Origin of the sequence: Geodermatophilus sp. CPCC 205506, assembly GCF_051383635.1 — a bacterium.
Lineage (GTDB): Bacteria > Actinomycetota > Actinomycetes > Mycobacteriales > Geodermatophilaceae > Geodermatophilus.
In genome coordinates, this window is the sequence record NZ_JALPKP010000025.1 from 1 (window position 1) to 57,445 (window position 57,445).

Sequence of the window (57,445 nt, forward strand, 5' to 3'; positions counted from 1 at the left end):
CGCAGCACGCCCCCGACGCCGAGCGCGTGCGCGGCGTCGGCGGCCGCGCGCAGCAGCGGCACCGCCTCGGCGTCGGGCACCTCCGGTCGGCCGCCCAGGGCGCACCGGGCACGGGCCAGCTCCACCGCGGCGGACGTCGGCGCGAGGGTCTCGACCGCCGCGCGCAGCGTGGGCACCCCGTCGGGCCCCTCGAGGACGCCGAGCTGCCGGAGCGCGGCGCCGAGGTAGGTGGGCGCGCCCCAGCGGCGCAGCCGCCGCACCTCGTCCTCGACCAGGGCGACCGCCTCGTCGGTCCGGCCCAGCCCGGCCAGCGCGGAGGCGGCGATGCTGCGCCACGGGTTCCAGACCGGGTTGGGGATCGGGATGGGCGCCGGGGCGGCGTCGAGCGCGTCGAGCGCCTGGGCGTGCCGGCCCTCGGCGACCAGCAGCCGGGCGGCGGCGTGGTGCAGCAGCCGCGCACCCTCGCCGGCGACCGGCCCGGCGAACGCGGCATCGGCGGCCCGGCGGGCGGCGGCGACGTCGCCGCGGTCGAGGAGGCAGCCGATGGTGAAGGCGTGGGTGTAGAGCTCACCCACGCCCGACCCGCCCCACATGCGGTCCTGCTCGTGGGCGACGCCCAGGCAGGCCAGCGCCTCGTCCAGCTCACCGCGGCGCCAGTGCCAGAACCCCTGCCAGAGGCTGGTCGACAGCGCGGCGAACAGCGAGCCCCGGGCGTGCGCCTCGGCCCGCGCGCGGTCCCAGAAGTCGCCGAGGTCGTCGTCGGCCAGCATCCGCACCGTCGCGGCGACCACCCAGAACAGCCCGTCGTCGGCCCGCCGGAGCCGGTCGCCGTCCAGCGCCCGCCGGGCCAGGGCCACCGCCCGCTCGCGGTCGGTGCCGTCGACGGTGGTCTCGAAGGCCAGGGCGGCGGCCAGCATCCGCGCGCCGTCGCCGTCACCGGCCGGCTCCGGGGGCTCGGCGCTGCGCCAGATCGCCGGGTCCAGCCAGTGCATGAAGCCGCTGATCCGTTCCACGGCGAGCAGGGCCTGCCGCTGGTCGGCGAGCTCCGGCGGGACGACGGAGGCGGCCTCCCGGGCGAACGCCGTGGCGACGCCGGGCGGGCTGGCGAACACCTGCGTCCGGGCGACGGTGACGGCGAGGTCGGCGCGGCTGCGGGCGTCCTCGGAGGTGCCGTACGCCTGCAGCAGGTGCTCGGTGCCGGCGATGCCGTCGAGCAGGGACTCCAGCCGGCCGAGCTCGCTGAGCACCTCGCAGCGCTGCTCGGCGCCGGGCGGCTCACCCAGGGCCCGGCGCAGCAGGACCACCGCGCTGTCGGAGGCGCCCCGCTCGGCGGCGGTGCGGGCCGCCCGGCGCAGTGTGGCCACCGTCGCGTCGTCCCCGCGCAGGGGGGCGAGCAGGAGGTGGGCGGCCACCTGCTCGTCGCCGGCACCGGCCGCGCGGAGCACCCGCGCGGCGCGCTCGTGGCGCAGCGCGCGCTCGGGCGCGGGGAGGTCGCGGTACACCGCCTCGCGCACCAGCGGGTGCACGAACGCCAGCGGCTGCTCGTCCTGCACCACCTCGGCCCGGGCCAGCGCCGCCAGCGCGGCGGCGGTCTCCGGCTCGGGCAGCTCGGCGAGCGCGGCGACCAGCGGCAGCGGGGCGCCGTCGCCGAGCACGGCGGCGGCGCGGGCGACGGCCGGCACGTCGCCGCCGAGCCGCCGCAGCCGCACGAGCACCATGCTCGACACCGCCCGCGAGCCGACCGCCAGCACGGTGTCGGCGTGCGCGGCGTCGGGCCGGACACCGTCGGCCTCCAGCGCCCGCACCAGCTGCCGCAGCAGCAGCGGGTTGCCCGACGTGGTCCGGTGGCAGGCGCGCACGAACAGCGGCGAGACCGGCTCGCCCAGCCGCCGTCCGACGAAGCCGGCCGTCGCCTCCGGGGAGAGCGGGGCGGGCCGGACGACGACCGCGGCCGGCTCCAGCGCCAGCTCGGCGAGCAGCTCCTCCTCCTGCGCCGGCTCCCCGGTGCGCACGGTGCCGACCAGCAGCACCGGCACGCCCTCCATCCGCCGGGTCAGGTAGGCCAGCCAGCGCAGCGAGGCCCGGTCGGCCCACTGCAGGTCGTCCACGGCCAGCACCAGCGGCCCGGACTCGGTGAGGGTGACGGCCAGCCAGTAGAGGCCGTGCAGGACGGCGAAGGAGCCCTCCGCCGCGTCGTCGGCCGCGACGTCGAAGACGCCCCGTGCGCTGGCCGCCGCGCCGCCGAGCAGCTGCTCCCGTCGCTGCGGGTCGACCAGCTCGGGCTCGAACAGCTGGCGGACGACGCCGAACCCGAACGCCCGCTCCAGCTGGCTTCCCCGGGCGCAGAGGGCCCGCGCGCCGCGCTCGGCCGCCAGCCGCCGCACCTCGGTGAGCAGCCGCGTCTTGCCGATCCCGGGCGGTCCCTGGACCAGCAGCAGCCGCGGCTCGCCGGCGACGAGGTCGTCCAGCGCGGCCCGGACGGCGGCCAGCTCGCGGTCCCGGTCGAGCAGGTCCTCCGGTGCCGCGGCCGGCACGGGCGCCGGCGCCGGGCCGCGCCGCGGCGGGTGCAGGGAGGGGGCCTGCGCCAGCACCTGCTCCTCCAGCTCGCGCAGCGCCGGGCCGGGGTCGACGCCGAGCTCGTCGGCGAGGGTGGTCCGCGCCCGCCGCAGCGCGGCCAGCGCGTCGGCCTGCCGGTGCGCCCGGTACAGCGCGAGGACGAGCAGCCGCCAGCGCTCCTCCCGCAGCGGCTCCTCGGCGACCAGCGTCTCGAGGTCGGGGACGACGAGCGCCGCCTCGCCGCGCCGCAGCCGGGCGTCCAGCCGGCGCTCCCGGGCCACCGCGCGCAGCTCGGCGAGCCGGCCGACCTCCGCCTGCGCCCACGGCTCGTCGGCGTACTCGACCAGCGGCGGGCCGCGCCACAGCGCCAGCGCCTGGTCGAGCAGCGCGACCGTGGCCGCCGGGTCGTCCGTGGCCGCGGCCTGCTGCACCAACGCCTCGAAGCGCCAGGCGTCGACCGCGTCGGGCGGCAACCGGACGGCGTACCCCCGCCCCTCGCGGACGATGACCGCCGACCGGGTGCGCGCGGCGCTGCCGGGCTGCAGCCGCCGGCGCAGGTGGGAGACGTAGGCCTGCAGCGCACCGACGGCGTCCTCCGGCGGGTCCTCGCCCCACACCGCCTCGATCAGCCGCTCGACCGCCACGACCTCGCCGCGGGCCAGCACCAGGACGGTGAGGACGGCGCGCTGCCGGGGACCGCCGAGGTCGAGGGGTGCGCCGTCCACCGATGCCGTGGAGGCGCCCAGGAGCCCGATCCGCAGGTGCGCGCTGTCGGTCACGGGCGCCTCCCTCCGCGGGCAACGTAGACGAGATCCGCCTCCGCGTCAGTCGCCTCTGCCGCGCAGGAGGACCAGCGCCGCCAGCGCCGCGAGGCCGGCGGCCACCGCGGCGCCGGCGAAGACGGTGTGCAGCTGGGTGAGGACGGCGGCGTCGGTGGCGGCGTCGTACGCGGGGCAGTCGGCCGGCGTCCGCGGGCAGAGGTCCAGCGGCGAGCCGATCGCGGTCACCTCGGCGGTGAACCGGCGCAGCGCGATCGCGGTGAGCAGCGACAGCCCGACCAGCATGCCGACGGTGCGCGCCACCACCGACAGGGCGCCGGCGCTGCCGTGGACGTCGGCACCGGTCACCGCGAGCAGCACTGCGTTGACCGGCGCGATGGCCAGCCCGAAGCCGAGGCCCGCGGCGAGCAGCACGAGGGTCGAGGCGACGCCGTCCAGCGAGCGCTCGCCCCAGCCGGTCATCGCGACCAGGGCCAGGGCCGCGAGGGCCATGCCGCCGCCGGCGACCAGCCGCGGCGGGACCGCCCGGCACAGCCACCCCCCGGCGACCGCGCCGACCGGGACGGCGACCAGCAGCCGCAGCAGCACCAGGGCCGCGCCGAGCTGGTCCCCGGGCGTGGTGGTGGCGCGGGCGAACAGCGGGACGTCGACCAGCGCGGCCACGAGCGCGACCCCGACCAGCAGGTTGACCACGAGCGCGCCCCACGCCCCGGTCGGGCGCAGCGCCCGCAGCGGCAGCACGGGGGCGGCGGCCCGCCGCTCGTGCAGCACGAACGCGACCGCGGCGACGGCGGCCAGCGGGAGCAGGACCGGCCCGTGCGCGACGACCTGGGTGCCGGGGTCGGCGGCCGCGAAGGCCCAGACGAGGCTGCCCAGCGCCACCACCACGAGCAGCGAGCCGACGACGTCGACCTCGGCCGCGAGCCGGCCCAGGCCGCGCAGCGGCAGCACCGCGCCGCTCGGGGTGGTGAGGCTGCGGACGACGAGCGCGCCGCCGGCGACGACCGCGACCAGCACCAGCGGGGTGGCGGCACCGAGCACCGGCACCCAGAGCAGGCCGAGGGTGACGTCCTCGGCCAGCGCCCGGGGCTCGGCGAGCTGCAGCCCCGCGGCGAGCGCGGTCAGCGCGGCGAGCGTGAGGCCGACGGGGTCGGGGCGGCGGGCCGGCCCGGTGAGCAGCGCACCGCCGGCCAGGGCGAGGCCGAGCAGCAGGTTGAGCCAGAAGATGGCCCGCCAGTCGGCGACGGCCAGGACCGCCGCGCCGGCCAGCGGCCCGAGGACGGCGCCGGTCTCCTGCACCGCGCCGACGACGCCGAGCGGCACGGCCCGCCGCTCGGGCGGCCAGCGGTCGGCGACCAGCGCCAGGGTGGCCGGGACCAGCCCGCCGGCCCCGACGCCCTGCAGTCCCCGGCCGGCGACCACGGGACCCAGCTCGCCGGCGGTGGCGGTGAGCAGCGAGCCGAGGGCGAACAGCAGGAGGCAGCCGACCAGCACCGGCACCCGGCCGCGCAGGTCGGCCAGCCGGCCCAGCAGCGGCAGCGTGGCGGTGTAGCCGAGCAGGAAGCCGCCGACGATGGGCGCCGCCCGCTGCAACTCCTCCACGCCCACCCCGACGCCGGTGAGGATGTCGGGCAGCGCGAGGACGACGACGTAGGTGTCGGCGGCGGTGACCAGCACCGCGACGGCGGCCAGGACGACCAGCGGGAGGCCGGGGACCGCCGCCGGCCCCGCGCCCGGGTCAGCCGGTGGGCGGCGCGGTGATGTCGACATCGGCGCCGTGCTCGCTGAGCTCGAGGGTGTAGGTGGCGTCGTCGGCGGTGAAGAACGGGCCGGTCAGCTCGACCCGCCGCAGCTCGCCGCTGTCGGGGACCACCGACAGCCGCGCGTCCACCGGACGGCTGGGGTCCTGGCTGGTCAGCACCTCCTCGACCAGGTCGCCGGGCAGCTGCGCGGTCACCTCGCGCACCACCTCGCCGTCCACCCGGCGCTCCTCCCCCAGCTCGGCGTCCTCCGCGGCTCCGAGCAGCCGGGAGATGCCGCCGTCGGGGGCGAGCAGCGCGCCCGGGTCGCCGATGCCGAACTGCGCGGGGTCGACGACGCTGAAGCCGCCGGTGAAGGGCAGCTGGGCGTAGACCGTGCCGTCGACGGAGACCACGGCGACCTCGAGGGCCGCGCCGCCGGTCAGCACCTGCAGGGTGCCGTCGAACGAGGCGGGGCGGGCGATGTCCCCCTCGCCGCCGGCCAGGTGCGTGCCGGTGTCGGGGGCGCCCTCGCTGGTGAGGACGAAGTGCACGCTCGGCGTATCGTCGAGGGCGGTCCGCGCGCGGTCGAGCAACTCGGCGGCCGAGACCTCGGGCTCGCCGCCGCCGCAGGCGGTGAGGACGGCGAGGGTCAGGACCGCGGTGGCCGCCCGGCGCAGCAGCATGTCGCCTCCCCTGCTCAGGACCTCTCCGGCGCCCGGGACGGTATCCCGCCGCGGCGGTCAGACGGTGGCGCCGGTCCGTCCGGCGAGCGCCGCGTCGACCTTGGACCGGTTCCGCTCCGGCAACGCCGCGCGCGCCGGGGCGAGCTCGGCTAGCAGGTGCGGCTCGGTCGTGGACGCACGGAAGGTCATGCCGATGGTGATGTCGTGGTCCGGGCGCTCCACGACCTCGATGCGGTCACCGGCGCCCAGGTCGCCCGTCGCGAGGACGCGCAGGTAGGCGCCGCTGGCGCCGTGCTCGGTGAACCGCTTGATCAGCCGCGGAACGCCCCAGTGCGCCCGCAGCTTGGCGCACGGCGTGCGGGGGGCGGTGACCTCGACGAGCACGCCGCCGATGCGCCACCGCTCACCGAGCAGGGCGCCGGTGAGGTCGATGCCGCTGGTGCGCAGGTTCTCGCCGAACCGGCCGGCCGGCAGGTCGCGCTCGAGATCGGCGGCCCACCAGTCGGCGTCCTCCTGCGCGTAGGCGTAGAGCGCCTGCCCCTCGCCGCCGTGCCACCTGCGGTTGACCTGCACGTCGCCGTCCAGACCGAGCGGGTGGACGGCGACGCGGCCGGCGACCGGCCGCTTGTCGATGGCGCTCGTGGTGTCGCCGGCGCGCGGCAGGCGGATGGGCCGGGGGCCGGAGACGCAGACCGCCTCGATCCGGGCGGTCACGCGCTCTCCTCGCCGGCGCTCGTCGACCGCGTGCCGCCAGGTGCTCTGTTCACCGGTGAGCTCGCAAGCTCGCTCACTTCTTGGAGGCGGTGGACTCGTTGGTGGAGAGCGCGGCGACGAAGGCCTCCTGGGGGACCTCGACGCGGCCCACCATCTTCATCCGCTTCTTGCCCTCCTTCTGCTTCTCCAGCAGCTTCCGCTTGCGGGTGATGTCCCCGCCGTAGCACTTGGCGAGGACGTCCTTGCGGATGGCCCGGACGGTCTCCCGGGCGATGACCCGGGAGCCGACGGCGGCCTGGATGGGCACCTCGAACTGCTGGCGCGGGATGAGCTCGCGCAGCTTGCCGGCCATCATCACGCCGTAGCTGTAGGCCTTGTCCTTGTGGACGATCGCGCTGAACGCGTCGACCGCCTCGCCCTGGAGCAGGATGTCGACCTTGACCAGCTTCGACTCCTGCTCGCCGGCCTCGGAGTAGTCGAGGGAGGCATAGCCGCGGGTGCGCGACTTCAGCGCGTCGAAGAAGTCGAAGATGATCTCGCCGAGCGGCAGCGTGTAGCGCAGCTCGACGCGGGACTCGCTGAGGTAGTCCATGCCGCCGAGCTGCCCGCGCCGGCTCTGGCAGAGCTCCATGATCGTGCCGGTGTAGTCACTGGGCGCGATGATGGTGGCGCTGACGACCGGCTCGTAGACCGTGTCGATCTTGCCCTCGGGCCAGTCGCTGGGGTTGGTGACGACGAGCTCCGAGCCGTCCTCCATGACCACCCGGTAGACGACGTTGGGCGCGGTGGAGATGAGGCTGATGTTCGCCTCGCGCTCCAGCCGCTCGCGGACGATCTCCAGGTGCAGCAGGCCGAGGAAGCCAACGCGGAAGCCGAAGCCCAGCGCCGCGGAGGTCTCCGGCTCGTAGGTCAGGGCGGCGTCGTTGAGCAGCAGCTTGTCCAGGGCCTCGCGCAGCAGCGGGTACTCGCTGCCGTCGATCGGGTAGAGGCCGGAGTAGACCATCGGCTTGGGGTCGCGGTAGCCGCCGATCGACTCGGTGGCCGGCTTGTGCTGCAGGGTGACGGTGTCGCCGACGCGGGACTGGCGGACGTCCTTCACCCCGGTGATGAAGTAGCCGACCTCGCCGACGCCGAGGCTCTCGACGGGCTTGGGCTCCGGGGAGATGACCCCGATCTCCAGCAGCTCGTGCGTGGCGCCGGTGGACATCATCTTGATCTTGTCGCGGGCGGCGATCCGGCCGTCGACGACCCGGACGTAGGTGATGACCCCGCGGTAGATGTCGTAGACGCTGTCGAAGATCATCGCCCGGGCGGGGCCCTCGGCCACGCCGGTCGGGGCGGGGATCTGCTCGACGATCAGATCCAGCAGAGCCGGCACGCCCTCGCCGGTCTTGCCGCTGACCCGCAGGACGTCGTCGGCGTCGCAGCCGATGATGTGCGCGATCTCGGCGGCGTACTTCTCCGGCTGCGCGGCCGGGAGGTCGATCTTGTTGAGGACCGGGATGATCGTGAGGTCGTTCTCCATGGCCAGGTAGAGGTTGGCCAGGGTCTGGGCCTCGATGCCCTGCGCGGCGTCCACCAGGAGGACCGCGCCCTCGCAGGCGGCCAGCGACCGGGACACCTCGTAGGTGAAGTCGACGTGACCCGGGGTGTCGATCATGTCGAGCACGAACTCGCGGCCGGCCTGCTCGCCGGTCGACGGCGTCCACGGCAGTCGCACGTTCTGCGCCTTGATGGTGATGCCGCGCTCGCGCTCGATGTCCATGCGGTCGAGGTACTGCGCACGCATCTGCCGTCCCTCGACGATCCCGGTGACCTCGAGCATCCGGTCGGCCAACGTCGACTTGCCGTGGTCGATGTGGGCGATGATGCAGAAGTTCCGGATGCGGGCCGGGTCGGTGTAGGCGGGAGTCGTCACAGTGCCCCCATCGTCCCACGCCCGGCTGCGTCGGCCACCGATTGCCCGGGGATGGGCGGGTGGACCCGCGGGTTGGGGTCGTCCGACCGACGCTGGTATCTTGGCAGACCGGTCCGCTGACGCACGCCGTCCGGACGCACTGTCCAGAACTCCCTCCCGAGAGACACCCGAGGCTCACGCGTGGCGAACATCAAGTCCCAGATGAAGCGGATCAAGACCAACGAGAAGGCGCGTCAGCGCAACGTTGCCGTCAAGTCCGCCCTGAAGACCGCCGTCCGGCGTGTCCGCACCGCTGTTGCCTCCGGTGACGCGGCCGCCGCCGCGACCGCTCTGCAGACCGCCGGCAAGGCGCTGGACAAGGCCGCCAGCAAGGGCGTCATCCACAAGAACCAGGCCGCGAACCGCAAGTCGGGTCTGGCCAAGCAGGTCGCCGGCCTCTGAGCCGGCGCACCGCGCACTGACGCGGTCCGCGAGAGCCCCCTCCCCTGCCGGGACGGGGGCTCTCCGCGTTCCGGGGCGGGTTCGCGGTCGCGGGCTCGCGGTTTGCGGCTCGCCGCGGTCCGCGGGCTCGCCGACGTCCGGGCTGGCTCACATCCGGCCGCGTCCGGTCTCCCTCCGGATGTCGACGATCCGCCGCACCGCCCGCTCCAGCGCGTAGTCGGCGCTGGCCGCGGCTCCCTTGACGTCGGCGTTGAGTTCGGCGGCCACTCCCATCGCCTGCTGCAGCCCCTCGATGCTCCACCCCCGCGCCTGGGCCTGGGCCTTCTTCACCTTCCACGGTGGCATCTTCAGCGTGCGCGCCAGGTCACCGGGGTTGGCGCTGCGCACCGACGACACCCGGGCCGCGGTACGCACGCCGTCGGCGATCGCGTCGGCGATGAGGACGTGGGCCACCCCGCGCTGAAGGGCCCACCGCAGCATCTCCAGGGAGCCCGTCCGGTCACCGACGAGCACGCGTTCGGCGACGGTGAAGCCGCTGACCTCCGCCTGCCCGCGGTGGAACCGGGCGACGGCGTCGGCGTCGATGCTGCCGCCGAAGTCGGAGACGAGCTGGCCGGCCGCCGACGACAGCTGTCGCAGGTCCGCGCCGATCGCCTCGACCAGCGCCGAGGCCGCGTCCGGGGTGATGCGGCCGCCCGCGGACCGCACCTCGTTGCGCACGAAGGCGATCCGGTCGCCCACCGAGCTGACCTTGGGACAGTCGTCGACGGCCGCGCCCGCGGCCTTGAGGGCCTTGAGCAACGCCTCGTTCCGCTTGCCGCCGTTGTGCACGACGACGAGCGTCAGGTCGGGGTCCGGCTCCTTCGCGTAGCCGGTGATCGCGTCGCAGAGCGCGCCGGCGGCCTCGTGCACACCGGTGATCACCACCACACGGTGTCCACCGAACAGCGACGGCGCGAGGACGTCGGCGAGCTGGCCGACCGGCAGCCCCTGGGCGGGCAGTTCGTGCAGCTCGGCGTCGGGGTGGCGGTCGAGCACGGCGGTGCGGACGGCGGAGACGGCGCGGGCCCGCAGCAGCTCCTCCTCCCCGACCACGGCGCGCAGGCGTGAGGTCGGTGCCGGGGGTGCTGCTGCCACCCGGGCATGGTGTCACGCTCGGACGACGGTCCCGGCTACCCACGCGAACCGCGCTGATGGCCCGGGCCCGCATGGCCGAAGCGCCGGCACCCACGGCCGCGCCGCCGGCCGCTGCGGCGGCATCCCGCCCGGGGCCGGCGTCGCTGCCGCGGCCGGCGACACCCCAGGCCCCGGCCTCTCCGGCCACCGCCAGGTCGCCCTCGCGGTCGGTCCGGTGCACGCGGATGCCCTCCTCCGCCAACCACGAGAGCACCCGGCCCGTCGGGTGGCCGTAGGTGTTGTCCGCCCCCACGGTCACCAGGGCCACCCGCGCCCCGCTGGCCGTGAGGAAGCCGCGGTCGGCGTCGGCACTGCCGTGGTGCGGCACCTTGAGCACGTCGGCCCGCAGGTCCACCCCGTCGGCAACGAGCCGCGCCTCCATCTCCGCGCCGAGATCCCCGGTCAGCAGGACCCGCAGCCCCCGCTGGGTGACCCGGACGACCAGCGACAGGTCGTTGGCCTCCGCGGCGGCCGTGGCCCGCTCCGGCGACGGGGCCAGCACCTCGAGCGTCGCACTGCCCACCGTGCGCCGGTCCCCCGGGACCAGGACATGCCGCTCCGCCCCCGCCCGGCGGACCTGCGCGTCCAGCCGGGCGCCGCGGTCCTCGGCCGGCGAGAGGGTCCCGGTGGCGACGGTGCCGACCTCCCGCCCGGACAGGGCTCCGGCCAGGCCCCCGGCGTGGTCGGCGTCCAGGTGGCTGACGAGGACCAGCGGGAGCCGGTCGATGCCCAGCCGGTCCAGGCACCGGTCGACCGCACCGACATCCGGGCCGGCGTCCACCAGAACGCCCTCCCCGGGCGCGGTCGGGATCACCAGGGCGTCCCCCTGGCCGACGTCGCAGGCCACCAGGACCGTGCGCTCGGGCGGCCACCCGCGGGTGACCTGACGGAGCGGCCAGCCCAGGACCACCACCCCCACCAGGGCGGCGAGAGCCAGCGGCCGGGCCCGGGGGAACCGCCACAGGAGCCAGCCGGCGGCCAGGAGGAGCACGGTCAGCAGCACGGCGCCGCGCGTGCCGGCCGGCCACCCGGTCGCGCCGTCGGGAAGTGCCGCGGCACGCTGCGCGACGACCACCAGCCAGCGGGCGGGCCACCCGCCGAGCCACACCAGCGCGTCGCCCAGGGCCGGGACGAGCGCACCGGCGAGGGCGGCCAGCAGCCCGAGCACGGTCGCCGGCGGCACGGCCGGGGCGGCCAGCAGGTTGGCCGGCAACGACACCGGGCTGACCAAACCGGACAGGCCGGCGACGAGCGGCGCGGTGGCGACCCCGGCGGCGGCCGCGACCGCCAGCGCGTCGGCCACCGGCCGGGGCCAGCCGCGCAGTCGCAGCCGCCGGGACCACCCCGGCGCGAGCAGCACGATGGCCGCGGTGGCCGCGACCGACAGGGCGAAGCCGGCGTCCCGCGCGAGGTCCGGCTCGATCAGCAGCAGGACGACCACGGCGCCGCCCAGTGCCGGTAGGGCCGCACGCGACCGACCGCTGGCCAGCGCCAGCAGCGCCACGGCACCCATCGCCGCTGCGCGGACCACGCTGGCGCTGGGCCGGGCGAGCACGACGAAGCCTGCCAGCGCGACCACCGCCACCACTGCCTGGACCCTCCGGTCCACCGCGCGACGGCGCAGCGGCGCGAGGACCCCCGCCAGCACGATCGCCACGTTGGCGCCGGAGACCGCCGTGAGGTGGGAGAGCCCGGCCCGCCGGAAGTCCTCGACGAGGACGGGGTCCATCGCCCGGGTGTCGCCCACGACCAGCCCGGGCAGAAGTCCCCCGGCCCCCGGACCGAGCACGCGGAGCGCGGACTCGGACAACGCGTCCCGCAGTCCTCCGGCGGCCCGCTGAGCCCACGGCGGATCCCCGAGCAGGTGCGGCGGCGACCGCGCCGACAGTCGCGCCACCAGCCCGTCCCCCGCCGCGGCCGGGAAGACGGCGGCCCGGATCCGCACCGGCTGCCCCGGGAGCAGCCCCAGCCACTCCTCGGCGGGGCCGAACAGCAGCACGTCGTCATCCAGCCGCAGCCGCGTGCCGCCGTCGTCCAGCGCCGTGACCGTGGCGGCGGCGACGGCGCGCGACGGGCCGACGCCACGCACCGGCAGCGGATCCCCGTCCAGCTCCAGGTCGAGCTGAACGCTCCGGCGCTGCTCGGCCACCGCCGCGAGCGGCGAGGCCTCCCGGGCGGCCGCACGGACCGCGGCCGTGACCGAGGTGACCGTCAGCGCGGCCAGGACCCCGAGGAGGACGACCGAGCCGGTCCGGCGACGCCGCCGCCCCACAACGGCGGCGGCTCCGGTACTGAGCGCCGCAACGCCCACCAGCCCGGGCGGAGGCACGAACGGCGCCACGAGGGAGACACCCCAGACGGCCGCAGCCACCGGTGCGAGCCGCAGGTCGACCCACGCCCAGCGCCCGGGTGGGGCGCTCACACGGTCACCAGCTCGGCCAGCTCGGCGAAGATCGCCGGGCCGATGCCGGGTACGTCGTCGAGCTGCTCGACGCTGCGGAACGGGCCCTGTTGGTCGCGGTGGTCGACGATCCGCTGTGCCAGGACGGGCCCGATGCCGGGGAGCGCGTCCAGGTCCGCCGTGGTCGCCCGGTTCAGGTCGACCAGCCCGGTCCCGGCCGGCCCGGCCGCGGCGCCGGTCCCCGGTGTGGCACCCGGCACCCCCACTGCGATCTGCTGGCCGTCGGCCACCACCGCGGCCAGGTTGACCGAGGCCGCATCGGCGTCGGGGAGCAGACCGCCCGCAGCCGCCAGGGCGTCGGCCACGCGCGCTCCCTCGGGCAGCGTGACCAGACCTGGGCGGGCCACGAGCCCCACCACGGAGACGACGACGGTGGCCGACGCGTCGGCCACCTCGCCCACCGAGGGGCTCGCGGGCGTGCTCGCCGACGGGGTGGCCGCCGACGTCCCCGGCGCCGGCTCCGGCACCGCCTCGATCTGCGGGCGGCTCCACCAGGTGCCCAGCGTGACCAGCAGTGCCGCGAGCAGGCCGACCGCCCACAGCGACCAGGCGCCCCGGCGTCCGGGGTCCACCCGCACCGCGGCGCCCGGTGCACGGTGCCGCCCGATGCCGTCGGGGAGCTCCGCGCCGTCCTCCTCGTCCTCGCCCTCGACGGCGAGGCGGTCCCGGAGCGGTTGGTCGCCGGTGACCGGCTCGTCGGGCACCCAGCCCGGAGACCGGCGGCCCTCGTCGAGGAGCGCCCGCAACCGGGCGCGGATCAGATCGGCGTCGTCGCTGCGGCGGGAGGTGAGGCGCACCGTCCGGACGCTAGGCAGCTCCCGACGGCGCCGAGCCGGTCCCGGGACAGTTGTGGACAGCCGCCCCGCCTGTGGACGGAACCGGGGCGGTCAGGGGTGGGACGGTGCACGCTGCGCCGGTGCCGACCAACCGCTCAGTTCGTCTGCCGGTCCCCCGGGTCCCTCTCCTCCGGTTGCTCCGGTCCGTTCCGGAGTTGCTCCGCAGCCGACGGGAGCGCCGGAGCCGGGGCGATGACCAGCCCCACGGCACCCGGACCCACGTGCGCACCGATCGCGGCCCCGAGCTCGCTGACGTAGAGCTCCCGGAGGTCCGGGATCCGCTCACGGAGGTCACCGGCCAGCCGCTCGGCGCGCTCCGGCGCGGCCAGGTGGTGGACCGCGACGGAGGCCGGCACCCCGTCGGCGGCCTCCACCCCGCGTTGCACCAGACGGGCCAGGGCGCGGGCCGAGGTGCGCACCTTCTCCAACGGCACGACCCGGCCGTCGACGACGTGGAGGACCGGCTTGACCGCGAGCGCAGTGCCGATCATGGTGGCCGCCGACCCGATCCGCCCCCCGCGGCGCAGGTGCTCGAGGGTGTCGACGACGAAGAGGGTCTTCGTGGCGGCCGCGGTGTCGCGGGCTGCGGCGGCGACGGCTCCGGCATCCGCGCCGGCCTCGGCCGCGCGTGCGGCGGCCAGCACGGCGAAGCCGTTGCCCATCGCCGCCGACCGCGAGTCGACGACCGTCACGATGTGCTCGCCGACCTGCGCGGCGGCCAACCGGGCCGCGTCCACGGTGCCCGACAGTTCCGCGGAGAGGTGGACGGAGACGATGCGGTCGGCGCCGCCATCGAGACACCGGCGGTAGGCGGCGACGAAGTCCCCGGGCGTGGGCCGGGACGTCGACACCTTCTGCCCCCGGACTGCCAGCGCCCTCGCCACGTCGGCCGGTCCGATGTCCTGCCCCTCACGCCCGGAGTGGCCGGCCATCACCACGTACAGCGGCACGATCTCGACCGCGTACCGCTCGACCAGCGCAGGAGGCAGGTAGGCCGTGGAGTCGGTGACCACGGCGACGGACACCCGGCGAGGCTAGCCCTCGACGGAACGCCTCCGGCCGGGATCCCTCGCGGCACCGCCCGGACGGGCAGGTCAGAGAATCGCGTCGGCGTCCTGGGCCGGTGGTGGCCCCTCCTCCGGGCTGGCGCCGGCCTCGATGATGCGGGCGGCACCCCGAGCGGCAGGCGGGCGGCCGTCGAGCTGCAGCGGCGCCGCGTTGTTGTGCCGCAGCAGCCGCCACCGCTCGCTCTGCACCGCCAGTTCGCTCCACGCGCAGTTGCCGAGGGGCCCGAAGACGCGGCGGTGTTCCGGTCCGAGCCCCAACAGGGCCTCCATCAGCCGGGCAGAGGTCCCGCCGTGGGTGACCACGACCGCGACAGGCGCCTCGGGCAGGTCACGGAGGGCGGCCAGCGCGCGGGCCGGGACGTCGGCGGCGTCCTCGCCGCCACGACCGCGGATCGGGCGGCCGGCGATCCAGTCGGCGTACTGCTCCGGGTGGCGCTCGGCGACCTCCTCCCGGGTCAGCCCCTCCCACGAGCCCATGCCGACCTCACGCAGCCGCGGGTCCAGCCGCAGGGGGACGCCGAGGACGGCGGTAAGCGACTCGGCCGTCTCCACGGCCCGCACGAGGTCGCTGGACACCACGACCGTGCCCGCGGGCAACGCGCCGCCCGCGGCCAGGTGCGGCGCGGCCACCGCGGCCTGGCGGCGGCCCTCGTCGTCGAGCGGTGGGTCCAGCTGCCCCTGGAAGCGGCCGACCGCGTTCCACTCGGTCCGACCGTGCCGCCAGATGAGCAGCCGGGAAACCGGCAGGGCCGGCACCACCGTGGTCACCGGCCGGTCGTCTCCGTGCCCGCGCTGTCGGCGGCACCGTCCGCGCCGGAGACAGGGGCGCCGTCGCCGTCCGCCGCCGGGGGCAGGTCGCCGTCCGCCTCGGGAGCGAGGTCGTCCGCCGGCTCGGCGGTCAGCGGCGTCGGGTCGGCGCTCATCGGGTCGACGTCGTCGGCGGACAGCGTCCGCCGGGCATCGAGGGGACCGCCACCCGCGTCCGCGTCCGCACCCGCTGCCGGGTCGGCGGGCACGGCGCTGTCGACGAAGGGGATGGTCGGGCAGTCCTTCCACAGCCGCTCGAGGGCGTAGTAGGCGCGCTCCTCGTTGTGCTGCACGTGGACGACGACGTCGATGAAGTCGAGCAGCACCCAGCGGGCCTCGGCGACGCCCTCGCGGCGCACCGGCTTGACGCCGTGCTGGCGGAGGCGCTCCTCCACCTCGTCCACGATCGCCTGCACCTGGCGCTCGTTGGGCGCCGCGGCGAGGACGAAGGCGTCGGTGATGGCCAGCCGCTCGCTCACGTCGACGATCGAGACGTTGGTCGCCAGTTTGTCGGCGGCGGCCTGGGCGGCCAGCAGTGCGGTCTCCCGCGCCTCGGGCGAGGCGGTCATCGGGGTACCTCCTGGAGATGGGGGGACGAGGGGTCGGGAGGCTGCTCGCCCGGCTGCGCGGCGGTGGCCGGCGGCCGGTCGAAGGCGGGACGGTCGCCGGACGGCGGAGCGGAGCCGTCACCGGAGGCGCCCTCGCGCGCCGCGGTCCGGGAGGCGCTCCGGGAGCGGTACAGGCCGCGCTTCTCGATGTACTGCACGACACCGTCGGGGACCAGGTACCAGACCGGCATGCCGCGGCCCACCCGCTCGCGGCAGTCGCTGGAGCTGATCGCCAGCGCCGGCACCTCGACCAGGCTGACCGATCCCTCGGGGAGGTGTGAGGCGGCGAGGTCGAAGCCGGGGCGGGTCACCCCGATGAAGTGCGCCAGCTGGAAGCAGCGGTCGCTGTCCCGCCAGCTGAGGATCTGGGAGAGGGCGTCGGCGCCGGTGATGAAGAACAGCTCGTCGTCGGGGCGCTGCCGCTGGAGGTCGTCGAGCGTGTCGATGGTGTACGTCTGGCCGCCGCGGTCGACATCCACGCGGCTGACCGAGAAGCGGGGGTTGGAGGCGGTCGCGATGACGGTCATCAGGTAGCGGTCCTCCGCGGGGCTGACCTCGCGGTGGCTCTTCTGCCACGGCTGGCCGGTCGGAACGAAGACGACCTCGTCGAGCCCGAAGAGCACGGCGACCTCGCTGGCCGCCACCAGGTGCCCGTGGTGGATGGGATCGAACGTCCCACCCATCACCCCGATTCGCCGACCCGCCACCGATCGAGCCTATCCGGCCGCCGGGGGCCGGCCCCCCGAGGACCGGCGCCCACCGGCGGCCATTCCCCCGACCGGCTCCCCCGTGCCGTCGGTCGAGGACGGGCGCGGCGCCACCCGGGCCGGCCGGCGGGTGCGCCGGCCGGTCACCGGGAGGACCCGACACCTCGCTGTTCAACGCGCCACCCGCCGTCAGGTCACGGTGCTGTCGACACGTCAACTCGGCGACATCTCGACCGGTCACCTCCGCGACATGTCGACGGGTCGCCGAGGCGACACCTCGACCGGCCGCCGAGGTCCACGGACTGCACCGGTGAGGAACGTTCAGAGCGTGGTGACGAAGTCCGCGAGCTGGGCGGCGTTCCGGCACTCGACCATGTCGATGACCTCGCCGTACCGGTCGGCGGCCGAGTCACCGCTCCCCCACAACCGCCGCGGCTCCGGGTTCAGCCAGTGCGCCGACCGGGCCCGGCGGACCAGGTCGGCGAGCACCGGCAGGCCCGGCTGGCGGTAGTTGGTCCGCCCGTCACCGAGCACCAGCAGCGACGTCTTGGGCCCCACGGCGGCCGGCCAGCGCTCGGCGAACACCTCGAGGGCGGTGCCGTAGTCGCTGTGCCCGTCGAAGCCCACGACGTCGGCCTCCCGACCGATCCGGGACACCGCGTCGACGACGTCGGCGCCCGGCCGGAAGAAGCGGGTCACCTCGTCTGTCGAGTCGACGAACGCGAACGCCCGCACGCCGGAGAAGTGCTCGCGCAGCGCCTGCGTGAGCATGAGCGTGAAGTGACTGAAGCCGGCCACCGATCCGCTGACGTCGCAGAGGACCACCAGCTCCGGCTTGTGCACCGCGCGCGGCCGGTGGTGCGTGACCACGGGGACGCCGCCGGTCCCCAGGGACGCGCGGACGGTCCGGCGGAAGTCCAGCCGGCCCTCCCGGCCCAGCCGCCGGCGGGCCGACAGCCGCACCGCCAGCCGGCGCGCCAGGGGCGCCACGGTCCGCCGCAGCTCGGCGAGGTCCGCGGACTGGGCGCGGAGGAAGTCGATCTGGTCGGCCAGTGGGCGCACCGCGCTCGTGGCGACCTTGTCCCGCCCCCGCTCGGCGGCCGCCCGCCGCCGGACCTCGGCCTCCACCGCCGCCTTGAACGCCGCCAGCCGCTCGCGCACCGTCTGCCGCGCCACCTGCTCGGCCAGGCCACCGCGCTGGTCCCCACCGAGCAGGCCGGCCAGCAGCTGCGCGACCAGGGTGTCCGGCGACAACGCCCGCATCACCCGGTAGCTGAAGTACGACTGCCCGGACGGCGACGGCGTCGCGCGCCCCAGCTGCTCGACCACCTCCCGGGCGAAGCGGCGCAGCGCCTCCTCGTCGCCGTCGAGCAGCAGCTGGGCGAGCTGGTCGCGCAGCAGGCCGGCCAGGTCGACGCCGTCGGGCAGGTCGAGGGTGGACTCCCCGGCCTCACCCGGGTCGTCGGCGGCACCGCCGTCGCCGGAGCCGTCGCCCGAGGTCGCCGGCCGGTCCCCCAACGGCCACCACAGGTCGAACAGCACGTCGTAGGCCGGCCGCTGCGCCGCCCGCTGGAGCAGCACCGCGGCCAGCCCGTGCCGCAGCTGCTCGCGGTCGAGCAGGTCGACCACGGTGAGGATCTCCGCGGCGTCCACGGCCTGGCTGATCCCGACCGGGATGCCGGCCTCGCGGACGGCCCGGACGAAGCCGTCGAGGTGGCCGGCGAGGCCGCCGGGCTCGGCCGTGGTCGGCGGGCCGGCGGTCATCAGTTCAGTCGCAGCTCGGCCGCGGCCCGCACCTGGTCGCTGGCGTGCTTGAGCACCACGCCCAGCGTCGAGCGCACCGCCGTCTCGTCGAGGGTGTCCAGGCCGAGCTCGAGCAGCGTCTGCGCCCAGTCGAGGGTCTCGGAGATCGACGGCGACTTCTTCAGTTCCAGGGCCCGCAGCGCGCGGATGGTCCGCACCAGCTGCTCGGCCAGCCCCGGCGCGAGGTCGGGCACCCGGGAGAGCACGATCTCCCGCTCCCGCTCGGCGGAGGGGTAGTCCAGCGCCAGGTACAGGCAGCGCCGCTTGAGCGCCTCGGACAGCTCCCGGGTGGCGTTGGAGGTCAGCACCACCATCGGCCGGCGGGTGGCCGTCACCGTGCCGAGCTCGGGGATGGTGACCTGGAAGTCCGAGAGCACCTCCAGCAGCAGGCCCTCCACCTCGACGTCGGCCTTGTCGGTCTCGTCGATGAGCAGCACGGTCGGCTCGGTGCGCCGGATCGCGGTGAGCAGCGGCCGGGAGAGCAGGAACTCCTCGCCGAAGATGTCGTCGTGGACGGTGTCCCAGTCCGCGCCGTCGCTGCCCTGCGCGGCCTGGATCCGCAGCAGCTGCTTCTTGTAGTTCCACTCGTACAGCGCCCGCGCCTCGTCCAGGCCCTCGTAGCACTGCAGCCGGATCAGCTCCGAGCCGGTCGCCGCGGCCAGCGCCTTGGCCAGCTCGGTCTTCCCGGTCCCGGCCGGGCCCTCCACCAGCAGCGGCTTGCCCAGCCGGTCGGCGAGGAACACCGTCGTCGCGATCTGCGCGTCGGGCAGGTAGCCCGCCGTCGACAGCCGCTTGCTGACGTCCGCGACCGAGGAGAAGTGCGGGAACTGCGTCGGCGGGCGGGGCATGCGGCTCCTCGCTGGTGCGGCGGGATGGGTGGGGGCGGCGGGTGGGCGGGGGCGCTGCGACGGCGGGTCAGCGGACGTGACCGCTGCCGGTGACGACGTAGGTGGTGGAGGTCAGCTCCGGCAGGCCCAGCGGCCCGCGGGCGTGCAGCTTCTGGGTCGAGATGCCGATCTCGGCGCCGAACCCGAACTCGCCGCCGTCGGTGAACCGGGTCGAGGCGTTCACCAGCACCGCCGCCGCGTCCACTCCGGCGGTGAACGCGGCGATCGCCGACGCGGAGTCGGCCACGATCGCCTCGGTGTGCCCGGTGCTCCACCGCTCGATGTGGTCCAGGGCAGCGGGCAGGTCGTCGACCACGCGCACCGCCATGTCCATCGACAGGTACTCCGTCGCCCAGTCCTCGTCGGTCGCCGGGACGACCGCGTCGTGCGCGGCCTGCGCCGCGGCGTCCCCGTGCAGCGTCACCCCGGCGTCCACCAGCGCGGACAGCAGCCGCGGCAGGAACGGGACGTCCCGGTGCACGAGCAGCGTCTCGGCGGAGTTGCAGACGCTCACCCGGTGGGTCTTGGCGTTGAGGACGATCGCTTCGGCCATCGCCGGGTCGGCCGAGGCGTCGACGTAGACGTGGCAGTTGCCCTCGCCGGTCTCGATCACCGGCACCCGCGACTCCCGCACCACCCGCTGGATCAGCGAGGCGCCGCCGCGCGGGATGACCACGTCGACCACCCCGCGGGCGTTCAGCAGCTCCCCCACCGAGGCGCGGTCGGCCGGCAGCAGCTCGATCGACCCGGCCGGCAGGCCGGCCTTCTCCGCGGCCTCGGTGAGGACGGCGACCAGCGCGGTGTTGGTGCGGAACGCCGACGCCGACCCCCGCAGCAGCGCCGCGTTGCCGCTCTTGAGGCACAGCCCCGCGGCGTCCACGGTCACGTTCGGCCGCGCCTCGTAGACGATGCCGACCACGCCGAGCGGCACCCGGACCTGCCGCAGCGCCAGCCCGTTGGGCAGCGTCGACCCGCGGACGACGTCGCCGACCGGGTCCGGCAGCGCGACCAGCTGGCGCAGCGCGTCGGCCACCCCCGCCACGCGGGCGGGGTCGAGGCGCAACCGGTCGAGGATCGCGGCGGGCGTGCCGTCGGCCGCGGCGGCCGCCACGTCGGCGGCATTGGCGGCGAGCACCTCGTCGGTGCGCTCGACCAGCGCGTCGGCCATGGCACGCAGCGCGGCGTCCTTGGTGTCGGTGGGCAGGGTGCGCAGCACGCGGGCGGCGGCGCGGGCACGCAGCGCCGCGGCGCCGATCAGCGGCAGGCCGGAGACGTCGGACACGCCCGCGAGGGTACGCGGGCGACGCCGGCCGCCTCCCCCTCGCGCACACGTCGACCTATGCGAGAATGATTCTCATGAACGTCAGGACGGTCGTCACCGTGGCCGCGTCGGCCACCACCCTCGTCCTCTCCGGGTGCGGCGGCTCCGGCCCGGCCGAGGGCGGGGACGGCGTTGCCGTCCTCGCCGGCTTCTACCCGCTGGAGTGGGCCGCTGAGCGCGTCGGCGGCGACCGCGTCGACGTCTCCTCGCTCACCCCGCCCGGCGCCGAGGCCCACGACCTCGAGCTGGCTCCCCAGGACGTCGCCGCGATCGGCGAGGCCGACCTGCTGGTCTACCTCGACGGCTTCCAGCCGGCGCTGGACGAGGCCGCGGAGTCCGAGGCCGCCGACACCGCGTGGGACGCCGGCCAGGCCGCCGACCTCACCGCGGGCGAGCACGCGGCCGACGAGCACGGCCACGAGGACGGCGGCGACGGCGAGCCGGTCGACCCGCACTTCTGGCTCGACCCCGTCCGACTGGCCGCCGTCGGCGACGCGCTCGCCGCGCGCCTGACCGAGCTCGACCCCGACGGCGCGGCCGCCTTCGAGGAGAACGCCGCCGCGCTGCGCGCCGACCTCGAGGCGCTGGACGCCGAGATCCAGGGCGGGCTCGCGACGTGCGCCGTGGACACCCTGGTCACCAGCCACGACGCCTTCGGCTACCTGGCCGGTCGCTACGGCCTGGAGGTCGTGGGCATCAGCGGGCTGAGCCCGTCCCAGGAGCCCGATCCGGCGCAGCTGGCCGAGATCGCCACACTGGTGCGCGAGCGCGGCGTCACGACCGTCTACACCGAGACGCTCGTCGACCCCGCCGTCGCCGAGACCGTCGCCGAGGAGGCCGGGGTGCGGACCGCCGTCCTGGACCCGCTCGAGGGGCTGACCGACGAGTCGTCCGGGGCCGACTACCTCGAGGTCATGCGGGCCAACCTGGCCACCCTGCAGGCGGGACAGTCCTGCTCATGACGACCGCCGCACCCGACGTCCGCCTCCGCGGCGCCAGCATCGGCTACGGCGACGTCGCCGTGGTGCAGGGCGTGGACCTCACCGTGGCGCACGGCGAGGCGGTCGCCGTCCTGGGTTCGAACGGGTCGGGGAAGACCACGCTGGCCCGGGGGGTGCTCGGGCTCGCGGCCGTCCTCGGCGGCGAGGTCGAGGTGCTGGGCGCTCCGGTCGGGCGGCTGCGCGAGCGCGGCCGGATCGGCTACGTGCCGCAGCGGCACACGGTGAGCGGCGCGGTCCCGGCGACCGTCCGCGAGGTGGTCGGCGTCGGGCGGCTGGCCCGGCTGGGGCTGTTCCGGCGGCTGCGCCCGGCCGACCGGGCCGCGGTCGCCGACGCCGTGGCCGCCGTCGGGCTCGCCGACCGGCTGCACGACCCGGTCGCGTCGCTCTCCGGCGGCCAGCAGCGGCGGGTCCTGGTCGCGCGGGCCCTGGCCGCCGAGCCGGAGCTGCTGATCATGGACGAGCCGACCGCCGGCGTGGACGCCGCCAGCCAGGAGGCGCTCGCCGCCGTGCTGGCCGAGGTCTCGGCGCGGGGCACCACCCTGCTGGTCGTCACGCACGAGACCGGGCCACTGGCCGGCGTGCTGTCCCGGGCCGTCGTCGTCGACCACGGCCGGATCGGCTACGACGGACCGCTCGCCGGCGCCGAGCCGCACGCCCACGGCGGGCACCACCACCCCGACGACGCGGGCCAGCCCCCGGCCAAGGGCTACCGCCTCGACCAGCCGCGGGTCACGACCGACGGAGGCCGCTGACGTGGAGATCCTCGAGTACGGCTTCATGCAGCGGGCGCTGCTGGCCTCGCTCATGGTCGGCCTGGTGGCCCCGGCGGTCGGCGTCTTCCTCGTGCAGCGCCGGCTGTCCCTGCTCGGTGACGGCCTGGGCCACGTCGCCCTGACCGGGGTGGCCATCGGCGTGCTGACCTCGACGGCACCGGTGGGGACCGCGCTGGTCGCCGCGGTGCTCGGCGCCGTCCTCATCGAGCTGGTCCGCGCCCGCGGGCGCACCAGCGGGGACGTCGCGCTCGCCGTCCTCTTCTACGGCGGCATCGCCGGCGGCGTGGTGCTGCTCAGCCTCGCCCCGCGCGGCCGGGCGACCAACCTCGAGTCCTACCTCTTCGGCGCGATCACCACGACCAGCACGGCGGACGTCGCGGTCTTCGCCGGGATCACCGTCGTCGTGCTCGCCGTCGTCTGGCTGCTCGGCCAGCGGCTGTACGCCGTGAGCGACGACGAGGAGTACGCCCGCGCGGTGGGCCTGCCGGTGCTCGCGCTCAACATGGTGCTGGCCGCGCTCGTCGCCTCCACGGTCGTGCTCTCGATGCGGGTGGTCGGCCTCCTGCTGATCAGCGCGCTCATGATCGTGCCCAGCGCCGTGGCGCAGCTGCTCGGCCGCAGCTTCCGGCAGACGCTCTACCTGGCCTGCGGCATCGGTCTGGTGGTGAGCGTCGCGGGCACCAGCGCCTCGTACTACACCGGCACCCCGTCCGGCGGGACCATCGTGCTGCTGGCCATCGGGCTCTTCCTCGTGGTGACCGCGGCCGTCGCCGTCCGCGACACCACGGCGCGACGTCGCCACCAGCGGCGCGTCGATGTGCACGCCGCCCACCCGCACGAGCACGGCGAGGGCTGCGGGCACCCGGCGGTGCCGCACGGAGACCACGTGGACTACGACCACGACGGCCACCTGCACGCGCCGCACCGCACCGGCGCCGGCGTGCACTACGACGAGCACGGAGAGCACGCCGCCGATCGGGCCGGCCGGCCGTGACCCGCCCGGAGCCACCCGAGGCGCCGCGCCGGCAGACCCGCCAGCGCAGCGCGGTCCTGGCCCTGCTGGAGGACCTCGACGGCTTCCGCACCGCCCAGGACCTGCACGCCCTGCTGCGGCAGCGGGGCGACGCGGTGGGGCTGGCGACGGTCTACCGGGCGCTGCAGGCCCTGGTGGACGACGGCCTGGTCGACGTGCTCCGCGGCGCCGACGGGGAGGCCGCCTACCGCCGCTGCTCCTCCCCGGTGCACCACCACCACCTCGTCTGCCGGTCGTGCGGACGCACGGTGGAGGTGGCCGACCCGCCGGTGGAGCGGTGGGCCGCCCGGGTCGCCGCCGAGCACGGCTTCGCCGACGTCCAGCACCAGCTCGAGGTCTTCGGCACCTGCTCGGCCTGCACCGCCGACCGGTGAGGCTCAGCGGTACGGGTCGGTGATCTCCCGGAGCCGCTCGAGTGCCGCGCGCAGCGCAGCGGTGGCCTCCTCGCCCAGGTGGACGGTCCACTCGGCCTCCACCTGCGCCTCGACCCGGCGGGCCACCTCCACGACCCGCTGCCCGCGCTCGGCCATCGTCACCAGCCGGGCCCGGCCGTCGGTGGGGTCGGGGACCCGCCGGACGTAGCCGGACCGCTCCAGCTGGTCGACCAGGTGGCCCGCGGTCTGCTTGGTCACCAGCGCCTGCTCGGCCAGGTCGGTGAGCCGCGTGCCCGCCGGCCCGATCCGCGCGGCGATCCGCCCCTGGGCGATGGTGATGTCGTCGAACCCCGCCGCGGCCAGTTCCGCGAGGAGGCGGGCCTCCATGGCCCGGCTCGGGTAGAAGCAGAGCAGGCCGAGGTTCTGCCGCTGGCCGGTCTGCGAGCTCACGATCCCCCTTGACGATGGTCAGGCTCTCGAACGAAAATGGTCAGATCATCGTACCAATCCGGGAGCCCGACATGGACCTCGACGACGTCTGGCGGACCATCGACGCGGAGCGGGCCGGCCTGGCCGACCTGGTCGAGGACCTCTCCCCCGCCGAGTGGGCGACGCCCTCGCTGTGCGACGGCTGGCGGGTCGGTGACGTCGCGGTGCACCTCACCCAGGCGCACATGGGACTGGGGGCGGCACTCGTGGCGGCCGTCCGCGCCCGCGGGAGCTTCGACCGGATGATCAGGGACAGTGCGCTGCGCGCGGCCCCGCTGACGCCCGCCGAGTGCGCCGGGCGGCTGCGGGCGATGGTCGGCTCGCGCCGCATGGCCCCCTTCCTCACGCCGCTGGAGCCGCTGCTCGACGTCCTCGTCCACGGCCAGGACATCGCCCTCCCGCTGGGCCGGACCCGGCCGATGCCCCCGGCCGCCGCCGCCGCGGCGGCGCAGCGGGCGTGGGACGTGCGCTTCCCGTTCCGGGCCCAGCGGCGGCTGGCCGGCCTGCGACTGGCGGCCACCGACACCGGCTGGACGGTCGGTTCCGGCACCCCGGTCGAGGGACCGATCGCCGCGCTGCTGCTGCTGGTCACCGGGCGGGACGCCGCCCTGGACCAGCTCACCGGAGACGGCGTCCGCGATCTGCGGCGCCGCGAGGAGACGAGGAGGACGTCATGACCTGGGGGATGGTCGTCGACGTGCCGGCGCCGGTCGAGGTCTACGACGCCGTGCACGCCGAACTGCTCCGCCGCACCAGCGGCGCCGGCGAGGGCCTGCTGGTCCACCTGGCGCGGGCCACCGGCACGGGGTTCCAGGTGATCGAGGTGTGGGAGTCCAAGGCCGACCACGACCGCTACGAGCGCGAGGTCGTCGGCCCGGTGGTGGCCGAGATGGCCGGCGGTGAGCCGCCCCCGGTCGACGGCGTCACGGAGTTCGAGGTCCGCGGCCTGGTGCTGCCCGGGGCCGGCGTCGCGGTCTGAGCGTCAGACCCGCTCCCGCAGCGCCCGCAGCGCCGCCTTGCGGGCCTCGCCGGCGAGCCGGTCGAGGAAGACCTTGCCGTCGAGGTGGTCGACCTCGTGCTGGAGGGCGCGGGCCAGCAGTCCCGAGCCCGCCATCCGCAGCGGCTCGCCGTGGACGTCGAAGCCCTCGACGACCGCGTGCATCGCGCGCACGGTCGGCGCCCAGATGCCGGGGATGGACAGGCAGCCCTCGTCGCCGTCTTGCGTCTCGTCGGACAGCTCGACGATCCGGGGGTTGACCACGTGCGAGATGACGCCCTCGACGTTGAGCGAGAACACCCGCGCGCTGACACCGATCTGCGGGGCCGCAAGCCCGGCCCGGCCCGGGTGGTCGACGGTCTCCTCGAGGTCGCGGACCAGCGCGGCCAGCTCCTTGTCGAAGGCGCGCACCTCGTCGGTCGGAGTGCGCAGGACCGGGTCGCCGAGCTCGCGGATGGGGCGGATCGTCACGGCCGCAGTGTCTCAGCCGCCGGTCGGGGCCCGGACGGGCCGGGGACCGACCAGCACCATCTCGTCGCGGTGCACGACCTCGCGCCGGTACTCGGGCTCCAGCTCGCGGGTCTTGCGGCCGAACAGCGCCGGCAGCTCCCGGGCGTCGTAGGCGACCAGGCCCCGGGCGACGACCATGCCGTCCGGGCCGACCAGCTCCACCGGGTCGTCGGCGAGGAAGTCGCCGACCGCCCCGGTGATGCCGGCGGCCAGCAGCGAGGCGTTCCGCTCGCGCACGGCCCGCACCGCCCCCTCGTCGAGCACGAGCCGGCCCCGCGGGCGGCTGGCGTAGCGCAGCCAGAACTGGCGGGCACCGGGCCGCCGGCCCATCGGCGTGAACAGCGTGCCGACCCGCTCCCCGGCCAGGGCCGCGGCGGCCTGCGCCGTGGAGGTGACGATGACGGGCACCCCGGCGTGGGCGGCGATCAGCGCCGCCTCCACCTTCGTGGCCATCCCGCCGGTGCCGACGCCGTTGCGCCGGGCCGACCCGAGGGTGACCGCGGCGAGGTCGTCGGCGCTCCGGACGGTGTCGATCAGCTGGGCCGGCCCGGACCGCGGGTCGCCGTCGTAGACCCCGTCGACGTCGGAGAGCAGCAGCAGCGCGTCGGCCTGCGCCACGTGCGCCACGAGCGCGGCCAGCCGGTCGTTGTCACCGAAGCGGATCTCCTCGGTGGCCACCGTGTCGTTCTCGTTGACGATCGGCAGCACGCCGAGACTCAGCAGCCGCTCCACCGTCCGGTGCGCGTTGCGGTAGTGGCTGCGCCGGGTGAGGTCGTCGGCGGTGAGCAGCACCTGCCCGACGGTCACCTGGTGCCGGGAGAAGGCGTCGGCGTAGGTCTGGACCAGACGCAGCTGGCCGACGCTGGCGGCGGCCTGGGCGGTGGCGAGGTCCCGCGGCCGGCCGTCGATGCCCAGCGGCGCGAGGCCGGCGGCGATCGCCCCGGAGGAGACCAGCACGACCTCCCGGCCCCCGGTCCGCGCGGCCCCGAGGACGTCGACCAGCGCGACCAGCCGGGCGTGGTCCAGGCCCCCGGGGAGTGTGGTCAGCGACGACGAGCCGACCTTGACCACGACCCGGCGGGCGCCGGCGATCTCCGGGCGGATCACGGCTCGTCGTCCTCCGGGATGTCCTCGTCGGTCCAGGTCTCGGTGAGCTCGTAGGGCACCCGGCGGGCCTTCTTGGCCGCCAGCCGCTCCTCGGCGCGCACCCGGTGCGGGGCGTCGATCCGCGCGTCCGTGCCGCGGCCGCCGAGGCCGGCGGTCTCCTCGACGGTGAGCGTGCCGGCCGGCAGGGTCGGCACGAAGTCGAAGGTGACCTCGCCGATGGTGACCGCGTCGCCCTCCCGCGCACCCTTCTTGGCCAGCTCCTCCTCGACGCCGAGCCGGTTGAGCCGGTCGGCGAGGAAGCCGACGGCCTCGTCGTTGGTGAAGTCGGTCTGCCGGACCCAGCGCTCCGGCTTCACGCCCCGGACGACGAACGCCTCCTCGTCCTGCGCGTCGCGCTCGACGGTGAAGCCGGAGTCGTCGACCGCCCGCGGCGTGAGGGTGATCCGCACCGGCTCGGGCGCGGGCAGCGCGGCGCGGTGCTGCTCGACCGCCTCGGCCAGCGCGAAGCCGAACTCGCGCAGCCCCTCGCCGGTGGCCGCGCTGACCGCGAAGACCTGCAGGCCGCGCTCCTCCAGCGTGGCGCGGACCAGGTCCACCAGCTCCCGGGCGTCCGGGACGTCGATCTTGTTGAGGACGGCGATCCGCAGCCGGCTCACCAGGTCGATCTCCTCGCCGCTGTACTCGGCGAGCTCGTGCTCCAGCGCCTCGATGTCGCTCTCCGGGTCACGGCCGGGCTCCATCGTCGCCATGTCGACCACGTGCACCAGGACGGCGCAGCGCTCGATGTGGCGGAGGAACTCCAGGCCGAGCCCCTTGCCGGTGGACGCGCCGGGGATCAGCCCGGGGACGTCGGCCATCGTGAAGGCGACGTCGCCGGCCCGGATCACGCCGAGGTTGGGCACCAGCGTGGTGAACGGGTAGTCGGCGATCTTCGGCCGCGCCGCGGACATGGCGGCGATCAGCGAGGACTTCCCGGCCGACGGGAAGCCGACCAGCCCGACGTCGGCGATGCTCTTGAGCTCGATGACGGCGTCCAGCGCCTCGCCCGGCTCGCCCAGGAGCGCGAACCCGGGGGCCTTGCGGCGGGCGTTGGCCAGCGCGGCGTTGCCCAGCCCGCCCCTGCCGCCGTGGGCCAGGACGACGCGGGTGCCGGCACCGACGAGGTCGGCGACGACCCGGCCGTCGGGGGTGCTCACCACGGTGCCGGCGGGAACCCGCAGGACGCGGTCCTCACCCCGGGCGCCGTGCCGGTTGTTGCCCTCGCCGGGGCGGCCGTTGCCGGCCTTCTGGTGGGGGCGGTGGTGGAAGTCCAGCAGGGTGTGCACGCTGGGGTCGACCTCGAGGACGACGTTGCCGCCGTCCCCGCCGTTGCCCCCGTCGGGGCCACCCAGCGGCTTGAACTTCTCGCGGTGGACCGATGCCACCCCGTGGCCACCGTTGCCGGCAGCCACATGAACGACCACGCGGTCGACGAAAGCGGCCATGTCAGCTGGCGGACCGGGTCCGCGCCGCCTCCTGCTTCTTGTCTGTCAAGCGCCACGAGCGCACGGGCCGGTGGCCCGTGCGCTCGTGCGCGGTGGATTGTGCTGCGGCTCCGTCGCGGGCCGCGGCCGGCCCCCTGCAGGGACCCGCCGCGAGCCCGCGAGCGGTGGGGGGCAGGGGGCTTCTCAGGCCTCGACGGCGGAGATGGAGACGGTCTTGCGACCCCGCCGCGTGCCGAAGGTGACCGCGCCCGGCTGCAGGGCGAAGAGCGTGTCGTCGCCGCCGCGGCCGACGCCGAGACCCGGGTGGAAGTGCGTGCCGCGCTGGCGCACGATGATCTCGCCGGCCTTCACGACCTGGCCACCGAAGCGCTTGACGCCGAGGCGCTGCGCGTTCGAGTCGCGGCCGTTGCGGGACGACGAGGCGCCCTTCTTGTGTGCCATGTCGGCGTCAGCCCTTCGTGATGTCGCGGACCACGACGTCGGTGAGGGGCTGACGGTGCCCCTGACGCTTGTGGTAGCCGGTCTTGTTCTTGAACTTGTGGATGCGGATCTTCGGGCCCTTGCCGTGGCCGACGATCTCGCCGGTCACGGTCACGCCTGCGAGCGCCTGCACGTCACTGGTGACGGTGTCCCCGTCGACCAGGAGCAGGGCCGGGAGGGTGACGGTGTCGCCCGCCTCACCCACGAGACGGTTGACCGTGAACCGGTCGCCCACGGCCACCTTGTGCTGCCGGCCACCGGCCTTCACGACTGCGTACACCACTGAACTCCTCGATCGCTTCTCGCTGCCCTGCGTGCACCCCCGGCGTCGGGCGCCGGGTGCTGGACGGGCTGCCCGCCTGCCAGGGGACACCGTGCGGTGCCCGGCCCGTGGCGGTGCAACCCGACCAGCGTACCCGAGCGACCGGGACCCGGTCGAACCGGGGCGGCCCCCTCCCGGGCCCCGCCCCGAGCCTGCGAGGGGTGGGGAGGAGGGGGTCCTTCTAGGAGGCCGGCGGACCGGCCGGCCGGCTGGCTGCCCGGCGGCGACGCGGGCGGGTGACCGGCGCGGCGCTGCCGACTGCGTCGAAGGTCACCGGCGAGGCCTCCTCGACCGGCGTCTCGTCGGCCACCTCGTCCATCGGACCCGGGTCGTCGGGGCCGGCTCCGAACGGGACGTCCTCGTCGCCGGACCCGGCGCGGGCCGCCGATCCCGGCGCCGCCTCGGGTGCCGGGGCGACGGGAGCCGGCGCGGGCTGTTCGACGGGCGCCGCCGCGGGCTCGGGCTCCGGCGCCTTCTCGGGTGTCACCGCGTCGGGCTGGTCGGGCTCGACGACGGCGATCTCCTCGGACTCCTCGGGTCCGCCGACCGCGTCGGCGGTCTCGGGGGCGTCGTCCTCGTCCTCGACCGGGATCTCGGCCAGGGCCTCGACCGGCGACACGGCGCCGCCGGCCGCGGTGAGCACGGCGGCGTCCTCGGCGGCCCGCTCCTCACCGGACTGGCCGCGGTTGCGGCGGCCCCGGCCCCGGCGGCTACCGGAGCGCCCGCCCTCGCCCTCGCCGTCCGGGCTGCTGACCGCGGGCGCCTCCGCCGCGACGGCGACGGCCTCCTTCGGCTCGGCGTCCTTCTGGCCGCCGTCCTTGGCACCGTTGTCCCGGCTCCGGTCACGCCCCTGGTCGCGGCGGCCGTTGCCGCCGCCGGCGCCGGCCACGGCAGCCGGGCCGTTGCCGCTGCGTCGGCGCTCGTCGACCGGGTCGGTGTGCACGAGGACGCCCCGGCCGCGGCAGTGCTCGCACGGCTCGGAGAAGACCTCGAGCAGGCCCTGGCCGACCCGCTTGCGGGTCATCTGCACCAGGCCCAGCGAGGTGACCTCGGCGACCTGGTGCTTGGTGCGGTCGCGGCCGAGGCACTCGGTCAGCCGGCGCAGCACCAGGTCGCGGTTGCTCTCGAGCACCATGTCGATGAAGTCGATGACGATGATGCCGCCGATGTCGCGCAGCCGGAGCTGGCGGACGATCTCCTCGGCCGCCTCCATGTTGTTGCGCGTGACGGTCTGCTCGAGGTTGCCACCCGAGCCGGTGAACTTGCCGGTGTTGACGTCGACGACGGTCATCGCCTCGGTGCGGTCGATGACCAGCGAGCCGCCCGACGGCAGCCACACCTTGCGGTCCAGCGCCTTGGCCAGCTGCTCGTCGATCCGGAGGTCCCGGAAGACGTCGCTCTCGCCGGTGTGGCGGGTCAGCCGCCCGGTCAGCTCCGGGGAGACGTGCGCGACGTAGGCCTCGACGGTGTCCCAGGCGTCGTCGCCCTGGACGACGAGGTCCTTGAAGTCCTCGTTGAAGACGTCGCGGATCACCCGGATGGCGAGGTCGGGCTCCCCGTACAGCAGCGACGGGGCGTTGGTGGAGGACTCGGCCTTCTTCTGGATGACGTCCCACTGCGCCTGCAGGCGGGCGACGTCGCGGGTCAGCTCCTCCTCCGACGCGCCCTCGGCCGCGGTGCGGATGATGACACCGGCGTCCTCGGGGACGATCTTCTTGAGGATGTCCTTGAGCCGCTGCCGCTCGGTGTCGGGCAGCTTGCGGCTGATGCCGGTCATCGAGCCGCCGGGCACGTAGACCAGGAACCGGCCGGGCAGGTTGATCTGCTGGGTGAGCCGGGCGCCCTTGTGCCCGATCGGGTCCTTGGTGACCTGCACCAGCACCTTGTCGCCGGACTTCAGCGCCTGCTCGATCGAGCGCTGCTTGCCCGACAGCCCGGCGGCGTCCCAGTTGACCTCGCCGGCGTACAGGACGGCGTTGCGCCCCTTGCCGATGTCGACGAACGCCGCCTCCATGCTGGGCAGCACGTTCTGCACCCGGCCCAGGTAGACGTTGCCGGCGAAGGACGTCGCCTGCGCCTGCGTCACGTAGTGCTCGACCAGCACGTCGTCCTCGAGGACGGCGATCTGCGTGCGCTCGCCGCGCTGGCGGATGACCATCTTGCGGTCGACGGCCTCGCGGCGGGCGAGGAACTCGGCCTCGCTGAGGATGGGCACGCGGCGCCGCCCGCTGTCCCGCCCGTCCCGGCGACGCTGCCGCTTGGCCTCCAGCCGGGTGGAGCCGGCGACCCCGCGGACGTCGTCGTCGCTGGTGGTGCGGCCGTTGCGGCCGGCCCGCTCCGGGCGGTCGTCGTCGGCCTCGGCGGGAAGGTCGTCCTCGCCGGTGGTCCCCCGGCGGCGGCGCCGGCGACGGCGGCGGGTGCTGGAGCCGCCCTCGGCCTCGTCGCCCTCGGCGGTGTCCTCGCCGGTGTCGGCGTCGCCGTCGCCGTCGGTCTCGTCCTCGTCGGAGTCCTCGGCGCCCTGCTCGTCGCCGGCCTCGTCCTCGGCGCCCTCGTCGGCGTCCTCGGTGTCGGCGGCGTCCTCGCCGGTGCGGCCCCGGCCGCGCCCGCGGCGGCCACGCCGCCGGCGCCGGCTGCCGGCGGCGCCGCCCTCGTCGCGGTCCTCGGCGTCGCCCTCGGTGTCGGCGTCGTCCTCGTCGGTGTCGACGTCCTCGACGGCAGCGGTCGGCTCGTCACCGGTCACGGAGCGACGGCGGGAGCGGCCGCGCCGGGAGCGGGGCGCCGGGGTCTCCTCGTCGTCGAGGTCCTCGGCCGGCTCGGCCTCGGTCTCCTCGGCGACGGGCGTCTCGGCCGCCGGGCGGCGGCTGCGGCGACGGGTGATCGGCGGGGCCTCGGCCTCGGCCGGCGCCACGAAGCTCACGAAGGCCGGGATGGCCGGGGCGGCCGCCGGCGGTGCGGCGTACGCGTCGGGGTCGGCGGCACCGGCCGGCCGGGTGGCCCGCCGGCGGGGCCGGGCGATGACCGCGGTCGGCTCCGGGGAGCTGAACTGGGCGCCGAACGGGGAGACCGGGCGCTCCTCCAGCTCGGCCTCCGGCTCCGGCAACGGCTCGGGCGCCGTCAGCGCCGGCTGGGGCTCGGGCGCCGTCAGCGCCGGCTCGGGCTCGGGCGCCGCGGGCGCCGCCAGCGCCGCCTCGGGCTCCGGCTCGTCGTCGGCCGTCCCGGCCTCGAGGTCCTCCTGCAGGTCCTCGGGCTGGACCGCCGGGTCCGGGGCCTCCCCGATCTGCTCCGCGCCGAAGGCCGGCGGGGCTTCCTCCTCGGCGCCTTCGGCGGCGGCGGGGATGGTGTCGTCTGTCTGGTCGGCCACGAGGGCTCGCCTCCTGTGTGGTGCTCCCGGGCGCCGATCCGGAGGACTGGCGACCGCGCAGGAGCACGGGTTGGGCGGGTCGGATGCCGCGCCGGGTATCGGCGGCAGTGCCCGACTCGCGAAGTCTGTGGGCCGGCTCCCGCGCGGCGGTTGCCGCGGCCGGGAGCCGGGTGGAGCTGGTCTTCGGTGCTGCGAGATCTCGGGGTGCGTCGCGCCTGGCAGCCGCGCCGCTCGACGTCGCGCGGCGCCGGCCCCACCGGTCAGACCGCCGCGTGCTCCCCCTGGCAGCGGGTGCTCGCTGCACGGTCCGGTCCGAGCGGGTCGGTCACGCTCCCGCTGTCGTCGAGCCGGCCCTGCGCCTCACGCACGGCCCGAGGGGGCGACGGCGGGCGCAGGTCGGCGACGGCAGCCAGAGCGGCCAACACGTCATCGGGTCGAACGGCGGGCGTCACCTGCCGGACGACCATGGTCAGTATGGCACAACCTGCTGTGCCGGCCGCCGCTGCGACGGCCACGGGACCCCGCGCGTCGACGTCCCGCAGGCCGTTCTTGGTCCGCTTGGCGACGGTCACCTCGGGCCTGGCCAGGAAGGCGTCGACGGCGGCGGCGAGCTCCGCCGGCGCCACGCCGGGCAGTTCGACACGCCAGCGCGCGGCGTCGATCCGGTCGGCGAGCGAGCCGCCGCCCTCGGTGGCCTCGACGCACTCCAGGACGTCGACCCCCGGGGGCAGCGACGCGTCGAGTGCGGCGCGCACCTGCTCGGGGTCGCAGCGCTCGGCCAGCCCGATCTCCAGGTACTCGGCCTCGCTGGCCGCGCCGGTGGGGGCCGCACCGACGTAGGAGATCTTCGGGTGCGGGCTGAAGCCGGCGGAGAACGCCATCGGCACCCGGGCGCGGCGCAGGGCCCGCTCGAGCGCGCGGGCGAGGTCCCGGTGCGAGGCGAACCGCAGGGGGCCGCGCTTGGCGTACCGCAGCCGCAGCCGCTGCACCGTCGGCGGCGGGGGCGGCCCCTCGGGCTGGCGGGCCACTAGCGGCCGACGACCGTGAGCGGCAGCAGGCTGCGCCCGGTCGGCCCGATCTGGATCTCGGTGCCGTTGGTCGGGCAGACGCCGCAGTCGTAGCAGGGCGTCCACCGGCAGTCGGCGACCTCCTCCTCCGACAGCGCCTCCTGCCAGTCGTCCCAGAGCCACTCCTTGTCCAGCCCGGAGTCCAGGTGGTCCCAGGGCAGGACCTCCTCCTGGGTGCGCTCGCGGGTGGTGAACCAGTCGAGGTCGACCCCGAGGGGCACCAGCTCCGCGGCGGCCGCGGCGGTCCAGCGCTCGTAGGAGAAGTGCTCGCTCCAGCCGTCGAACTTCCCGCCCTCGCGCCAGACCCGCTCGATGACCCGGCCCACCCGGCGGTCGCCGCGGGAGAGCAGGCCCTCCACCACGCCGGGCTGGCCGTCGTGGTAGCGCAGCCCGATGGACCGGCCGATGCGGCGGTCGCTGTTGATCGCCTGCCGGAGGAGCTTCAGCCGGGCGTCGATCGTCTCCGCGCTGGCCTGCCCCGCCCACTGGAAGGGCGTGTGCGGCTTGGGCACGAAGCCGCCGATCGACACCGTGCAGCGCACGTCCCTGGACCCGCTGGCCTCCCGCCCGGCGCGGATCACCTCGACCGCCAGCTCGGCGATCTCCAGCACGTCCTCGTCGGTCTCGGTCGGCAGACCGCACATGAAGTAGAGCTTCACCTGCCGCCACCCGTTGGCGTAGGCGGTGCTGACGGTGCGGACCAGGTCGTCCTTGGACACCGTCTTGTTGATCACCCGGCGGATCCGCTCGCTGCCGCCCTCGGGGGCGAAGGTGAGGCCGGAGCGCCGTCCGTTGCGGGACAGCTCGTTGGCCAGGGTGACGTTGAAGGCGTCCACGCGCGTCGACGGCAGCGACAGCCCGGTGTTGGTGCCCTCGTAGCGGTCGGCGAGCTCCTTGGCCAGCTGGCCGATCTCGGAGTGGTCGGCGCTGGACAGCGAGAGCAGCCCGACCTCCTCGTAGCCGGTGGCCCGCAGGCCCTGGTCGACCATCGAGCCGATCCCGGTGATCGTCCGCTCGCGGACCGGGCGGGTGATCATGCCCGCCTGGCAGAACCGGCAGCCCCGGGTGCAGCCGCGGAAGATCTCCACGCTCATCCGCTCGTGCACCGACTCCGCCAGCGGCACCAGCGGCTGCTTGGGGTAGGGCCACTCGTCGAGGTCCATGACGGTGCGCTTGCCGACCCGCGCCGGGACGTCGTCCCGCGTCCGCGTCACCGCGGCGATGGCGCCGTCCGGCCGGTAGGACACCGCATAGAAGCGCGGCACGTAGACGCCGTCCACCCGGGCCAGGCGGGCCTGCAGCTCGACCCGGCCACCGGGCCGGCCCTGCCCCTTCCACGCGGCGACCACGTCGGTGATGTCGCCGACGACCTGCTCGCCGTCGCCGAGAACGGCGCAGTCGACGAAGTCGGCGATCGGCTCGGGGTTGAACGCCGCGTGCCCGCCGGCGACCACGACCGGGTGCGTCTCGTCGCGGTCGACCGCGTGCAGCGGGACGCCGGCGAGGTCGAGGGCCTCGAGCAGGTTGGTGTAGCCGAGCTCGGTGGCGAAGCTGACGCCGAGCAGGTCGAAGTCGACGACGGCGCGGTGCGCGTCGACGGTGAACTGGGGGACGCCGGCCTCGCGCATCAGGCCGGCGAGGTCGGGCCAGACGGCGTAGGTGCGCTCGGCGAGGGCGTCCGGCCGCTCGTTGAGCACCTCGTACAGGATCATCAGGCCCTGGTTGGGCAGGCCGACCTCGTAGGCGTCGGGGTACATGAGCGCCCAGTGGACGGCGACGTCGTCCCACGCCTTGACCTGCGCGTTGAGCTCACCACCGACGTACTGGATCGGCTTCTGCACCTGAGCGAGGAGCGGTTCGAGGCGGGGGTAGAGCGAGGTCCCAGTCATGACCCGTCCAGGGTAGACGGCTCCCCCAGGGCCGAAGTGGCCACTTCGGCCCTAGGAGACCCGCACGTAGGACAGGTCGAAGTCCGGTTGCCAGTCCTGGCCGGGGTGCCTGATCTCCCAGCGGCCGCGGATCGTCCCGCCGTCGTCGCCGAACTCGCCGGTGTAGCGCTGCGCGAACTCCAGCGGGCTGAAGTCGGCCTCCTCCCGGCGGAGCGTCCAGATCCGCCCGTCGAAGGTCATGGCGTACAGCCGCACCACCCCGCGGGAGTCGAAGTAGTGCTGGAGGTAGCCCTCACCCTCGGGGGCGGCCGCGACGACGCACAGGCCGTCCGGTGCCTCCGGGACGTCGACCTCCGAGCGCTCCACGAGGAACCGTCCGCCGAGCGCCCACTCGAACACCGCCCGTGCCCGGACGGCGTCCGGTGGGGCGAGGGAGGTCTCCAGCCGCCACTCCCCCACGAACGGTTCGAGCAGGGCCATGCGGTCGCCGTCGTCGGTCATGCGGTGGGGACTGCCGGGCCGCGACCGACTCATCGGTCGCGGCCACCGGATCAGGAGAGCGTCGGGAAGAACAGGCCGATCTCGCGCGCGGCGGACTCGTCGGAGTCCGAGCCGTGGACGATGTTGTTCTGCACCTCGAGGGCGAAGTCGCCGCGGATCGTGCCGGGCCCGGCCTTCACCGGGTCGGTGGCGCCGGCCAGCGCGCGGAACGCCTCGACCGCGCGCGGCCCCTCGGCGACGAGTGCCAGCAGCGGCCCGCCGGTGATGAACTCGACCAGAGAGCCGAAGAACGGCTTCTCGCGGTGCTCGCCGTAGTGCTCCTCGGCGACCTCACGGGTCAACGTGCGCAGCTCGGCGGCGACCAGGCGCAGGCCCTTGGCCTCCAGGCGCGAGATCACCTCGCCGACCAGGCCGCGGGCGACGCCGTCGGGCTTGACGAGGACGAGGGTGCGGGCGGGAGTGGCTTCAGACACGAGCGCGCAGCCTACGCGGCGGGGTCGCCGTCCTCCCGGGGAGCGGCCTCACGGGGATCGAGCTCGCGGTGGTCGGGCTCGCTGAGCTCGGGCTCGCGGAACGGCGAGCCGAGCAGCTCCTTGCGGATCTGCAGCAGGTAGAGCCAGATCAGCACGAAGGCGCCGGCGACGAACCACATGACGCCGTTGAGCAGTCCGGTGGCCAGCAGCGGCACCTGCAGCACCGTGCCGACGAGCACGCCCTGCGGACGGCGCTGCACGCCCGCGGCCAGGATGAGCAGGACCGACAGCACGAGCAGCGCGGTGAGCCGGCCGCCGGTCAGGCCGTCCCCGGTCTGCGCGATGCCGCGCGGGACGAAGAGGACGGCGATCCCCTCCAGCAGCAGGATCGCGGCGGCGGCCCCCCGCAGCGCCCGGGCGGCGCGCTGCGGATCGGGAGCGGTCACGGCCGGCCGCCCATCAGGGTGCGGGCCTCCCCCGCGGTGATCACGCTGCCGGTGACCAGCACGCCGGAGCCCCCGAGGGCGTCGTCGGGGCCGGCCTCGGCCAGCTCGATCGCCTCGGTGAGGGCCTCGGGCAGCCGCGGCGAGACGCTGACCCGGTCGGCGCCGAAGACGTCGACGGCCAGGGCGCCCAGCTCGTCGGCCGGCATCGCCCGCGGCGAGCTGTTCTGGGTGACCACGAGCTCGGCGCAGACCTCCTCCAGGGCGGCGAGCATCCCGGCGACGTCCTTGCCGCGGACGGCGCCGACCACCCCGACCAGCCGGGTGAAGTCGAAGGACTCGCGGATCGCCTCCACCGTCGCGGCCATGCCGGCCGGGTTGTGCGCGGCGTCCACGAGCACGGTCGGGCTGGTCCGCAGCCGCTCGAGCCGGCCGGGGGAACGGACGGCGGCGAAGGCGGCCCGCACCGTCTCGACGTCGATCGGGCCGGTCGCCGCGCCGGCGCCGAGGAACGCCTCGACCGCGGCCAGCGCGGTCGCGGCGTTCTGCGCCTGGTGCGCACCGAACAGGGGCAGGAAGACGTCCGCGTACTCGCCGCCGAGCCCCTGCAGCCGCAGCTGCTGGCCACCGACGGCGACCGCGCGCTGCAGGACGCCGAACTCGGTGCCCTCGCGGGCGACCACGGCCTCGACCTCGACCGCCCGCCGGACGAGCGCGTCCAGCGCCCCGGGCTGCTGGCGGGCCAGCACCGCGATCGAGTCGGGCTTGATGATCCCGGCCTTCTCGCCGGCGATGGTGGCGACGTCCGGGCCCAGGTACTCGGCGTGGTCCAGCGCCACCGGGGTGACGACGGCGACGCGGGCGTCGACGACGGTGGTGGCGTCCCACGTCCCGCCCATGCCCACCTCCACGACGGCGACGTCCACCGGCGTCTCGGCGAAGGTCGCGTACGCCATGCCGACCATCACCTCGAAGAAGCTCATCGGGTGCTCGCCGGCGGTGTCGACCATCTGCACGTACGGGGCGATGTCGTCGAAGGTCTCGACGAAGCGCTCGGCGCTCACCGGCTCGCCGTCGAGCACGATCCGCTCGCGCACCGACTGCAGGTGCGGGCTGGTGAAGCGGCCCACCCGGAGTCCGAAGCCGCGCAGCAGCTCGTCGACCATGCGCGCCGTCGTCGTCTTGCCGTTGGTGCCGGCGACCTGGATGACCGGCATCGCGCGGTGCGGGTTGCCGAGCAGGTCGACGAGGGCGGAGATGCGGCCGAGCGACGGCTCCAGCCGGCTCTCCGGCCAGCGTGCGAGCAGGGCCTTCTCGACCCGGGCGAGCTCGGGGTCCTCGGGTGTCCGACCGTCCGGACCGGTGCTGCTCATCCTGCCCAGGATGCCAGCCGCGGACTTCCTAGGATGAGGGACATGGTTCCCGACACCGCGACCTCGGACACCCCTGCCCAGGGAGCCTCCGTCGGCGTACCGGACAAGCCGTCGCTGGACGGGCTCGAGGACAAGTGGGCGGCCCGCTGGGCGACCGAGGACACCTACGCCTTCGACCGACCCGCGGCGCTGGCCGCGCCGCGCGAGCGGACGTTCTCGATCGACACCCCCCCGCCGACGGCCAGCGGCTCGCTGCACGTCGGCCACGTGTTCAGCTACACCCACACCGACTTCGTCGCCCGCTACCAGCGCATGCGCGGCCGGCACGTCTTCTACCCCATGGGCTGGGACGACAACGGGCTGCCGACCGAGCGCCGCGTGCAGAACTACTACGGCGTCCGCTGCGACCCGTCGCTGCACTACCAGCCGGGTTTCGAGCCGCCGGCCAAGCCGGGCAAGGACCAGCAGCCGGTGTCCCGCCGCAACTTCGTCGAGCTGTGCATGCGGCTGACCGAGGAGGACGAGCGCGCCTTCGAGCAGCTGTGGCGGCGCGTCGGCCTGTCGGTGGACTGGTCGAACGTCTACCGGACGATCTCGGAGTCCTCGCGGGCGACCGCGCAGCGGATGTTCCTGCACAACCTCGCCCGCGGGGAGGCCTACGCCCAGGAGGCGCCGACCCTCTGGGACGTCACCTTCCGGACGGCGGTCGCCCAGGCCGAGCTCGAGGACCGCGAGCGCCCCGGCGCCTACCACCGGATCTCCTTCTCCGGCCCCGAGGGCCCGGTCTTCATCGAGACCACCCGCCCGGAGCTGCTGCCGGCCTGCGTCGCGCTGGTCGCGCACCCCGACGACGAGCGCTACCGGCCGCTGTTCGGCCGGACGGTGCGGACGCCGGTCTTCGACGTCGAGGTGCCGGTGGTCGCGCACCGCCTCGCCGAGCCGGACAAGGGCTCGGGCATCGCGATGATCTGCACCTTCGGCGACCTCAACGACGTCACCTGGTGGCGGGAGCTGCAGCTGCCCACCCGCGCGGTCATCGGCTGGGACGGCCGGCTGGTGGCCGACCCGCCGTCGGGGCTGTCGTCGGACGGCGCGACCTCGGCCTACGGCGAGCTGGCCGGCAAGACCGCGCACGCGGCCCGCGAGCGGATGGTCGAGCTGCTGCGGGACTCCGGCGACCTACACGGCGACCCGACGCCGATCACGCACCCGGTCAAGTTCTACGAGAAGGGTGACCGGCCGCTGGAGATCGTCACCACGCGGCAGTGGTACATCCGCAACGGCGGGCGGGACGAAGAGCTGCGGAGCGCGCTGGTCGCCCGCGGCCGGGAGATCCAGTGGATCCCGGAGCACATGCGGTACCGGTACGAGAACTGGGTCGAGGGGCTCAACGGCGACTGGCTGATCAGCCGCCAGCGGTTCTTCGGCGTCCCCTTCCCGGTCTGGTACCGCCTCGACGGCGAGGGCGAGCCCGACTACGCCGACCCGATCGTGGCGCCCGACTCGGCGCTGCCGGTGGACCCGTCGTCCGACGTCCCGGAGGGCTTCACCGAGGAGCAGCGGGGCGTCCCGGGCGGGTTCATGGCCGACCCCGACGTCATGGACACCTGGGCGACGTCGTCGCTGTCCCCGCAGGTGGCCTCGGGCTGGGACACCGACCCCGAGCTGTTCGCGCACGTCTTCCCGATGGACCTGCGCCCGCAGGGGCACGACATCATCCGGACCTGGCTGTTCTCGACCGTCGTCCGCGCGCACTACGAGTTCGGCACCGTGCCGTGGACGCACGCGGCGATCTCCGGCTTCGTCGTCGACCCCGACCGCAAGAAGATGTCGAAGTCGAAGGGCAACGTCGTCACGCCGATCGACGTGCTCGAGCGCTACGGCACCGACGCGGTGCGCTGGCGGGCGGCGGGCGCCCGGCCGGGTGCGGACTCGCCGTTCGACGAGGCGCAGATGAAGGTCGGCCGCCGGCTGGCCATCAAGATCCTCAACGTCGGCAAGTTCGTGCTGGGGCTCGGCGCGTCGGCGGGGCTGTCGGCCGAGCAGGTCACCGAGCCGATCGACCTCGGGCTGCTGGCCGGGCTGGCCGCGGTGGTCGAGGAGGCGACGGCGGCGCTGGAGGCCTACAACTACACCCGCGCGCTCGAGGTGACCGAGGCCTTCTTCTGGCAGTTCTGCGACGACTACGTGGAGCTGGTGAAGTCCCGGGCCTACGGCTCGGACGACGCCGCGCGCTCCGCCCAGGCCACGCTGGCGCTCGCGCTGTCGGTGCAGCTGCGGCTGTTCGCCCCGGTGCTGCCGTTCGTCACCGAGGAGGTCTGGTCGTGGTGGCAGGCCGGGTCGGTGCACCGCGCGTCGTGGCCGGAGACGGCCGAGCTGCCCGCGGGCGGGGACCCGGCGGTGGTGACGGTGGTGGCCGCGGCGCTGGCCGGGGTCCGCAAGGCCAAGTCCGACGCCAAGCAGTCGATGCGGGCCGACGTCGAGTCGGCGACCGTCACCGCGCCGGCCGAGCAGGTGGCGCTGGTCGAGGCGGCCCGCCGCGACCTGGTCGAGGCCGGCCGGATCGCCGCGCTGGAGATCGTCGCCGGCGAGGGCCCGCTGTCGGTCGACGTCACCCTCGCCCCGCCCGCGGAGGCCTGACCCCGAGGTGACCGTGTGCGCTGATGGGCAGGTTCCGCCAGGTTCCTTGCCGATCAGCGCACACGGTCGAGCCTCCTCCGCGCGGCCCGCACGGCGAGGATCTCCCGGCGGCAGGCATCGGGTGATGCGGTGAGCCGTCGGTAACCGAAGCGGAGGGTCTGCCACCCCACCGTGGCCAGCAGGGCGTCCCGGCTGATGTCGGCCTCCCGCTGGTCGCGGGAGCCGTGCCAGGCGGCGCCGTCCAGCTCCACGGCGAGGAGGACGTCGTCGTAGGCGGCGTCGAGGAGGAAGGTCCGCCCGGCAACGGTCACCGGACGCTGCTGCACGAACGGTGGCATCCCGGGGGCGCGCAGCACCTCGAGGCAGCCCCAGATCTCCAGCTCGCTCCTGCAGCCGCTCGCCAGCAGCGACACCAGGTGCGCCAGCTCGGCCCGGCCGGGCAGCCGGCCGCGGTCGGCGAGTTCGAGCTCCAGGTCACGCGGGCGGCACTGCCGTTGCCGCACCGCCGTGATGGCGGCGGCCCGGACGTCATCACGGGACAGCCCGGACGGCCGACCCCACGTGTCGACGACGGACCGCTCCACCGACGTGACCGCCAGACCGGCGACCCGGCGCCGCTCCTCGTACACGCCCGGCGCCCGGTGCACCGCGACGCCGGCGGAGCCGCGGGCGCTCCTCGCACTGTCGACGGAGAGGTGCACGGGTCCGGCCGGATGGCGTACCAGCTCCCACAGGGCGAGCGCGGTGACATGGCTCGCGACGGCCTCCCGGCCCTCGAGAGCGGCGGCCACCCGCACCCGCCAGTCCGGCGCCGCACCCGGCAGCGCCACGACACCCGGCCGGAGCCGGACCAGCCGTCCCTGGGAGACCCAGTACCCGACCGTGCGCCGGCTGACCCGGGTCAGGAGCTCGTCGGTGGTCACCCAGCCGTCCGGGCCGACCACCGCGGAGACGTCGATCGCCACGCCCGGAGGGTGCTGGTGCGGACGACGGCGCGGGTGCCCACGGCGGGATCTGTGGACGACGGCGCGGGTGCCCACGGCGGGATCTGTGGACGACGGCGCCGACCGTGTGCGCTGATCGGCAGGTCACCCGGCGGGAACTGCGCATCGGCGCCCACTGTGGGGGCGGGAACGCGGAACGGCCCGCCTCCCGGGGGAGGCGGGCCGTCGGTCAGCGGGTGGTGCTCAGGCCGACTTCTCGCGGGGGGCGCGGGTGGGCTTGCGCGGCACGATCGTCGGGTTGACGTGCTCGAGCACGACCTCCTTGGTGATCATCACCGAGGCGACGTCGTCCCGGCTCGGGACGTCGTACATCACCGACTGGAGGACCTCCTCCATGATCGCCCGCAGGCCACGGGCGCCGGTGCCGCGCAGGATCGCCTGGTCCGCGATCGACTCGAGCGCGTCCTCGGTGAACTCCAGGTCCACCCCGTCGAGCTCGAACAGCCGGCGGTACTGGCGCACCAGGGCGTTCTTCGGCTCGGTGAGGATGTTGATCAGCGCCTCGCGGTCCAGCTTCTGCACGCTGGTGATCACCGGGAGCCGGCCGATGAACTCGGGGATCATCCCGAACTTCAGCAGGTCCTCCGGCATGACCTCGGCGAAGGCGTTGGCCTCCTCGATCTCCTTCTTGCCGCGGATCTCGGCGCCGAAGCCGATGCCCTGCTTGCCGGCCCGCTGCTCGATGATCTTCTCGAGCCCGGCGAAGGCGCCGCCCACGATGAACAGCACGTTCGTCGTGTCGATCTGGATGAACTCCTGGTGCGGGTGCTTGCGGCCACCCTGCGGGGGCACCGACGCCGTCGTCCCCTCGAGGATCTTCAGCAGCGCCTGCTGCACACCCTCACCGGAGACGTCCCGGGTGATCGACGGGTTCTCGCTCTTGCGGGCGATCTTGTCGACCTCGTCGATGTAGATGATGCCGGTCTCGGCCCGCTTGACGTCGTAGTCGGCGGCCTGGATCAGCTTCAGCAGGATGTTCTCGACGTCCTCACCGACGTAGCCGGCCTCGGTCAGCGCCGTGGCGTCGGCGATGGCGAACGGGACGTTGAGCATCCGGGCCAGGGTCTGCGCCAGGTGCGTCTTGCCGCAGCCCGTGGGGCCCATCAGCAGGATGTTGGACTTGGCCAGCTCGACCGAGTCGTCGCGGCCTCCGGCGCCGCCGGCCTGCACCCGCTTGTAGTGGTTGTAGACCGCGACCGAGAGCGTCCGCTTGGCCTTGTCCTGGCCGATGACGTACTGCTCGAGGAAGTCGTGGATCTCCTTGGGCTTCGGCAGTTCGTCGAACTTGAGGTCCGACGACTCCGAGAGCTCTTCCTCGATGATCTCGTTGCAGAGGTCGATGCACTCGTCGCAGATGTAGACCCCGGGGCCCGCGATGAGCTTCTTGACCTGCTTCTGGCTCTTGCCGCAGAACGAGCACTTGAGCAGGTCACCGCTCTCACCGATTCGTGCCACCTGCTGACCTCCACCTCGGGGGAATCAGGCCCTGGTCCCAGGTGCCTGCGTGTGAACTGGTGCTGCTGTCCCGTGCACGGCCCCGCACTCCGCGAGGCTCTCCTCCCGGCGCTCTGGGCCGGGGATCGGGCGCTCGCCGACGGTACCTGGAGGCACCGGTGCCGAAGGGCGATGACTCGCCCGCCGGTCCGACGCCTGACCACATGCGTCCCGCGTCTCCCGACGGTACGGGTCGAGGGCGCGACACGCGCCCCCTCGACCCGTACCGATCGCGATCAGCCGGGGAGCGCGTTCAGCTTCCGGCTCTGGATGACCTCGTCGACCATGCCGTAGGCCTTGGCCTCGTCGGCGGTGAGGATCTTGTCGCGCTCGATGTCGGTGCGGACCTGCTCGACGGTCTGACCGGTGTGCCGGGCGAGGATCTCCTCCATCTGCGACCGCACCCGCTGGATCTCCGCGGCGTGGATCTCCAGGTCCGACACCTGACCACCGGACTCACCCGACGGCTGGTGGATGAGCACGCGGGAGTACGGCAGCGCCAGGCGCTTGCCCGGCGTCCCCGCCGCGAGCAGGACGGCGGCGGCGGAGGCGGCCTGGCCCATGCAGACGGTCTGGATGTCGGGCCGGACGAACATCATCGTGTCGTAGATGGCCATGAGCGACGTGAACGAGCCACCGGGCGAGTTGATGTAGATCGTGATGTCGCGGTCCGGGTCGGCCGACTCGAGCGTGATCAACTGCGCCATCACGTCGTTGGCCGAGGCGTCGTCGATCTGCACCCCGAGGAAGATGATCCGTTCCTCGAAGAGCTTGTTGTACGGGTTGGACTCCTTCATGCCGTAGCTCGTGCGCTCCACGAAGGAGGGCAGGATGTAGCGGCTGGAGGGCATCTGGAAGCTCATGGGTGTCCCTCCGGACTCAGTTGTCGGTGACCGGGTTGGCGCTGTCGGTCATCGCGGCCTTGCTCACCACGTGGTCGACGAAGCCGTACTCGAGGGCCTCGGCCGCGGTGAACCAGCGGTCGCGGTCGGAGTCCCTCTCGATCTGCTCGACGCTCTGGCCGGTGTGGAAGGACTGCAGCTCGTTGAGCTCCCGCTTGGTCCGGCGGAACAGGTCGGCCTGGATGGCGATGTCCGACGCGGTGCCGCCGACGCCGGCCGAGGGCTGGTGCATCATGATCCGCGCGTGCGGCAGGGCGTAGCGCTTGCCCTTGGTCCCGGCGGTCAGCAGGAACTGGCCCATCGAGGCGGCCAGGCCCATGCCGTAGGTGGCGACGTCGCAGTCGATGAACTGCATCGTGTCGTAGATGGCCATGCCGGCCGTCACGGAGCCACCGGGCGAGTTGATGTAGAGGTGGATGTCCTGCTTGGGGTCCTCAGCGGACAGCAGCAGCATCTGCGCGGCCAGCTGGTTGGCGATCACGTCGTCGACCTGGCTGCCCAGGAAGATGATGCGCTCGCGCAGCAGGCGCTCGTAGACCGAGTCGTTGAGGTTCATCCCCCCGGCGGCGGCACGCATGAGCGGCGCGCTCGCCGGGTTCGGGTTGGTGCTCACGGGTGCGGTGACCTCCGTAGAACTGGCGGTGCAGTCGGTCTCGGTGGGCGGGCGGGGAAGGTGCGCCCGGGGACACCAGGTGTTCCCGGTGGGTGCCGGCGTCTGCGTCGACCCTAACGCGCAGGTGCCGGGGAGCAGTCCCGGCGCGGGGGGTGTTCGCCGTGGGCGCAGCGGCGGCCCGCGACGGCGCGGGCGGTCCACGCCCCGGGACGAGCGACGCCGCCCCTCCCCGGTCGGCGGGGCGGGACGGCGTCGGTCGTCGATCGGGCCTTTCTCAGCTCTTGGCGGCGTCCCCGGCGTCCTCGGTGCCGGCGGCGTCCTCGGTGCCGGCGGCGTCCTCGGTGCCGGCGGCGTCGTCGGTGGCGGACTCCGCGCCGGCCGCCTCGGGAGCGGCGGACTCGTCGGCGGCCGGCTCCTCGGTGGCGGAATCGGCCGGGGCCGGCACGGTCTTCGGGCGCAGCGCCTCGAGGTCGACGACGTTGCCGGAGGCGTCGGTGATCGTCGTCTGCTCCAGCAGCTGGGCCAGCGTCTTCGTCCGGCGGACGTCGGCGACGAACTCGGCGATGTTGCCGCCCTGCTGCAGCTGCTGGGCGTACTGCTCCGGGCTCATCCGGTTGCGCTGGGCCTGGGCCATGATCTGCGCCGACAGGTCGTCGTTGTCGACGGTGACCTCACGGGCGTCGGCGATCGCATCGAGGATGAACTGGGTGCGCACCGCCTCCTCGATGTTCTTGCGCTGGTCGGTGTCGTAGGCCTCGCGGCTCTCGACGCCGGACATCGACAGGAAGCCGTCCCAGTCCATCCCGGCCTGCTGGAGCTCGTTCTGCATGGCCTGGTTGCGCCACTCGATCTCGCGCTCGACGAGGTTCTCGGGGATCGGCGCCTCGACGGTCTCGAGCAGGTGCTCGACCAGCTTGTCGCGGGCCTGCGCCCCCTGCTGGAGGACCTTGGTGCGGGCCAGCCGGGTGCGGACGTCCTCGCGGAGCTCCTCGAGGGTGTCGAACTCGCTCGCCGTGGAGGCGAACTCGTCGTCGAGCTCGGGCAGCTCCTTGGTCTTCACCGAGCGCACGGTGACGGTGACCTCGGCCGTCTCGCCGGCGTTCGGGCCGGACAGCAGCGGGGTCGAGAAGGTCTTCGACTCGTCGGCCGACAGCCCGCGGACGGCGTCGTCGAGGCCCTCCATGAGGTTGCCGGAGCCGACCTCGTAGGACATGCCGCTGGTCGTGCCGTCCTCGAGCACCTCGCCGTCGAGCGTCGCCTCCAGGTCGATGGAGACGAAGTCGCCGTCCTCCACCGCGCGGTCGACGGCGGTGAGCATGGCGAACCGCTCCCGCATGACGGTGACCTGCTGGTCGATCTCCTCGTCGGTGACCTCGACGTCGTCGACGGTCACGGCCAGGCTCTCCAGCGACGGCAGGTCGATCTTGGGGGCGACGTCGACCTCGGCGGTGAAGGCGAGGGTGTCGTTGTCGTCGAGGCGGGTGACCTCGATGTCGGGCTGGCCCAGGACGCGGACCTGGTTCTCCCGCACGACCTCGGAGTAGACCTCCGGGATGGCGTGCTGGACGACCTGCTCGAGGACGACGGGGCGGCCGATCCGCTGGTCGAGCACCCGGTTGGGCACCTTGCCCGGGCGGAAGCCGGGCACCCGCACCTGCTTGCCGAGCTCCTTGTAGACCTCCCCGAAGGCGTGGTCCAGGTCCCCCCAGGGCACCTCGATCGCCATCCGGACCCGCGTGGGGCCCAGTTCCTCGATGGTGCTCTTCACAGCGGCAGTGCTCCTCGATCGACAGACAGGGGTTGGGCGCCGGGCCGGTCCGACAGCGCCGGGTCGACCCACGAGTCTAGAGACACGCGCGCGACGGCCGGGGTGGCGGGATGGGACGCACACCGGCCTCGCGACGTCGGGGTGGCGGGATTTGAACCCACGGCCCCCCGCTCCCAAAGCGGGTGCGCTACCAAGCTGCGCCACACCCCGTGGCGCACCGAGTCTAGAAGGACCTCCCTGCCCGCCACCGCTCGCATGCCCGCGGCGGGACCCTGCAGGCAGGCCGGGAGGTCAGCCCACCGGACGGCGGGCCTCCGCGACCTCCGCGATCGAGGCGGCGGCCCGGCGCGGGCCGTCGTAGCCGGCGTAGACGGCCTGCAGCTCCCGCGCCCGCCGGCCGAACCGCTGGTCGCCCAGCACCGCGGTGACGCCGTCCCGGACCTGCTGCGGGTCGGGGGTGTCGGTCCGCAGCGCCACGCCGGTCCCCGACCAGGTCACCCGCGCCGACACCTCCATCTTGTCCTCGGTCAGGCCGGCGACCACCAGCGGGACGCCGTGGGCCAGCGCCGTCTGCACGCCGCCGTAGCCGCCGTTGGTGACCATGACGTCGACCAGCGGGAGCAGCTCGGTGAACGGGACGAACGGCGTCACCCGCAGGTTGGCCGGGCGGTCGTCGGCGGGCAGCACCTCGTCGGCGTCGAAGCCGATGGCGGTGGCGATGACGAGGGCGTCGAGGCCGGCGAGGGCGGCGACCGTCGGCAGGATGAGGTTGCGGGGGTCGGTGGCGATCGTGCCCTGGGTGACGAGCACGACCGGGCGGCCGGCGGCGCGGGCGGCGAGCACGTCGGCCCACCACGGCGGCGGGGTGAGGTCGTCGATGCCGGCGGGCAGCATCGGGCCGACGAACTCCACGGTGCCCGGCAGGTCGCGTCGCTCGTACTCGAACTCCGGGACGCTCGGGACCAGGTAGCGGTCGGCGAGGTGCGCGCCCCAGTCCATGAAGTAGCTGGTCATCGGCGGCAGGCCGAGCCGGGCGCGGACCTGCTCGGCGGCCCGCTGGCACTCGGCGAGGACGACGCTGCGCAGCGCCCAGTTCAGCGACCGGTTCCGCAGCCGGCCCAGCGTCGAGGACGACGGCAGCAGCCCGGTGCCGAACGGCGGGGCGTCGGCGCTGGAGATGCCGAGCGGCGACACGGAGAACACGACGCTCGGGATGCCGCGCCGCTCGCCGGCGATCGGGCCGGCCATGAACCCCTGCTCGGCGACGACGACGTCGGGGGCGAACTCGTCGAGGACGCGGTCGAGCTCGGCGACCCAGTCGGGGATCGGCCGGATGAAGACGTCGAGGATCGCCGCCTTGAGCGCCTGGAGGCCGGGCCTGCGGCCGGGCCGGGCGTCGATCTCGGCGTCGTCGAAGTCCAGGGCCGGGTCCATGCGGACGGCAGTGGCGCCGACCTTCTCGACCAGCGGCAGGTACTTGCCGCCGGTGTACCAGGCGACCTCGTGGCCGTCGGCGACCAGCTGCTGGGCGATCGGCAGGCCGGGACGCAGGTGGCCGGCCATCGGCATGGTGGTGAACAGGATGCGGGACATGGCGTGCTCCTCGGGTTCGGCTCCCGCACCGGGCGGGAGGGGCGACGGGCAGACCGTGCGCCCGGCCGCTTGACGGCTCCTCGACGCGGCGCGACGCTCCTGCCGCCCCGGCTGGACGCCCGCTGAACGCGCAGCTCGCCCGGCCGCGGAACGGGAACGGGGAGGAGGCGGGCGTGCGCTACGGGCTGCTCGGCGCGGTCGAGGCCCGCCGCTCGCCCGGCGACCGGCCGCTGGACCTCGGCAGCCCGCTGCAGCGGGTGCTGCTGGGCCTGCTGCTCACCGAGGCGGGGCGGCCGGTGTCGGTCGACCGCATCGTCGAGGAGCTGTGGGGCGAGGCGGCGCCGGCGGACCCGGAGGCCTCGGTGCAGACCTACGTCTCGCGGCTGCGCCGGCTGCTCGGGCCGGACGCCGTGGCACGGACCCCGGCCGGCTACCGGCTCGCGGCGACGCCGGGCGACGTCGACGCCGGCCGGTTCGCCGAGCTGGCGGCGGCCGCCGGCGAGGCGCTGGGCCGGGGGGACGCCGCCGCCGGGCTGGCCGCCGCGGAGGACGCCCTGGGGCTGTGGCGCGGGCCGGTCGCGCTCGAGGACGCCGGCGACCGGGCCTTCGCGGTCGCCGCCCGCACCCGGCTGGACGCGCTGCGCGCCGCCTGCCGCGAGGACGCGGTCGCCGCCCTGGTCTGCCTGGGCCGCGCCGGTGCGGCGGTCGCGCGGGCCGAGGAGCTGGTCGCCGAACACCCGCTGCGGGAGCGGCCGTGGGTGCTGCTGCTCGACGCGCTGCACGCCGCCGGCCGGACCGCCGAGGCGCTGGCCCGCTACACCGACGTCCGCCGGCTGCTCGGCGCGGAGCTCGGCGTCGAGCCGGGGCCGGCGCTGCGCGAGGCCCAGGCGCGGGTGCTCCGGAGGGAACCGGCGCCCCCTCCCCCGGCACCGGGCGCCGCGGGCCCCGCCCTCGTGGGCCGCGACGCGGAGCGGTCCGCCGTGCGCGCCGTCGTGGCGGGGCTGCCGCGCTCGGGCCCGCGGTTCGTCCTGGTCGAGGGCGAGGCCGGCATCGGCAAGACCCGGCTGGCGGCCGAGGCGGTGGCCGGGCCGGGCGTGCGGGTGGCGTGGGGCCGCTGCCACGAGGACGACGACGCGCCCGCGCTGTGGCCGTGGCAGCAGGTGGTCTCGGAGCTGTCGGGGCGGGCCGACCCGCTGGCCCTCCCCGGCGAGGGGGCCTTCGCCGCCTTCGAGCGCGCACTGGGCACCCTCGTCGCCGCGTCGGCCGAGGCGCGGGTGGTCGTGGTGGTGGACGACCTGCACTGGGCGGACCCGGCGTCGCTGCGGCTGCTCTCCTTCCTCGCCGTCGAGCTGCGGCACGGGCCGGTCGCGGTGCTCGCGACCTGCCGCTCGGGGGTGCCCGACCCGGCGCTGGCCCAGGTCCGCGCGACGCTGGCCCGCACCGCCGGCTTCACCCACCTCGCGCTGGCGCCGCTGGACGCCGCGGCGACGGCGGAGCTGGTGCGCGAGGTGGCCGACCTGGACGACGCGGCGCTGGCCGACCTGCACGCGCGGTCGGGCGGCAACCCGTTCTTCGCGACCGAGCTGGCCCGGGTGGCGGCGTCCGGTGGCGCGGACCGCGCGGTGCCGGCGGGCGTGCGGGACGTCGTCGAGCGCCGGCTGGCCCGGCTGCCCGAGGAGGTGCGGGCGGTGCTGCGGCTGGCCGCGGCGGCGGGCCAGCGGTTCGACGTCGCCCTGCTGCAGCGGGCCTCCGCAGGGGACGACGACGCCCTCGTCGACGCGCTGGACGCCGCCCAGACCGCGGACCTGGTGCGCCCGGCCGGCGCCGGTCGCCTGGCCTTCGCCCACGCGCTGGTCCGCGAGGCGCTGCTGGCCGACGTCCCGGAGCTGCGCCGGGGCCGCCTGCACGCCCGGCTGGCGGCGGCGCTGCCGGAGACGGCCGACCCGTTCGAGCGGGCGCACCACCTGGTCGCCGGCCGGCCGTTCACCGACGCCGCGGCCACGGTGGCCGCCTGCGAGCGGGCCGCCACGCGCGCCGCCCACGAGCACGCGCACGAGACCGCGGCCCGCTGGTGGGAGCGCGCGCTGGAGGCGCTGGACGCCGAGCCCGGCGGCGGGCCGCCGGACCTGCGGCAGGACATCCTGCTCCGCGCGGGCACGACGATGGCCCGCTCCGGCTCGTGGGAGGCCGCGACCGGCCTGCTCACCGCCGCCGTGGACGCCGCGCTGACCCGGGGCGACGCCGCCACCGCGGCGGCCGCCGCCGACCGGTTCTGCCGGCTGGCCGGGCTGTGGTTCCCGGTCGCCTACGGCAGCTACCCGGAGGACCTCGTGCGCCGGCTGGAGGCGGTGCTGGCCGCGGCCGGGGACGACGCCGCCGCCCGCGTGCGGAGCCAGGCCGCGCTGGCGACGGCCTGCCACTACGGCCCCGACCGCGGGCGCAGCGACCGGGAGTCCGCCGCGGCCCTCGCCCTGGCCCGCACGACCGGCCGCGACGACCTGCTGGTCACCGCACTGTCGGCGCGGCTGTCGGCGGCCTGGCTGCCGGGCGACGAGGACGAGCAGATCGCCACCGCCACCGAGCTGCTCGGGCTCGCCGCCGGCCCGGAGCGCGCCGACGTCGCCGTCCTGGCGCTGGCCCGCCGGTCGACCGCCCGCCTGGTGCTGGGCGACCTCGCCGGCGGCGACGCCGACCTGGTCGAGGCCTGGGACGTCGCCCAGCGGCACGACCTGCCGCTGCTGCAGGCGCAGTGCGTGAGCATGCAGGCGGCGCGGGCGACGCTCGACGGCCGCCACGACCTGGCGATGGAGCTGGTCGACCGGGCGTACGTGCTCACCCAGCGGACCCAGCTCTACACGCAGGACTGGACCGACCTGGTCATGCGCGCGTTCATCTGGATCGACCAGGGCTGCCTGGCCGAGCGCCTGACCGGGCTGCCGGCGGAGTCGTCGTCGGCCGGCGGTGCCCAGGCGTTCGTGCTGGCGCTGGCACTGCTGCAGACCGGGCAGGCGCCGGCGGCCGCGGCGGTGATGGCCGAGCACGACGCGTTCCGCGCCTGGCCGATGCAGTGGGACTGGCTGTCGCTGACCTGCTGGCAGGCGCTCATCGCCGGCGACCTCGCCAACGCCGGGGCGCTGCCGGACCCCGCGGTGGCCGCGGCGATCGCCGACCGGCTGCTCCCCCACGCCCACCGGCTCGCCCTCCAGGGCGGCATCGGCGCGCTCGGCCCGACGGCGCTGTACCTGGGGCGGGCCGAGGCGGCGGCCGGCCGGACCGCGGCCGCGGAGGAGCACCTGCGCCAGGCGGTCGCGGTCAGCGAGCGGCTCGGGCTGCGGCCGTCACTGGCCCGGGGGCTGCTGGCGCTCGCCCGGCTGCACGCGGCGCGCGGCGACCGGGGCGCGGCCGCCGGGGAGGCGGCCCGGGCGCGGGCCGTCGCGGAGGAGGTGGGCATGCGGCTGGTCGCCCGGGACGCGGGGCGGCTGGCTGAGGGCTGAGCGAGGGCCGGACGGCGGTCAGCGCTCGGCGACGGCGTCCTCGCCGACCTCCTCGAGGCCGGTGGTGGCCTGCAGGGACTCGTACAGCCGGCCCAGCAGCCGGGCCAGGTCCTCGCGCTCGTCGGGGCTGAGCTTCTCCAGCATCCGGGTGAGCCTGCCGAAGTGGGTGTCGGCGGCCCGGTCGACCATCTCGCGGCCGGCGTCGGTGAGCTCCACGTAGACCATGCGGTTGTCGTCGGGGTCCCGCTCCCGGCGGACGAGCCCCTCGCGCTCCAGGCGCTTGACCCGAAGGGTCAGCCCCCCGGTGGTGACCAGGGTCCGGCGGGCGAGCTCCCCGGCACTCAGGCGGTGGTCCTGCCCGGACCGCCGCAGGGCCGCCAGGACGTCGAACCCCGGTTCGCTGGTGCCGACCTCGGCGAACCCGTCGGCGATCGCGGACCGGTAGAGCAGGAAGCTCCGGTGCAGCCGGCCGAAGACCTCCATGGCGGAGACGTCCAGGCTCGGTCGGACCCGGGCCCACTGGCCGATGATGTCGTCCACGGCATCCCGGGACGTGGACGGTGCGGAGGTCATGGGGTCTCCTCAAGCTGTGCGGCGGCGCCCCGCCTGCAGACATCTTTCCACTGAACTATCTCTCCGCCCCGGAACTTCCGGGACAGAGAGTGAGGACCTGCTCCCATCGGGTGAGGCGCGACGGGCGGCCGCGGGGTCACCTGCTCAGCCCCCGCCGCCGGCGCTCCCGATGACCCCCTGCGCCTCGATCTCGACCTTCAGGCCCGGATCGACCAGCGCCGAGACCTCGACCAGGGTCGAGCAGGGGAAGTCGCCCGAGAACACCTCCGAACGTGCCCGGCCGACCGCGGCCTTGTCGTCGATCTCGGTCAGGTACACGCGCAGCACGAGGATGTCGTCCACCCGCGCGCCGCAGGCCTCGGTCAGCTCCCTGATCCGCCGGAAGGTCTCCCGCGCCTGCGCGTAGGCGTCCGCCCCGCCCACCGGGCCGTCCGGCCCGCCGGCGTGCATGCCGGACAGGAAGAACTGGTCGCCGTGCACCCGCGCGTTGCTGAACATGCCCGGCCGGGGCGGCTCCGGCACCGACTCCGCGCTGACCCTCATCCGCGCCCCTTCCGCTGGTCGGACTCCCGGGTGAGCCGCTCGCGCACCGGGGCGAAGTCGTAGGTCGGGTAGAAGTCGGTGTGGAAGACACCCCAGGCGCGACGCTCCAGCTCGACGTTCACCGCGGCGAGCCGGCCGGCCGGCAGCCGCAGCGTGACGATCTGGCCGACGCCCATCGCGACCACCCAGGAGACGACCTCGCACCCCTCGGGCGGGAAGCCGTGCCACCAGTCGGCGTCGTCGAGCTTGCGCTGCAACTGCTCGAGGTTCTGCGTCTGGTCGTGCCGCAGGAAGACGGTCAGCAGCATCGTCCCGTCGTCGGGGACGGCCTCGGCCGTCCCCGACGACGCGTTCGCCTCAGGCACCGGGTGCGGACACCAGCTGCGCGGCCTGCGCCTTGGCGTCGGCCCGGTACATCCGGCGGATCCGCGAGACGCCCAGGTCGTGCTGGTAGAGGTGCTCGTCGACGTCGGCATCGGCGGCCAGGGCCTCCAGCACCACCCGGTCCTGCTCCAGCACCGCCCAGTGCCTGGCCTCGAGCTGTGTCCGGTACAGGAAGCGCCACACCTCCCGCTCCCAGCCCTCCACCCGGCGGGTCCGCCAGTGGAAGATCGCCGAGTTGTCCTCGTCGATCGGGGTCGCCATGCCGACGATGCCGAACACCCCGCCGGGGCCGGCGCTCTGGGCGTAGGGGATCTCGAGGTCGACGTAGTCCATCGAGCCGCGGCAGAACTCCACCCAGTCGAAGTTCACGCCGCGCTGGTCGGTCTTCTCGAAGAAGAAGCCGCGGTCGGTCTCGCGGATCCGGAACCGGGCCGAGGTGTCGCCGCCGAACATCGAGTGCGAGTCGCGGTGCAGGAACGCGCCGTGCATCGGGTCGAGGACGTTGTCCATGTAGAACCGCCACGGACCGGCCCACTCCGCGAAGTTGGAGAACCAGGACACCGCGGGGTCCTTGAGCCGGTCGGGCAGCACGAACTCCGTCGGCGTCGACTCCTCGGTGAGCGGGACGAAGGCGAAGATCGTGTCGGCGGCCTCGACCACCTGGAGCGACACGGTGGCCTTCTTGCCCTCCAGGGTGCAGCCGGGCATGCCGGGCACCGAGACCACCGTCCCGGTGCCGTCCACCTGGACCCCGTGGTACTTGCAGGCCACCCGGTCGCCGAGGTGCTGGCCCACCGACAGCGGGGCGCTGCGGTGCGGGCAGCGGTCCTCGAGCACGGAGATCGTGCCCTGGGCGTTGCGGAACAGCAGCCAGTCGACCCCCAGTCGCTTGACCTTGACCATCTCCCCGGCGCCGACGAAGCGCGACGGGAGGAAGGGGTACCAGCGGTCCCGCAGCCCGGTGGCGGCGATCTCCTCGACGGAGAGTGCCCGGCGGGTGCCGACGACCTTGGGGGTCTTGATCGGCCGGGGCCGGGACGGAGCGGCGGGCTTGGTGCTGACGTCGGTCATCTCAGTCTCCCAGTCGGCGCATCTCGGCGCGGAAGTTGTCCTCGTTCCAGGAGCTCCCGTCGGGAGCGTTCAGACCCAGGCCGTTGAGGCCCTCGATGAGGCCCGGGAGGTCGTGCACGCCACGCCCGAAGACCTCCATGATCGCGCCGGAGAGCTTCTGCTCGTACGGGCTGATCGGGTCGGGGTGCGTCTGGTGTTCTTCCAGGTACTGCTCAGGCACGTGCTTCCTCCCTGGGCTGGGGCGTGAGGGTGCGGAGTCCCTCGGCGATGGACATGAACGCGGTGACCCACTCGGCGAACGAGTGGGGGTTGCTGCGGTGCACCGGCGCGGTGGTGCCGTCGACGACGACCATGACGCCGTTGTCGATGCCGCCGGCCACGGTCTGGGCCTGGGAGATGTCGCTGTCCGGCCGGGGCGCGGCGACGACCACCAACGTGGGCGTGTGCACCTGGCGCAGCAGCTCCCAGTAGCCGGGGTCGGACTCGTCGACCTCCGGGTCCCCGGCCAGGACGCTGATCACCAGGTCGGGCCGGCGGGCGGCGAGCAGCAGCGCCCGAGGCACCGCCGTCCCCGCGGCGATCACGTGCACCGGGCTCGCACCGTGGTGCTCGGTGACCGCCTCGACCGCCTGGGCGAGCCAGGCCTCGTCGTCGGGCTCCCCGGCGGGTGCCCACTCGACGGCGCCCAGGGCGTGCACCTGGTCGAGGAACCAGTCGGCGGGCTCGGCGCCCGCGCGCAGGCACAGGATGCCGGCGGTCAGGTCGTCGCCCTGCTCGGCGGGAGGCTGTTCGAGGGTCATGCTCACGCCCTTCCGGTGGTGGTGGGGATGTGCACCGGCGGGGTGAAGGCGCCGGGCTTGGGCTCCAGGGCGGTCACGTCCACCTCGATCATCACGGGGCGGTGTTCGGCCACCGCCTCGCGGAGCACCGACTCGAACGAGCCGGCGTCGCGGACCAGCCAGTACGGCATGTCCATCGACCGGGCCAGCAGCCCGAAGTCGGGGGTGAACAGGTCGACGCCGGTGACGTCGAAGCCGTTGGCCCGCTGCATGTTGCGCAGGACGCCGTACCCGCCGTCGTTGAACACCAGGACGACGACCCACGCCCGCGTGCCGCCGAGCGAGGCGAGCTCGCCCAGGTGCACCGCCAGGCCGCCGTCGCCGGCCATGACCACCGTCGGGACCTCCGGCCGGCCGACGGCCGCGCCGATGCCCATGGCCAGGCCCTGACCGATGCCGCCGCCGAGCGGGAAGATGTTGGAGCTGCGCTCGTAGAACTCCAGGAGCCGGTTGCCCCACTGGCTCGACGGGATGGTCACGTCGCGGGCCACGACCGCCTCGCGGGGCAGGACGGTGCGCAGCCCGCGGCAGATGTCGGCGTAGCCGCCGATGTAGCCGTACAGGTCGGCGCGGACCTGCTCCCGGACGGCGCGCACCCGCTCGCGCCAGCCGGGCTCGGTGGCGGTGCCGGTCACCCGCTCGAGCAGCGCGGCCAGCACCGGGGCGGCGTCGCCGACCAGCCCGACGTCGGCCGGGTAGACCCGCCCGACCGAGGCCGGGTCGACGTCGATCTGGACGTGCCGTTTGGGCAGCTCGAGGTGGTAGCTCCGGGTCTCGTTGGACCGGAAGTGCGTGCCGATGCTGAGCACCAGGTCGGCCTCGGCCAGCAGCGGGGTGACCGACGGGGTGCTGGCGAAGTTGCCGATCACCAGGTCGTCGTCCTCGGGGATGATCGCCCGGCCCGAGTTGCTGGTGAGCACGCCCGCGCCCAGCCGGTGCGCCAGCTCGGTGAGCTCCGCCTCGGCGGCGGCCGCGCCGCCACCGACCCAGAGCAGCGGTCGTTCCGCGGCGGCCAGCAGCCGGGCGGCCGCGTCGAGGGCGTCGTCGTCCGGGTGCGGCACGGGGGCCGGCTCGGCGACGAACGGCTGCTGCTCGTCGGGGCGGGCGAGGTACTGTAGGTCCGACGGCCACTCGACGCTGGCCGGGCCGCCGGGGGTGCTGGTGATCGCGGCGACGGCCTCCTCGAGGACCGCCTCGGCGCGGTCGGCCGACGGCACGGACGCCGCGAACACCGAGATCGCCTCGAGCATCCTCAGCTGACCGGGGAACTCGTGGATCACGCCGCGCGAGGGGCCGGTGGCCGCCGCGTCGTAGTGCTCGGAGTCGATCTGGCCGGTGATGTGCAGCACCCGGCTGCCGGCGGTGAGCGCCTCGACCATCGACCCGGCGGCGTTGCCCGCCCCCGTGCCGGTGCTGGTCAGTGCCACGCCGATGCGGCCGGTGGCGCGGGACCAACCGTCGGCGGCGTTGACGACGGCGGCCTCGTGGCGCATCTCGACGAAGGTCAGCTCGCGGGCGACGGCCTCGACCAGCGGCAGGTTGTGCACGCTGATGACGCCGAAGGCGGTGTCGATGCCGTGTCGCTTCATGACGGCGACGAGGACGTCACCGCCGGTGGGCTGGCGAGGGGTGCTGGTCATGGCGCGGAGGTCCTGTCGCAGTCGGGTCAGATGTATCGGGAGACGCCGCCACCGACGTCGATGGTGGCGCCGGTGCAGTAGCTCGACAGCGGCGAGAGCAGGGTGACGATCGGGAAGGCGACCTCCTCGGCCCGGCCGAAGCGGCCCAGCGCGATGCCGCGGTCGGCGGCGATCTCGGCGCTCCACTCCTCGTAGCTCCGGGACGTGCCGGCGGCCTCGTACCGGCGCCGCCACTGGCCGGTGTCGATCAGCCCGAGCGCCACCGTGTTGACCCGGATGCCGTCGGCCCCGAGGTCCTGGGACAGCGTGCGGGTCAGGTTGAGCAGCGCGGCCCGTGCGGCGGAGGTGACCGCCAGCCGCGCCTCGGGCTGGCGCGCCAGGATCGCGTTGACGTTGACCACCGAGGCCGCGTCGGACGCCGCCAGGTGCTTGCGCGCGGCCCGGATGACGTTCCAGGCGCCGAACACCTTGAGCTCGAGCTCCTCGCGGATCTGCTCGTCGGTGGTGTCGCCGATCGGGGCCATCAGGGAGCGGCCGGCGTTGCACACCACGCCGTCCACCCCGCCGAAGGCCGCGACGCCCTCGGCGACCATCGCCTCGACCGAGTCCCGGTCGACGACGTCGCAGGAGACGGCGTGCACCCGGCCGGGGCCGGACAGCTCGTCGACGACCCGCCGCAGCCGGTCCAGGTCGCGGGCCGACGC

General features: G+C 75.0%; 50 protein-coding genes, 1 tRNA gene and 1 pseudogene (1 of these 52 cut by a window edge). 9 read left to right on the plus strand and 43 right to left on the minus strand.

The window, feature by feature from the left end; genetic code table 11:
* The 5 genes from MY520_RS15240 to lepA all read right to left on the minus strand — a co-directional run.
* A partial coding sequence (locus tag MY520_RS15240) for a BTAD domain-containing putative transcriptional regulator (RefSeq protein ID WP_436693140.1) occupies positions 1 to 3,335 on the minus strand: 3,335 nt, incomplete at its 3' end.
* 45 nt (positions 3,336 to 3,380) lie between these two features.
* On the minus strand, positions 3,381 to 5,105 hold the full coding sequence (locus tag MY520_RS15245) for an MFS transporter (RefSeq protein WP_436693141.1): 1,725 nt from the start codon (positions 5,103 to 5,105) through the stop codon (positions 3,381 to 3,383).
* A complete protein-coding gene (locus MY520_RS15250; protein WP_436693143.1) occupies positions 5,074 to 5,760 on the minus strand; it encodes an LppX_LprAFG lipoprotein in 687 nt (228 codons plus the stop codon). Before MY520_RS15250 ends, MY520_RS15245 begins: the two co-directional genes overlap by 32 nt.
* Before the next feature lie 57 nt (positions 5,761 to 5,817).
* Positions 5,818 to 6,474 (minus strand): MOSC domain-containing protein, encoded by a 657-nt coding sequence (locus MY520_RS15255; protein WP_436693145.1) that lies wholly within the window; start codon positions 6,472 to 6,474, stop codon positions 5,818 to 5,820.
* Positions 6,475 to 6,547: 73 nt separating this feature from the next.
* Positions 6,548 to 8,392: a translation elongation factor 4 gene (gene lepA / locus MY520_RS15260; protein ID WP_436693146.1), complete on the minus strand. Its 1,845-nt coding sequence runs from the start codon at positions 8,390 to 8,392 to the stop codon at positions 6,548 to 6,550.
* A gap of 180 nt (positions 8,393 to 8,572) precedes the next feature.
* Here lepA and rpsT point away from each other — a divergent pair, with 180 nt between their 5' ends.
* A complete protein-coding gene (rpsT, locus tag MY520_RS15265) occupies positions 8,573 to 8,833 on the plus strand; it encodes a 30S ribosomal protein S20 (RefSeq protein ID WP_436693147.1) in 261 nt (86 codons plus the stop codon).
* A 147-nt stretch (positions 8,834 to 8,980) separates the two neighbouring features.
* Here the strand turns inward: rpsT and holA are convergent, their stop codons facing one another.
* From holA to MY520_RS15315, 10 genes and pseudogenes are all read right to left on the minus strand, one after another.
* On the minus strand, positions 8,981 to 9,970 hold the full coding sequence (gene holA, locus MY520_RS15270) for a DNA polymerase III subunit delta (protein ID WP_436693149.1): 990 nt from the start codon (positions 9,968 to 9,970) through the stop codon (positions 8,981 to 8,983).
* Between the two features lie 346 nt (positions 9,971 to 10,316).
* Positions 10,317 to 12,431, minus strand: a pseudogene (locus MY520_RS15275) (ComEC/Rec2 family competence protein); the annotation flags it as partial.
* A complete protein-coding gene (locus MY520_RS15280; RefSeq protein ID WP_436693151.1) occupies positions 12,428 to 13,267 on the minus strand; it encodes a ComEA family DNA-binding protein in 840 nt (279 codons plus the stop codon). The gene MY520_RS15280 and the pseudogene MY520_RS15275, both read right to left, overlap by 4 nt.
* 134 nt (positions 13,268 to 13,401) lie before the next feature.
* Positions 13,402 to 14,331 (minus strand): DegV family protein, encoded by a 930-nt coding sequence (locus tag MY520_RS15285; RefSeq protein WP_436693153.1) that lies wholly within the window; start codon positions 14,329 to 14,331, stop codon positions 13,402 to 13,404.
* A gap of 69 nt (positions 14,332 to 14,400) precedes the next feature.
* Positions 14,401 to 15,141: a histidine phosphatase family protein gene (locus tag MY520_RS15290; RefSeq protein ID WP_436693154.1), complete on the minus strand. Its 741-nt coding sequence runs from the start codon at positions 15,139 to 15,141 to the stop codon at positions 14,401 to 14,403.
* A complete protein-coding gene (rsfS, locus tag MY520_RS15295) occupies positions 15,138 to 15,749 on the minus strand; it encodes a ribosome silencing factor (RefSeq protein WP_436693156.1) in 612 nt (203 codons plus the stop codon). Before rsfS ends, MY520_RS15290 begins: the two co-directional genes overlap by 4 nt.
* Positions 15,746 to 16,495 carry a nicotinate-nucleotide adenylyltransferase gene (gene nadD, locus MY520_RS15300; RefSeq protein WP_436693158.1) on the minus strand — a complete coding sequence of 250 codons (750 nt, stop codon included), beginning with the start codon at positions 16,493 to 16,495 and terminating at the stop codon, positions 15,746 to 15,748. Before nadD ends, rsfS begins: the two co-directional genes overlap by 4 nt.
* A gap of 321 nt (positions 16,496 to 16,816) precedes the next feature.
* Complete coding sequence (locus tag MY520_RS15305) at positions 16,817 to 18,259, minus strand: vWA domain-containing protein (protein WP_436693160.1); 1,443 nt, start codon at positions 18,257 to 18,259, stop codon at positions 16,817 to 16,819.
* Complete coding sequence (locus MY520_RS15310; RefSeq protein ID WP_436693162.1) at positions 18,259 to 19,146, minus strand: AAA family ATPase; 888 nt, start codon at positions 19,144 to 19,146, stop codon at positions 18,259 to 18,261. Before MY520_RS15310 ends, MY520_RS15305 begins: the two co-directional genes overlap by 1 nt.
* A 67-nt stretch (positions 19,147 to 19,213) precedes the next feature.
* A complete protein-coding gene (locus MY520_RS15315) occupies positions 19,214 to 20,467 on the minus strand; it encodes a glutamate-5-semialdehyde dehydrogenase (protein ID WP_436693164.1) in 1,254 nt (417 codons plus the stop codon).
* Positions 20,468 to 20,541: 74 nt separating this feature from the next.
* On the opposite strand from MY520_RS15315, the gene MY520_RS15320 reads away from it, so the two are divergent.
* From MY520_RS15320 to MY520_RS15335, 4 genes are read left to right on the plus strand one after another with little or no spacing between them, the layout of a single operon-like run.
* Positions 20,542 to 21,468, plus strand: a complete 927-nt coding sequence (locus MY520_RS15320; RefSeq protein ID WP_436693166.1) for a metal ABC transporter substrate-binding protein — start codon at positions 20,542 to 20,544, stop codon at positions 21,466 to 21,468.
* The gene (locus tag MY520_RS15325; protein ID WP_436693167.1) at positions 21,465 to 22,259 is read left to right on the plus strand and encodes a metal ABC transporter ATP-binding protein; all 795 of its coding nucleotides are present in this window, start codon (positions 21,465 to 21,467) and stop codon (positions 22,257 to 22,259) included. The genes MY520_RS15320 and MY520_RS15325 overlap by 4 nt, the downstream gene beginning before the upstream one ends.
* Position 22,260: 1 nt before the next feature.
* The gene (locus MY520_RS15330; protein ID WP_436693168.1) at positions 22,261 to 23,274 is read left to right on the plus strand and encodes a metal ABC transporter permease; all 1,014 of its coding nucleotides are present in this window, start codon (positions 22,261 to 22,263) and stop codon (positions 23,272 to 23,274) included.
* Positions 23,271 to 23,687 (plus strand): Fur family transcriptional regulator, encoded by a 417-nt coding sequence (locus MY520_RS15335; RefSeq protein WP_436693170.1) that lies wholly within the window; start codon positions 23,271 to 23,273, stop codon positions 23,685 to 23,687. The genes MY520_RS15330 and MY520_RS15335 overlap by 4 nt, the downstream gene beginning before the upstream one ends.
* Positions 23,688 to 23,690: 3 nt before the next feature.
* On the opposite strand, the gene MY520_RS15340 is transcribed toward MY520_RS15335, so the two are convergent.
* Positions 23,691 to 24,137 (minus strand): MarR family winged helix-turn-helix transcriptional regulator, encoded by a 447-nt coding sequence (locus MY520_RS15340; RefSeq protein ID WP_436693172.1) that lies wholly within the window; start codon positions 24,135 to 24,137, stop codon positions 23,691 to 23,693.
* 71 nt (positions 24,138 to 24,208) lie between these two features.
* Between MY520_RS15340 and MY520_RS15345 the strand changes: the two genes are divergently transcribed.
* Together MY520_RS15345 and MY520_RS15350 are read left to right on the plus strand one after the other, a co-directional pair.
* Positions 24,209 to 24,853: a maleylpyruvate isomerase family mycothiol-dependent enzyme gene (locus tag MY520_RS15345; protein ID WP_436693174.1), complete on the plus strand. Its 645-nt coding sequence runs from the start codon at positions 24,209 to 24,211 to the stop codon at positions 24,851 to 24,853.
* Complete coding sequence (locus MY520_RS15350; RefSeq protein WP_436693176.1) at positions 24,850 to 25,155, plus strand: hypothetical protein; 306 nt, start codon at positions 24,850 to 24,852, stop codon at positions 25,153 to 25,155. Before MY520_RS15345 ends, MY520_RS15350 begins: the two co-directional genes overlap by 4 nt.
* Positions 25,156 to 25,158: 3 nt before the next feature.
* Here the strand turns inward: MY520_RS15350 and def are convergent, their stop codons facing one another.
* The 12 genes from def to MY520_RS15410 form a co-directional block, all read right to left on the minus strand.
* Positions 25,159 to 25,644 (minus strand): peptide deformylase, encoded by a 486-nt coding sequence (gene def / locus MY520_RS15355; RefSeq protein ID WP_436693178.1) that lies wholly within the window; start codon positions 25,642 to 25,644, stop codon positions 25,159 to 25,161.
* 12 nt (positions 25,645 to 25,656) lie between these two features.
* Positions 25,657 to 26,790, minus strand: coding sequence for a glutamate 5-kinase (gene proB, locus MY520_RS15360; protein ID WP_436693180.1), 1,134 nt, complete (start codon positions 26,788 to 26,790; stop codon positions 25,657 to 25,659).
* Entirely contained in the window at positions 26,787 to 28,274 is a 1,488-nt protein-coding gene (gene obgE, locus MY520_RS15365) for a GTPase ObgE (protein ID WP_436693182.1), read from the minus strand. Before obgE ends, proB begins: the two co-directional genes overlap by 4 nt.
* A gap of 183 nt (positions 28,275 to 28,457) precedes the next feature.
* Positions 28,458 to 28,715 (minus strand): 50S ribosomal protein L27, encoded by a 258-nt coding sequence (gene rpmA / locus MY520_RS15370; protein ID WP_012947748.1) that lies wholly within the window; start codon positions 28,713 to 28,715, stop codon positions 28,458 to 28,460.
* Between the two features lie 7 nt (positions 28,716 to 28,722).
* On the minus strand, positions 28,723 to 29,034 hold the full coding sequence (gene rplU, locus MY520_RS15375) for a 50S ribosomal protein L21 (RefSeq protein ID WP_436693184.1): 312 nt from the start codon (positions 29,032 to 29,034) through the stop codon (positions 28,723 to 28,725).
* A 223-nt stretch (positions 29,035 to 29,257) separates the two neighbouring features.
* Positions 29,258 to 32,437, minus strand: a complete 3,180-nt coding sequence (locus tag MY520_RS15380; protein WP_436693186.1) for an Rne/Rng family ribonuclease — start codon at positions 32,435 to 32,437, stop codon at positions 29,258 to 29,260.
* A 260-nt stretch (positions 32,438 to 32,697) separates the two neighbouring features.
* Complete coding sequence (locus MY520_RS15385) at positions 32,698 to 33,465, minus strand: TIGR03936 family radical SAM-associated protein (protein WP_436693188.1); 768 nt, start codon at positions 33,463 to 33,465, stop codon at positions 32,698 to 32,700.
* Positions 33,465 to 35,393: a TIGR03960 family B12-binding radical SAM protein gene (locus tag MY520_RS15390; protein WP_436693190.1), complete on the minus strand. Its 1,929-nt coding sequence runs from the start codon at positions 35,391 to 35,393 to the stop codon at positions 33,465 to 33,467. Before MY520_RS15390 ends, MY520_RS15385 begins: the two co-directional genes overlap by 1 nt.
* Before the next feature lie 51 nt (positions 35,394 to 35,444).
* On the minus strand, positions 35,445 to 35,894 hold the full coding sequence (locus MY520_RS15395) for a hypothetical protein (protein WP_436693192.1): 450 nt from the start codon (positions 35,892 to 35,894) through the stop codon (positions 35,445 to 35,447).
* A 50-nt stretch (positions 35,895 to 35,944) separates the two neighbouring features.
* The gene (ndk, locus tag MY520_RS15400) at positions 35,945 to 36,367 is read right to left on the minus strand and encodes a nucleoside-diphosphate kinase (protein ID WP_436693194.1); all 423 of its coding nucleotides are present in this window, start codon (positions 36,365 to 36,367) and stop codon (positions 35,945 to 35,947) included.
* 11 nt (positions 36,368 to 36,378) lie between these two features.
* Entirely contained in the window at positions 36,379 to 36,813 is a 435-nt protein-coding gene (locus MY520_RS15405; RefSeq protein ID WP_436693195.1) for a DUF4233 domain-containing protein, read from the minus strand.
* Positions 36,810 to 38,183: a bifunctional folylpolyglutamate synthase/dihydrofolate synthase gene (locus MY520_RS15410; protein ID WP_436693197.1), complete on the minus strand. Its 1,374-nt coding sequence runs from the start codon at positions 38,181 to 38,183 to the stop codon at positions 36,810 to 36,812. The genes MY520_RS15405 and MY520_RS15410 overlap by 4 nt, the downstream gene beginning before the upstream one ends.
* Positions 38,184 to 38,225: 42 nt before the next feature.
* On the opposite strand from MY520_RS15410, the gene valS reads away from it, so the two are divergent.
* Positions 38,226 to 40,823 carry a valine--tRNA ligase gene (valS, locus tag MY520_RS15415; protein ID WP_436693199.1) on the plus strand — a complete coding sequence of 866 codons (2,598 nt, stop codon included), beginning with the start codon at positions 38,226 to 38,228 and terminating at the stop codon, positions 40,821 to 40,823.
* Positions 40,824 to 40,876: 53 nt separating this feature from the next.
* Here the strand turns inward: valS and MY520_RS15420 are convergent, their stop codons facing one another.
* From MY520_RS15420 to MY520_RS15450, 7 genes are all read right to left on the minus strand, one after another.
* A complete protein-coding gene (locus MY520_RS15420) occupies positions 40,877 to 41,788 on the minus strand; it encodes a DUF559 domain-containing protein (protein WP_436693201.1) in 912 nt (303 codons plus the stop codon).
* A gap of 222 nt (positions 41,789 to 42,010) precedes the next feature.
* Positions 42,011 to 43,282, minus strand: coding sequence for an ATP-dependent Clp protease ATP-binding subunit ClpX (gene clpX, locus MY520_RS15425; protein ID WP_436693203.1), 1,272 nt, complete (start codon positions 43,280 to 43,282; stop codon positions 42,011 to 42,013).
* Positions 43,283 to 43,557: 275 nt separating this feature from the next.
* The gene (locus MY520_RS15430; RefSeq protein ID WP_436693205.1) at positions 43,558 to 44,184 is read right to left on the minus strand and encodes an ATP-dependent Clp protease proteolytic subunit; all 627 of its coding nucleotides are present in this window, start codon (positions 44,182 to 44,184) and stop codon (positions 43,558 to 43,560) included.
* 16 nt (positions 44,185 to 44,200) lie between these two features.
* Positions 44,201 to 44,836, minus strand: a complete 636-nt coding sequence (locus tag MY520_RS15435) for an ATP-dependent Clp protease proteolytic subunit (RefSeq protein WP_436693207.1) — start codon at positions 44,834 to 44,836, stop codon at positions 44,201 to 44,203.
* Positions 44,837 to 45,110: 274 nt separating this feature from the next.
* Positions 45,111 to 46,604 carry a trigger factor gene (gene tig / locus MY520_RS15440; protein ID WP_436693209.1) on the minus strand — a complete coding sequence of 498 codons (1,494 nt, stop codon included), beginning with the start codon at positions 46,602 to 46,604 and terminating at the stop codon, positions 45,111 to 45,113.
* A gap of 136 nt (positions 46,605 to 46,740) precedes the next feature.
* A tRNA-Pro gene (locus tag MY520_RS15445) sits at positions 46,741 to 46,814 on the minus strand.
* 81 nt (positions 46,815 to 46,895) lie between these two features.
* Complete coding sequence (locus tag MY520_RS15450; RefSeq protein ID WP_436693211.1) at positions 46,896 to 48,197, minus strand: nucleotide disphospho-sugar-binding domain-containing protein; 1,302 nt, start codon at positions 48,195 to 48,197, stop codon at positions 46,896 to 46,898.
* Positions 48,198 to 48,370: 173 nt separating this feature from the next.
* On the opposite strand from MY520_RS15450, the gene MY520_RS15455 reads away from it, so the two are divergent.
* A complete protein-coding gene (locus MY520_RS15455; RefSeq protein WP_436693213.1) occupies positions 48,371 to 51,691 on the plus strand; it encodes a BTAD domain-containing putative transcriptional regulator in 3,321 nt (1,106 codons plus the stop codon).
* A gap of 18 nt (positions 51,692 to 51,709) precedes the next feature.
* Here MY520_RS15455 and MY520_RS15460 read toward each other — a convergent pair whose 3' ends face one another.
* From MY520_RS15460 to MY520_RS15495, 8 genes are all read right to left on the minus strand, one after another.
* A complete protein-coding gene (locus MY520_RS15460; RefSeq protein WP_436693215.1) occupies positions 51,710 to 52,264 on the minus strand; it encodes a MarR family winged helix-turn-helix transcriptional regulator in 555 nt (184 codons plus the stop codon).
* A gap of 144 nt (positions 52,265 to 52,408) precedes the next feature.
* A complete protein-coding gene (locus MY520_RS15465; RefSeq protein WP_436693217.1) occupies positions 52,409 to 52,807 on the minus strand; it encodes a RidA family protein in 399 nt (132 codons plus the stop codon).
* Entirely contained in the window at positions 52,804 to 53,172 is a 369-nt protein-coding gene (locus tag MY520_RS15470) for a hypothetical protein (protein WP_436693219.1), read from the minus strand. Before MY520_RS15470 ends, MY520_RS15465 begins: the two co-directional genes overlap by 4 nt.
* On the minus strand, positions 53,165 to 54,262 hold the full coding sequence (locus tag MY520_RS15475; RefSeq protein WP_436693221.1) for a Rieske 2Fe-2S domain-containing protein: 1,098 nt from the start codon (positions 54,260 to 54,262) through the stop codon (positions 53,165 to 53,167). The genes MY520_RS15470 and MY520_RS15475 overlap by 8 nt, the downstream gene beginning before the upstream one ends.
* 1 nt (position 54,263) lies before the next feature.
* Positions 54,264 to 54,482, minus strand: coding sequence for a recombinase-like helix-turn-helix domain-containing protein (locus tag MY520_RS15480; RefSeq protein ID WP_436693223.1), 219 nt, complete (start codon positions 54,480 to 54,482; stop codon positions 54,264 to 54,266).
* Complete coding sequence (locus MY520_RS15485; RefSeq protein WP_436693224.1) at positions 54,475 to 55,062, minus strand: alpha/beta fold hydrolase; 588 nt, start codon at positions 55,060 to 55,062, stop codon at positions 54,475 to 54,477. The genes MY520_RS15480 and MY520_RS15485 overlap by 8 nt, the downstream gene beginning before the upstream one ends.
* Before the next feature lie 2 nt (positions 55,063 to 55,064).
* The gene (locus MY520_RS15490) at positions 55,065 to 56,741 is read right to left on the minus strand and encodes a thiamine pyrophosphate-binding protein (RefSeq protein WP_436693226.1); all 1,677 of its coding nucleotides are present in this window, start codon (positions 56,739 to 56,741) and stop codon (positions 55,065 to 55,067) included.
* 26 nt (positions 56,742 to 56,767) lie between these two features.
* Positions 56,768 to 57,445, minus strand: the 3' portion of a protein-coding gene (locus MY520_RS15495) for an SDR family oxidoreductase (protein WP_436693228.1). It continues 105 nt past the right edge of the window; 678 of the gene's 783 nt are visible here — the last part of the coding sequence; its start codon lies beyond the right edge, outside the window; its stop codon occupies positions 56,768 to 56,770.

Excerpts from the sequence above, each read along its gene's own strand:
- MY520_RS15245 (WP_436693141.1), bottom strand. The coding sequence starts at position 5,105 with ATGTCGACATCACCGCGCCGCCCACCGGCTGACCCGGGCGCGGGGCCG.
- MY520_RS15250 (WP_436693143.1), bottom strand. The coding sequence starts at position 5,760 with ATGCTGCTGCGCCGGGCGGCCACCGCGGTCCTGACCCTCGCCGTCCTC.
- rsfS (WP_436693156.1), bottom strand. The coding sequence starts at position 15,749 with ATGACCGCCTCGCCCGAGGCGCGGGAGACCGCACTGCTGGCCGCCCAG.
- MY520_RS15305 (WP_436693160.1), bottom strand. The coding sequence starts at position 18,259 with ATGACCGCCGGCCCGCCGACCACGGCCGAGCCCGGCGGCCTCGCCGGC.
- MY520_RS15310 (WP_436693162.1), bottom strand. The coding sequence starts at position 19,146 with ATGCCCCGCCCGCCGACGCAGTTCCCGCACTTCTCCTCGGTCGCGGAC.
- MY520_RS15320 (WP_436693166.1), top strand. The coding sequence starts at position 20,542 with ATGAACGTCAGGACGGTCGTCACCGTGGCCGCGTCGGCCACCACCCTC.
- MY520_RS15325 (WP_436693167.1), top strand. The coding sequence starts at position 21,465 with ATGACGACCGCCGCACCCGACGTCCGCCTCCGCGGCGCCAGCATCGGC.
- MY520_RS15345 (WP_436693174.1), top strand. The coding sequence starts at position 24,209 with ATGGACCTCGACGACGTCTGGCGGACCATCGACGCGGAGCGGGCCGGC.
- MY520_RS15350 (WP_436693176.1), top strand. The coding sequence starts at position 24,850 with ATGACCTGGGGGATGGTCGTCGACGTGCCGGCGCCGGTCGAGGTCTAC.
- obgE (WP_436693182.1), bottom strand. The coding sequence starts at position 28,274 with ATGGCCGCTTTCGTCGACCGCGTGGTCGTTCATGTGGCTGCCGGCAAC.
- rpmA (WP_012947748.1), bottom strand. The coding sequence starts at position 28,715 with ATGGCACACAAGAAGGGCGCCTCGTCGTCCCGCAACGGCCGCGACTCG.
- MY520_RS15390 (WP_436693190.1), bottom strand. The coding sequence starts at position 35,393 with ATGACTGGGACCTCGCTCTACCCCCGCCTCGAACCGCTCCTCGCTCAG.
- MY520_RS15395 (WP_436693192.1), bottom strand. The coding sequence starts at position 35,894 with ATGACCGACGACGGCGACCGCATGGCCCTGCTCGAACCGTTCGTGGGG.
- MY520_RS15410 (WP_436693197.1), bottom strand. The coding sequence starts at position 38,183 with ATGAGCAGCACCGGTCCGGACGGTCGGACACCCGAGGACCCCGAGCTC.
- valS (WP_436693199.1), top strand. The coding sequence starts at position 38,226 with ATGGTTCCCGACACCGCGACCTCGGACACCCCTGCCCAGGGAGCCTCC.
- MY520_RS15430 (WP_436693205.1), bottom strand. The coding sequence starts at position 44,184 with ATGAGCTTCCAGATGCCCTCCAGCCGCTACATCCTGCCCTCCTTCGTG.
- MY520_RS15450 (WP_436693211.1), bottom strand. The coding sequence starts at position 48,197 with ATGTCCCGCATCCTGTTCACCACCATGCCGATGGCCGGCCACCTGCGT.
- MY520_RS15460 (WP_436693215.1), bottom strand. The coding sequence starts at position 52,264 with ATGACCTCCGCACCGTCCACGTCCCGGGATGCCGTGGACGACATCATC.
- MY520_RS15465 (WP_436693217.1), bottom strand. The coding sequence starts at position 52,807 with ATGAGGGTCAGCGCGGAGTCGGTGCCGGAGCCGCCCCGGCCGGGCATG.
- MY520_RS15475 (WP_436693221.1), bottom strand. The coding sequence starts at position 54,262 with ATGACCGACGTCAGCACCAAGCCCGCCGCTCCGTCCCGGCCCCGGCCG.
- MY520_RS15485 (WP_436693224.1), bottom strand. The coding sequence starts at position 55,062 with ATGACCCTCGAACAGCCTCCCGCCGAGCAGGGCGACGACCTGACCGCC.
- MY520_RS15490 (WP_436693226.1), bottom strand. The coding sequence starts at position 56,741 with ATGACCAGCACCCCTCGCCAGCCCACCGGCGGTGACGTCCTCGTCGCC.